We start from the raw sequence: 56,231 nt of genomic DNA, 5'->3' as shown, positions 1-56,231 counted from the left end.
CATACCTGGGCGTTCTCTATCGCCGAAATGAGAGAAAATCTCGGCTTTTCGCACCTGGAAATCATCAACGATTTTACCGCGGTCTCAATGGCTATCCCGATGCTCAAAGCTGAACACCTGATTCAGTTTGGCGGAACCGCACCGGTCGAAGGCAAACCCATTGCGGTCTACGGTGCCGGCACTGGCCTTGGCGTTGCCCATCTGGTCCACGTCGACAAGCGCTGGGTGAGCCTGCCGGGCGAAGGCGGGCACGTTGATTTCGCGCCAAACAGCGAAGAAGAGGGCATTATTCTGCAGGAGTTGCGCGCGGAACTGGGGCATGTTTCTGCCGAGCGCGTGTTGTCTGGTCCGGGGCTGGTCTATCTGTATCGGGCAATCGTGAAAGCGGATGGCCGCCTGCCAGAAAATCTCCAGCCGAAAGATGTCACCGAACGCGCGCTGGCCGACACCTGTATTGATTGCCGTCGTGCGCTGTCGCTGTTCTGCGTCATTATGGGGCGTTTCGGTGGTAACCTGGCGCTGAATCTGGCGACCTTTGGTGGGGTGTACATTGCCGGCGGCATTGTGCCTCGTTTCCTTGAGTTCTTTAAGGCTTCCGGCTTCCGCGGTGGTTTTGAAGATAAAGGGCGTTTTAAATCCTTTGTTCAGGATATTCCCGTCTACCTGATCGTCCACGATAATCCCGGCCTGCTGGGTTCCGGGGCGCATCTGCGTCAGACGCTGGGGCAGATTCTCTAACCCTGCCTCAGATAGCCCGTTCCGGCAAGATAACGCCCGGGCGGGCTATACGCTGCTCACTACAGATGCATCAGTTGGCGAAATTCTTTGACCTTGCTGCGGCTGACCGGCACCTGAAATTCCAGATCGCGTAAGCGCAGAATGTAGGTATTGTTGAACCACGGCTCAATCTCACGAATTTTATTCAGGTTAACGCAGTAGGAGCGGTGGCAGCGGAAGAAGTGCGCTGGCGGCAACTTGCTGCAGAATTCCGTAATGTTCATCGGCATCACGAACGATTCCCGCCGGGTGTAGACAAACGTCATTTTTTCATGCGCTTCGGCGTAATAAATATCGTGGATGCTGGTCACGATAATTCGTTCGTCTTTGATCAGATTGATGGTGTCATTTTCACGCTGCGGATTGGGCGCAGTACCGGCACCGCTGGCCGTTTGCTGCTGTTGCTGCCAGGCGCTGGTCAGCTTCTGCAGCATGTTGATAATCCGCGACTCCTGGTACGGCTTGAGAATATAGTCGAACGCTTCCAGTTCAAAGGCCTCCACCGCATGCTCTTTCCAGGCGGTGATAAACACAATAAACGGTTTATGCGCGAACTGACTGATGTTCTGCGCCAGCAGAACGCCGTCCAGCGAGGGAATATTGATGTCGAGGAAAATCGCATCGACCTTGTTGTGCTGCAGAAATTTCAGGACATCCAGCCCGTCATCAAAGGTGGCGACAATCTCCATCTGGCTATGGGTGTTAATCAGCCAGGTAAGCTCCTGCTGCGCCGGAAATTCATCTTCAACAATGATAACTTTCATTTTTTCTCCGCTCATGGCAACAGGGACACCGGAGTCGGCTCAGAGACGAGCTTGTTGGGCACATAGAACGCAATCTCCGTTCCGGGGGTCATGCGGCGGATATGCAATCCTTCGCCATACAGCAATTTTACGCGATGATGCACGTTAAGCAGGCCAATCTTATTGCCCGGCATTTCATCGGCTTCCACTCGGGCAACCACCTCCGGATCGATGCCATTACCGGTATCGCGAACGCTAATACGCACCCGGTTGCCGCACTCGGTGATGCCAATAGTGACCACACCTTTCCCTTTGCACGGCTGGATCCCGTGGACGATAGCATTTTCTACCAGGGGTTGAATCAGCAGGCTTGGGATCACACAGCTGACTTCATCATCAATATCATAGATAACGGTCAGCTTATCGCCGAAGCGCGCCTGCTCGATGGCAATATAATCCTTGATTTGGTACAGCTCCCTTTTGATATCAATCTGTTCGTCGTCTTTTAATTCAATGTTATAGCGCAAATAGCGCGACAAATTAAAAATGAGCTGGCGCGCGGTGTCCGGATTCATGCGGATGGAGGATGAAATCGCATTGAGAGCGTTAAACAGAAAATGGGGGTTGATTTTGCTCTGTAAGGCGCGAAGTTCAGCTTTGTTGGCCATTTCCCGCAGTTGCTCTGCGCGCGAAACCTCCAACTGGGTGGAGATGATTTGTGACAGCCCGATGGCCATCTCCTGCAGTGACGAGGTGATGCGATGGGCATGGCAGTAATAGATTTTCAGCGTGCCGGTCACGATACCTTTTTCCCGCAGGGGGATCACCAGCATGGAGTGGATTTCCGGGGTTCGGTGCGCTTCATCATTGTTCTTAATGATGATTTTTCCACTTTCGATGGCCTGGCGGGTGGTGGGGCTGATGCTATTGTCATGGTCGTGATAGTTGCTTTCACCAAATCCGACGTAGGCCAGCACCCGGTCGGTGGTGGTGATCGCGACGGCATCGGCATTAATATCGCGGCGAATAATATCGCAGACCTGACGCAGCGATTCGCTGTTCACATGGCGAAAGAGCGGTAGTGTTTTATTGGCGATATCCAGCGCCAGTTTTGCCTGACGCGCCGCGCTGGCTTCTTTTTCCCCCTCCACGCTCTGCACCAGCAGAACGATAAAGCCGATGCAGACGCTGCCAAGGATCATTGGGATCCCGATTTTGGAGACAATATCGATCCCCAGCGAGAGCGAAGGCGCCCACAGTATTACGAGGATCATGGTTAGCGTTTCACAGAGCATGCCGGCGAGGATCCCAACTTTCCAGCGCTGCGCCTTCGGGACCTTACGGCTAATCAACCCTGACAGCAGCCCGGCGACAATACTGGTGATAAAGCAGGGCACGGCGGTGACGCCGTCGATATCGATAAGATAGCGGTGAACCCCCGCAATCACGCCGACGATGGCCCCGACCCAGGGACCAAACAGAATACCGCCAGACATCACGGCAATAATGCGCACGTTGACGAGGGAGCCTTCTACCGGTACCCCGGACCAGGTGCTGAACAGCGCAAACAGGGAAAAGATGGCGATAACCGCCAGCAGCTCTTTCGGCGTATGCGCCGATTTATGCAGCAGCTCGCGGAACAGGCGCAGGCGAATCAGGAAAAAAAGACAAATCAGCATCAGCGCCGCGCGGTCAAATACCGCCAGCAGCATAGTGAATATTTCGTGCATAAGTGCGCCGTATCTATCGCGGGAAAGCGACATGATAAAAAACCTGAGGTCAGAAGGCCAGCCGAAGAGGGCAGTGGCGAAGGGAATGAGGAAAAGTTGCACTAAAAAAAGGGGATTAACACCAAAGCCTGAGAGGAGGCGAAACGGGGAGCCTGAATGATAAAAACAGGTAATATAATAGATATTAATATGTTGCAGTCAATTTTCCTCCCGGCTAAATCGAGGAGCGCCCCTGCCGCATTTTTGGAAGGCGATACCCGTTTTTTTTGCCAGATATTATTTTTTGTTCACCCCCTCGACAGCATCATTTTTTTCGGGTTATTTTCTAAGCTTGTCGCACAGGCGACAGCGTCGCTCGGACGGTCCGGGCGCTAACGTTAATCTGAGGAATCTATGGCTGAATTCAGTCCTGAACGCCGTTTTACGCGTATCGATCGTCTGCCCCCGTACGTATTTAACATTACCGCTGAACTGAAAATGGCGGCGCGTCGGCGTGGCGAAGATATTATCGATTTCAGTATGGGCAACCCTGACGGGGCGACCCCGCCGCATATCGTGGAAAAACTCTGCACCGTTGCTCAACGGCCTGATACGCACGGCTACTCGACCTCGCGCGGTATTCCTCGCCTGCGTCGCGCAATTTCGCGCTGGTATCAGGATCGCTATAACGTCGACATCGATCCGGAATCGGAAGCGATTGTCACCATCGGCTCAAAAGAGGGGCTGGCACACCTGATGCTGGCGACACTGGATCATGGCGACACGGTGCTGGTGCCAAATCCGAGCTACCCGATTCATATCTATGGTGCGGTGATTGCTGGTGCCCAGGTACGCTCAGTGCCGCTGGTGGAGGGCGTTGATTTCTTCAACGAGCTAGAGCGTGCGATCCGCGAAAGCTACCCGAAACCGAAAATGATGATCCTTGGTTTCCCGTCCAACCCGACCGCGCAGTGCGTCGAGCTGGAATTCTTTGAAAAAGTGGTCGCGCTGGCGAAGCGTTACGATGTGCTGGTGGTCCACGATCTGGCCTATGCCGATATCGTGTATGACGGCTGGAAAGCGCCGTCGATCATGGAAGTCCCCGGCGCGCGCGATGTGGCGGTGGAATTCTTTACTCTCTCCAAAAGTTACAATATGGCCGGCTGGCGTATCGGTTTTATGGTGGGGAACAAAACCCTGGTTAACGCGCTGGCCCGAATTAAAAGCTATCACGACTACGGCACCTTCACGCCGTTACAGGTCGCGGCGATTGCGGCGCTGGAAGGCGATCAGCAGTGCGTGCGTGATATTGCAGAGCAGTACAAGCGCCGTCGTGATGTGCTGGTGAAAGGGCTGCATGAAGCAGGCTGGATGGTCGAGTGTCCGAAGGCGTCCATGTACGTGTGGGCGAAAATTCCGGAGCAGTATGCGGCGCTGGGCTCGCTGGAGTTTGCTAAAAAGCTGCTGCAGGATGCGAAAGTGTGCGTCTCTCCGGGCATTGGCTTCGGCGATTACGGCGACACTCATGTGCGCTTCGCTCTCATCGAAAACCGTGACCGTATCCGCCAGGCGATTCGTGGGATCAAATCAATGTTCCGCGCTGACGGGCTGCTCCCTGCTTCGGGCAAGTCGGGCGGCGAAAACCAGGAATAACCAGGCGAATCAAAGAATACCGGCAATAAAAAGGGAGCCTTCTGGCTCCCGTTTTTTTTGACGCTGACAGTGCTAGATCATCAGGGCAAAAGTACCGGCCCATACGATGACCATAAACGACACGCCCATAATAAAGTATTTCACGACTCATCACTCCGCGTTCTTGGCGAAACGCCTAAATGAATATAATTTTCATTGTTGATACTGATCTGTCGCGGTAAAACCAGACGATTCTGGCTGCTGCGGCAGATCGAAATTCTGTGCGATTAGGGCTCCAGATGGCGCTAATGTACGCCTAAAAAATCAGGGAAACAAGCGGCATTTTTTTATTAATTTTTAGTTACTTACGAGTGTCGTGATTCGGCGACACATTAATTTCATTCGGTAATAAATTCTATTCTGGCGACGGGTTTTTACCGCCGCGCGCTTACGGTGATAGCTGCTTGATTTTGGGATTTTTTCTATTGTGGGCATGACGCAGGGACGACGCGGAAAATCGTCCCGCGCCGCCGCCATTACCTGATTTAATCGCCGATCGGTTCCCGCTGTCGCCACTCCTGAGGATAGCGTGCAGGCACAAAACTGAAGGTCACCACGATCAGGGTGGCGACGCAAACGGCGTGAAACGTCCAGTCCAGTACATAATCGCCGCTCAGACTACGCAGCAGGCCTGCCAGCCACGGAGAGGCTCCGGCCACGATAAACCCGATCCCTTGCATAAATGCCACCAGCCGACCAGCGATTGCGGGTTGTCGGGCATGGTCGAGCGCCAGTACCAGGCACAGCGGAAAAGCGCCGCCTAACCCCACTCCGGCGCTGATGGCCCACAGCTGCGGCATCTGCAGCGGCAGCCAGATAAAACCGCAGAACCCCAGGAGCTGGAGGAGTAACGTCAGGATTAATAACCGGCGACGATCGTCGTGCCGGGCCAGCATTGGGATCAGCAGCGCGCCGGCGGTCTGGCCGATGGTCAATATTGCCAGCAGGGTACCGCTGAACTGGGCGCTATAGCCTGCCTGCATGTAATAAGGCGGCAGCCAGGCGATCAAACTGGTGTAGCCGCCGTTAATCAGGCCGAAGTAGACCCCAAGCGTCCAGGCGCGGCGATGGCGGAATACCGATACGGCAGCTCCTGATGTGGTCAACGTCGGGGCAGGCAGTTTTCGGCCGATCGCCCACCAGCCAAACAGCGCCGCGACGGCGGGCAGTGCCCACCAGGCAAGAGCGTCATGCCAGACGGCACTATGCAGGGCCAGCCAGGGCGTCAAGGCGGCGCCTAAACCGCCACCCCCCATCAGCGCGGCGGACCACAGCCCCATGACCTGCGGCGTGCGTCGGGAAAACTGCCGCTTGATCACCGTCGGAATGGTCGCCTGAATAATACCGATGCCAATCCCGCCCAGCAGGGCGCTACTGAGCAGTAGACCGCTGTGTGGCGCGAGTTCGCGCAGCAGCGCGCCGGTAGCGATCATCAACAGGCTGAGCGCAACCCCACGGCTTTCGCTGATATGGCGATCGATCCACGGGCTTGCCAGCGCCAGTAGCCCCATGGCCATCACCGGGATGGCAGTGAGCAGTGAAACAAGGGCAAAACCCATGCCGCTGGCCTGCTGCAACTGCGGCAGCAGCGGTCCTATTGAGGTCAGCAGCGGGCGCATGTTTATGCCGACCAGAACCAATACCAGCAGCATCAGGCCGTTGCGGGGAGTCGGGCTCATGGTTGTTTATCCGCCCAACGTGAGTACAGCGTAAGGCCATCGGGCTGTGGGCAATGGTGAATGGATAGCGTCTGTGTTTCCAGCGGCTGGCTTAACTGCTGGTAAATCGCTGCGGTAGAGAGGCCGAAGGCTTCGCCATCCTGATTGCTGTTGGCGAAATAAACGGCACGCACGCCGGTTAAATAGAGGGCGCTCAGGCACATTGGGCACGGCTGGCCGCTGGCATAGACGCGGCATTCTTTCAGCACCTGAACCCCCAGGCGTTGTGAGACGTCACGAATTGCGTTGAGTTCAGCGTGAGCCGTTGGATCGCCGTTTTGATGCAGAGTGTTAACGGCTTCAGCAACAATCGTGTCGTTGTGCACGACGATCGCTCCGAACGGGCGTCCGCCGTTGTCGACATTGTTCCTGGCCAGCGTAAGCGCACGCTGAAGATAGTGGTGATGGACAGACATAGTGGCTCCTGAAGCGAGAAACAGGGGAGTGACGAAAGGGGAACGTTGCGGCTGAGTACCTGAACAGGGTACTCAGGTTGTTTCATAAGTTAAAAGACTAATTTATGATTAGCCTGATTTGTTTTACTTATGGGTAATCGTATGTTGCTACGTCATCTCACCTGTTTTCTGGCGGTCGCGGAACACCGCGGTTTTACCCGTGCGGCAACGGCGTTGCATGTTTCGCAGCCGGCGCTGTCGCAACAAATTCGCCAGCTTGAAGCGTCGCTGGGGGCGCAGCTTTTTGATCGCAGCGGGCGCCACACCCGGTTGACGGATGCCGGAGAAGCCTGGCTCATTTACGCTCGCCGGGTCATGCAGGATCTGGAAGAGGGCCGGCGGGCAATCCATGATGTGGAAGACCTGCAGCGAGGTTCACTGCGGGTAGCGATGACGCCGACCTTCACGACCTATTTTATGGGGCCGCTGGTGGCGGCGTTTTATCAGCATTACCCCAATATCACGCTGACGATGCGTGAAATGCCGCAGGACCGGATGGAGGCGCTGTTGCTGAATGATGAGCTGGACGCCGGAATTGCCTTTAGCGACGTTGGCTCGGAGGATGTTGTCGCGACGCCTTTGTTTAGCGAAACGCTGGCGCTGGTAGTCGGGCGCCACCATCCGCAGGCGGAACAGCGGTGGGTTAAGCTGGACGCATTAAATCAGCAGGCGTTAATTTTATTGAGCGAGGAGTTTGCCACCCGCGAACAAATCGATCGCTACTGTCGGCAGCATCATGTTCAACCGAAGATTCAGATGGAGGCCAACTCCATCAGCGCGGTGCTGACCGTGATTCAGCGGACCCAACTGGCGACGCTGTTACCGGCCGCCATCGTGCGGGATCGTGACGATCTGGTGGCGGTGGAGCTCACGCCGCTACTGCTGGAGAGGACCGCCTGTCTGTTACAGCACAAGGCGGCCTGGCAGAGTGCTGCCGCGCGGGCATTTAGCGTGCTGACATTACAGATAGCCGGGGAGCTGAAGGCCGGGACCGCTCACGTTTACCAGGTATAGCCGACGGCGAGAATGCCATAGAGCTCGCCGTTATGCTGCACAATAGGGCTGTCGGCGATATCTTTGTCATACAGTTCGTAGTTTGCCGCGAACATGCCGACCCAGTGGGGGCTGAAGCGGTAGCTGGTAATAATCGCCGCCATTGGCGAGACGGTAGTGCCGGTATCCCACTGCTGGCGTTGCGGAGTCGCTTCGCTGGCCGAGATGCCGCCGAAATAGTAGTTTGCCATATTGCTGCTGCGGATCATCAGCCCCATTCCCGGCATCACCAGCAGATTATCTTTGATGATCGGGAAATCCGCCCACAGCAGAAGCTCTTGCCCGTCGCTGCGGCCTGTCACGTCAGAGCTGAGACGGGCGCTCAGCAGCGCGTAGGGGGTGATGAGCGTCGCGCCGATCCCCGCTTCAAATTCGCCTTTGCGTTTCTCCATGCCTTTGAAAGCGGCATTATCGCTGGGATCGAGGTTGCCAAAGCGCCAGCGACCATAGCCGTAAAAAGCCACTTTGTCGTCAATATGGAAGTAGTAACGGGCGCGATCGCCGAGATAGATAAACCGATCGCCGAAGTAGAGGCCGCCGGGAATGAAATAGGTATCGTTGTCCTGCTTCTGGTAGCGAGCGGTTCCACTAATGGTGGCAGCCCCCAGCACCAACCCTTTCGGTACCGGACTATCGGGGTTATTTCCAGAAAAAATATCGATGGAACCCAGGTCAACCTCGGCGCTGGCGGGTGAAGAGCACAACATCAGGGAGCAGAGGGCAGCGGCAGAGTAGCGAAATGGTTTCATCCGGGTTCCAAATATGATCAGGGAATATGGTGCGAAAACATGCAGATGCTTTGTACATAAAGCACTGTCAATGTGAATATATACCAGCGCAGGCTACTCCGTGGGCCGGTTTTTTGTTTTTTCTTAATTTGTTACGGGCGTTTTTTTATGCATTATGAAGCTGTTAATCCGCCGCACTTTGGCAGCGGATTTCTGACCCGCATTAACGGGCGTGGCCGCCATCGCCAACCTGAGCGTGCTGGTACCACGCCATCAGTTCCGACGTCCCTTCTTCACCTTCCGCAGGTGCCCATGTGACATAATCCTCAGCAGCAACCGGCTGATACCCGCCGTGTTTGACTTCAAAAATGACGCCGCCGACGTCCAGTGAGAGCACCGCATGCCAGGTCCCGGCATCCATCTCTAACACCGTACACTCTTCACCCAATACCACGCGGCTGGTGACGTAGCCGAGGTCATCAAACGTCAGTACTACAAAGCGTCCACTGAGGGCGATCAAAAGTTCAAAGGTATGCGGATGGCGATGCGGGCGAACATAGGTCCCTGGCTCCATGGCGATCGCCAGGCGCTGTACGGGATCGCTTAATTCCGGATGGAAATTACGATGAGCGCGTAACCGCGGTGAACGTGCTGCCGCGTCGCTCTGTTGTTGCATGTCACTGAAAGTGATGTATTTCATTTTTCCACCTGACGTAAGATCTGAGAGTGCGAATGCGTTCGCGACCGAAGGTTGCAGCGTGCGCTTTTCGCAGAATGCCAACAGGCACATTGTATCCAGTTGACGCTGAAATGTCGGGGGGAATCTGTGACAGAGCGTGACTCTAAGTATTTGTTTAATTCGTGGTTGTTCAATCGATATGTTCAGGATGCGATAAAAATCAGAATAAATTCACTTGCACCTGAAGAAAACTGCTAATAATTATAAATGGTCGTCGTTGGTGATGGGTGAGATTATCAAACCGGGACTTGTCCTCAGGTCAGGGTGTGCCGGATATCGTGAGGTTTTGTATATATTCTACATTATAAGGGTTAGCTGGCTAATCATTATGTGTATTGTCATTTTTTTTGCTAATTTCAGCGCACGGATAGCATTGCAGTTGATGCAGAGTTAATTAAGCGTTAACTTTAATAAATACTATCGACGCATGTTGTGTAGTATTTATTGTCGCAATGAATGTAGGCTTTGTCTGATATCAGATTAAGACTATCGTTATTATATAAATCTGGCTGTCTTTAATGATTGATAATGAATGCAATGACTGGAGACATGATGGCTAAAACATCTAAAGTTACCGTCGCTGATAAAGAGTGGGACGGCGTGACGATTCCGCCCTCCGCCACATCGGTCATAAAACGAATTGAGGGATTCTATAGCTCGCCATATGATGATAATGGATCAATGCCCGGAGGGACATGGACTATCGGATATGGCTCCATCATCGATGCCTCAGGCAAAGCCGTGACGCTACATACGGCGCCAATTACTGAAGCTGAGGCTGAACAGTTACTTGTCCGGGATATGAAAGGAGCCGCACATACTGTTCAGCAGCGAGTATATGTATCATTGCTGGAGTGTGAAGCCGCTGCGCTGATTTCCTGGACGTACAACCTAGGTGGCGGAAATTTAGCCAAATCAACGATGCTGAAATATATAAATTCAGGCCAAAAGACCCGTGTGCCAGATGAGATGCGTAAGTGGATCAGTCAGGAGGGTAAACCACTACTCGGTTTGTTGAGACGTCGTTGGGCAGAAGCAGCAATTTTTATCGGTATAGATTCTGTTAATGCTTGTATCAGAGCCTGGAATGAAATTGACAGTCTTAATGACTGGCCAGCATTTAAATAATATCGTTTTTTATTTATGAGTGTAATCAAAGGAAATTAAACGGTCTGATCCTGCATTTCCTAAAAGGAATAAAAAATGGCGATGAGAATACTGTCTATCGATGGCGGTGGGATTAGAGGTATCCTTCCGGGTATGATATTAGTCGAGTTGGAGAAGAAACTACAAACCATATCAAAGAATCCAGACGCAAGAATTGCAGATTATTTCGACTTGGTGGCGGGTACGAGTACGGGAGCCATCCTTTGCTCCGCGTATGTTTGCCCTGATGCTCAAGGAAAACCAAAATTCACGGCTCAAGAAGCTGTTAATTTCTATCTTGAAGATGGTGATGAAATTTTTGATGTTGGTGTCTGGAAAAAAATCAGTTCATTAGGCGGTGCAACTGATGAGAAATATTCAGCAAAAGAGCTGGAGAGAGTTTTAAAAACGGCATTTGGAGAAACAAAGCTAAGTGAACTGTTAAGGCCAACCTGCTTTGTTGCTTACGACGTAAGTACCCGTCTTCCTGTTATCTTCAAACAACATTCGGCAGTAGCGAAGAATCGAGATTTTCTGGTCAGGGATGTTCTACGTGGTACCTCCGCAGCCCCTACGTATTTTGAGACTGCGCGAATTTACTCATTACCTCCTTTACCCGAAAAATTTGTCCTGGTTGATGGTGGTGTGGTGGCGAACGACCCCGCGCTTTGTGCCTACTCTGAAGCCATCAAATTCAGTAATGTTGCCGGCATCAGAGATATGATTATTGTCTCGCTTGGCACTGGCAAAAAATTACAGGGCTATTCCTATTCTGAAGTTAAGGACTGGGGACCTTTTAGCTGGGCAAAACCTGCCATTGATATTGCGCTCGAGGGCGGCCCTCAGATGACGGCGTATTACTTACAACAAATTGCTTCAACGGTAAAAAATTCTAAGTACTACAGAATTCAGCCCGAGTTATACGGCGCTGATCCAACGTTAGATAACGCATCGCGAGAGAATTTAGAGCGGCTGCGTAACGCAGGGCGACAAAACGCAGTTGTGCTCGATGAAACGTTAACTGAAATTGCCAATTTATTGGTCAATAGTAGTGGGGATTTTAAGTTTGAGGGTTAGAGGGGCGCGGGTTTTGTGGATTTGACGGCGGGGCGCCAAAATGGAAATGGTGTCCCCTGCAGGAATCGAACCTGCAACTAGCCCTTAGGAGGGGCTCGTTATATCCATTTAACTAAGGGGACGAAGCGGCGGGAGTATAGCGTTTTTTTCCTTGTACGTTAAGCATCTATGGGTTGACTGCTTAAAGTGTCGCCACTTAGGGCCGTTTTTCATCCTTGAGCCGAGCTTTTTTCTCGTTGCTCATGTCGTTGCGAATCTGCGCATGGCTCAGCAGAGCAAAAATAAAGGTTCCACCGCAAATGTTGCCCGCCAGCGTCGGCAGCGCGAAGGGCCAGATAAACGCCTGCCACGGCAGCGAGCCGTTGAAAATCAGATAAAAAATTTCGACGCTGCCGACCACAATATGGGTGGTATCGGCCAGCGCTATCAGCCAGGTCATCAGCACGATCACCACGATTTTCGCCGCGCCGGCTGCGGGAAACATCCACACCATGGTGGCGACCAGCCAGCCGGAAATTATCGCATTGGCGAACATCTCCATAGGCGTATTTTCCATCACCTTTAAACTGATATCCTGAAATGCCTGGCGGGTGGGATCGTCAAATATCGGCATCATATTAAAGGCCCACGCAGCAATGGCCGTGCCGATCAAATTCCCGGCAAGCACTATGCCCCACAGACGCATTAACAGGCCAAAATTACCGAGCGTCGGCTTATGCATGATTGGCAGTACTGCCGTGACGGTGTTTTCGGTAAACAGCTGCTGGCGGGCCATGATGACAATCACAAACCCGAAGGTATAGCCGAGGCTCTCAAGCAAAAAGCCGCCGGGAACGTCACTCAGATGAACATGGAAGATCCCCTTTGCCACCATCGATGCCCCCATCGACAGACCGGCAGCTACCGCAGACCATAGCAGCGCCAGCGCATCACGCTCCAGCTCTTTTTCCCCTTCCTGACGAATCTCTTCATGGGTTGCCATGGCGCGGGAAGGCAGGCGTTTCTCATTGACCTCTATCTCTTTGCCATCCTGTTTTTCATCGCTCTCAACTTCAATATCTTCGCTATTATGGTGAGAGTGAGGGGTAGGTGCTGACGCCATATCATTTCCTCCAGCGATGTCTCTCTCATAAGCGTAGAGATAATTCCAGCGCCTGACCCAGGAGAACCTCCTATTTTTTGGGTAATGGCAAGTTTAGCAATACGGATATTGCAAAACATGTATAAAATCGGGTCGCAACAATAATGCCAAAAAGGCTATGCTGAATGCAGGCACCAGATTGCAATTTGCTTCGGGCGATATCTTCAAGGAGGATGCCGTCCCCGGAGAACCCACAGCAATAGCCAAAATTAACAGGGAGACACCTATGAATTTTCGCCTGTCGGCGCTCGCGCTTGGCGCCACATTGCTGGTGGGATGCGCCAGTTCCAACTCTGGCGATCGGCCACAGGGGCGTTCGGACCCGCTTGAAGGGTTTAACCGCACGATGTTTGATTTCAACTTCAACGTGGTGGACCCGTACCTGCTGCGTCCGGTTGCCGTTGCCTGGCGTGATTATGTCCCGCAGCCAGCGCGAAACGGGCTGAGTAACTTTACCAGCAACCTGGAAGAGCCGGCGGTGATGGCAAACTACTTCCTGCAGGGCGACCCCTATAAAGGAATGGTGCATTTTACCCGTTTCTTCCTGAACACCCTTCTGGGGATGGGCGGCCTGATCGATGTCGCCGGGATGGCTAACCCGAAACTTCAGCGTGTTGAACCGCATCGTTTTGGTAGCACTCTGGGTCACTATGGCATGGGCTATGGCCCTTATGTACAACTGCCGTTCTATGGCAGCTTCACGCTGCGTGATGAGGGCGGGGATATGGCGGATGGCCTGTACCCGGTACTCTCCTGGCTGACCTGGCCGATGTCGATCGGTAAGTGGGCGGTTGAAGGGATTGAGACTCGTGCTCAACTGCTGGATTCTGACGGCCTGCTGCGCCAGTCTTCCGACCCGTATATCCTGATGCGTGAAGCGTACTTCCAGCGTCATGACTTTATCGCCAATGGCGGTAAACTTACACCGGCCGATAACCCGAACGCTCAGGCGATTCAGGATGAACTGAAAGATATCGATTCGCAGTAAGTCATCGCGAGAATATAAATCGGTAGAAAATAAAAAGGGTGAACATGATGTTCACCCTTTTTTATATCGTCAGCTTATCAGAAGCGGTAGTTAAAGTTCGCGCCGTACAGCCACGCGGTACCTTCTGAACGGAAGGTGTAAGGACCTTCTTTAATTTCGACGTGCTGACCGTGCATGTAAGACACACCTACGTCAACGGAAGCATCTTTGTTGAAGGCGTAGGTGGTACCTGCGCTCAGCCACAGACGATCCTGATCCGGGATGGAAATAGAACGGGTGCTTGCCGGAACCGGGCTATCATCGAAGGCGATACCGGTACGGAAGGTCCAGTTATCGTCATAGTAATAGGTGGTTCCCAGTGCGATGCGGTAAGCATCTTTAAAGCTTTCATCTTTATAGAACAGCGTCTCGCCATTGCTGCCGGTGGCTTTCAGCTCCTGGAACTGGCTCCAGCTGGTGTAGGTCAGGCTATAGTGAACGGCCCATTGTGGCGCCACGCGGTTATAACCGGACAGCTCCCACATTTCTGGCAGGTTCAGGGTCAGAGAACCATCGGTGGTTTGACCGTTGGTGCCCGCCGGAAGGCCGAAGTTACCGAGGATTTGGTTGTACGCTGACGGTAAGCTGCTTTTGTAGTTACCATCAAAGTCGATTTTGACTTCTGAACGGTAGGTGAAGCCGTAACGGTTATTCTTGTCAATTTCATACAGAATACCGGCGTTCCAGCCAAAGCCCCAGGCGTTACCGTTGAGGTGAGCAATTTGCGTATCGGCAGGAATTTGCGCGACCTGGCCTGCCAGCTGCGGCGGCAGTGCGCCAGAGCCCGCAACGATTTGCCCTAAATCGCCCGCATAGCGTTCGATCTTGGCTTTCGCATAGACCGCATCAAACCCTAAGCCAAAGCTCCAGTTGCTGTTCAGGCGATAAGCGCCGCTCAGGTTGAAGTTAGCTGTGGTTAAGTCCGTTTTGCCACCCATGCTGCCGGCGGCATAGTCATCGGCATACTCGGTCGCCAGACCGTAGTTAGAGGTGATGGACGCCCCCCAACCAAACTGATCGTTAATTGGTGAAACAAAGTGGAAGTTTGGTACCCACGCGGTTGGCGCAATGTTATCTGCATTCAGGCTTTTCCCCGTCGGGGAGGTACCAGAAATATTAACATTGGGATCGACAAACACGGCACCCGCAGACATCGTCGGGCGATCAAACATCATAATCAACGCTGGGTTACGGCTGGCATTGCCCGCATCGTCAGCAATTGCACCTTCACCGGAATAGGCGCGACCAAGGCCTGATGAAGAGAATTCGTTTAACTGAAAGCCTGCTGACCAGGCCTGTGTTGAAACAAGTGCTACAGCCACTGCGAGGGCAGATTGGGTAAAGCGGGTTTTCTGGCTCATGCCCATAACCTCATTGAGTTATTTTTATTTAAACTATGTTACATGCCGTAACAGAAGCGCGAAGTGTAGGGTCTGCTTTACGACATAGAAATCAGACCAGTGCGCTGAGTATAGGTCTGACCAGATGAGATGTTGCAAGTTTGTTTATGAGATTTTTCAATTGTGATGCGAAAAAAGCGATCCAGCCGGCAAATTTGCCCCCACCGGTATTAAGCAAAGCGGGTGTTTCTTGTTCTGGATCATTTTTAAGTGTGATTTCGGTCACTTAGGACTTTTGTTGTCATTAACGACTGGAGGCTGCTCCCGGCCGGGCGTAAAATAAGCATATTAATTGTCTGGCACCGTTGAGTGCATATACAGAGGAAATCTACGATGAGCAAAGTTAGTGCAGATGAAACCCCGGTTTGCTGCTGTATGGATGTTGGCACCATTATGGACAACACCGATTGCACCGCCTCATACAGCCGCGTGTTTGCCAACCGCGCTGAAGCGGACGAAACGCTTGCTGCGTTGACTGAAAGAGCCCGTGGTGTGGAATCTGAGCCGTGCAAAATTACCCCGACATTTACCGATGTCGAAGGCGGCGTACAGATGGATATCGATTTTGTCTTCAGCTGCGAAGCTGAAACCCTGATTTTCCAGCTCGGCCTGCGTTAATTCCCCCGACGCCCTCGTCAGCGGGGGCGTTCACTTCTCCTTTCAATGTGTTTTGGCTCCCACTTTTTCTCTTCGCTGATTGGCTTAATGTAAAAAATTAGTTAAAACTGTTATCAGGTCAGACCACTTGGTTTTATCGGTTAACAGGGGAAAGTCATGAGTCAGGCATTACCGCTTGTCACCCGTCAGGGCGATCGCATTGCCATTGTCAGCGGTTTACGTACCCCGTTTGCCCGTCAGGCAACGGTATTTCACGGTGTTCCCGCCGTTGATTTGGGGAAAATGGTCATCAGTGAAATGCTGGCTCGCAGCGACATCCCCCCGGAAATGATTGAACAGCTGGTGTTTGGCCAGGTGGTTCAGATGCCGGAAGCCCCTAATATTGCTCGCGAAATAGTGCTTGGTACCGGCATGAGCGTGCACACCGATGCCTATAGCGTGAGCCGCGCCTGCGCCACCAGTTTTCAGGCTGTCGCCAACGTGGCGGAAAGCCTGATGACCGGCACAATCAGCGCAGGTATTGCCGGCGGAGCCGACTCTTCCTCGGTGTTGCCGATCGGCGTCAGTAAAAAACTGGCCCGCACGCTGGTGGACGCCAATAAAGCACGAACTCTTGGACAGCGCCTGAAGCTCTTCTCCCGTTTACGTCTTCGCGATCTTTTGCCGGTACCGCCTGCGGTGGCCGAGTATTCGACCGGGCTGCGAATGGGGGATACCGCAGAGCAAATGGCAAAAACATGGGGCATTACCCGTGAACAACAAGATGCGCTGGCGCATCGTTCGCACCAGTTGGCTGCTAAAGCCTGGGAAGAGGGCAAGTTAGCGGCTGAAGTGATGACCGCCTATGCGCCGCCGTTCCGCGAGCCGCTGGAAAATGACAATAACATTCGTAAAAATTCAACCCTGGCTGATTACCAAAAGTTACGCCCGGCATTCGATCGTAAACATGGTACGGTCACTGCGGCCAACAGTACGCCGTTAACCGACGGCGCGGCGGCGGTCATCATGATGACCGAATCCCGTGCCAGAGCGCTGGGATTAACCCCGCTTGGCTACCTGCGCAGCTACGCCTTTACCGCCATTGATGTGCGCCAGGACATGCTCCTGGGGCCTGCGTGGTCAACGCCGCTGGCGCTGGAGCGAGCCGGGTTGACGCTGGCTGATTTAACCTTGATCGACATGCATGAAGCCTTCGCTGCGCAAACGCTGGCGAATCTGCAATGCCTTGCCAGCGACCGCTTCGCTCGCGAAGTCCTGGGCCGTTCGCAGGCAACCGGGGAAGTGGATGAGAGCAAATTTAACGTGCTGGGCGGTTCAATCGCTTACGGGCATCCTTTCGCCGCCACCGGCGCGCGGATGATCACTCAGACGCTGCATGAACTGCGGCGCAGAGGCGGCGGATTTGGTCTGGTGACCGCCTGTGCGGCGGGCGGGCTTGGTGCAGCGATGATTCTGGAGGCCGAATAATGGAAATGGCATCGGCATTTACGCTTGATATTCGCCCGGACAACGTGGCGGTGATCACCATCGACACGCCGGGTGAAAAGATGAACACCCTGAAGGCGGAGTTTGGCCAGCAGGTACGGGCGATCGTTCGTCAGATCCGCGACAATAAATCCCTACGCGGCGTGGTGCTGATATCCGCCAAGCCGGACAACTTTATTGCCGGCGCGGATATCAACATGATTTCCCGCTGTACCACCGCACAAGAAGCTGAAGCCCTGGCTCGCCAGGGGCAGCAGATTATGGCCGAGATCCACGGCCTGACGATCCCGGTGATTGCCGCTATCCATGGCGCCTGCCTTGGCGGCGGTCTCGAACTGGCGCTGGCCTGTCATGGCCGGGTGTGCAGCGACGATGACAAAACGCGCTTAGGCCTCCCGGAAGTGCAGCTGGGCCTGCTGCCGGGCTCCGGCGGTACTCAACGACTCCCTCGTCTGATTGGCGTCAGCAGTGCGCTGGAGATGATCCTGACCGGCAAACAGCTTCGCCCACGACAGGCGCTGAAAGCGGGCCTGGTCGATGATGTGGTCCCGCAGGCTATCCTGCTGCAGACGGCGGTTGAGCTGGCGCTGAAAGAGCGCCCGGCCAGCCGTAATGTACCGGTACGCGAACGGGTACTGGCCGGGCCGCTGGGGCGCAGTTTGTTGTTCCGTCTGGTAAGGAAAAAGACGCAGCAGAAAACTCAGGGCAACTACCCTGCTGCTGAACGTATTTTGCAGGTCATCGAAAATGGGTTGGCCCATGGCTGTAGCAGCGGCTACGCCGAGGAGGCGCGCGCTTTTGGTGAACTGGCGATGACGTCACAGTCGCAAGCATTACGATCGATATTTTTCGCCAGTACGGATCTGAAGAAAGATCGCGGCGCCGATGCGCAGGCCGCCCCGTTACGCAGTATCGGGATCCTCGGCGGCGGTCTGATGGGCGGGGGAATTGCTTATGTGACCGCCAGCAAAGGCGGTCTGCCGGTGCGTATTAAAGATATTCAGTCCCGTGGCATCAATCATGCAATGAAATACAGCTGGGAGTTGCTCGACAAACAGGTTAGTCGTCGTTATTTGCGTGCCAGTGAGCGGGATCACCAGCTGGCGCTGATATCAGGTTCCACGGATTATCAAGGGTTTGCTCATCGTGATGTGGTAATTGAAGCCGTATTTGAGGATTTAGCCCTGAAACAGCAGATGGTGGCAGAAATCGAAGCGCACTGCTGCCCGGAGACTATCTTCGCCTCAAACACCTCGTCACTCCCGATCGGCGAAATAGCGGCGCAGGCCATGCGGCCTCAGCAGGTCATTGGTCTGCACTACTTTAGCCCGGTCGAAAAAATGCCGCTGGTCGAAGTGATCCCTCACCAAAATACCGATCAGCAAACGATAGCGACGGTGGTGAAACTGGCCAAACTGCAAGGCAAAACCCCGATAGTGGTGGCCGATAAAGCAGGCTTCTACGTGAACCGTATTCTGGCACCTTACATCAATGAGGCGATGCGCCTGCTGACAGAAGGTGAGCCCATTGAACATATCGATAAATCGCTGGTGAAGTTCGGTTTTCCGGTGGGGCCCATTCAGTTGCTGGACGAGGTCGGGATCGATACCGGCACCAAAATTATCCCGGTTCTGGAGTCGGCCTGGGGAGAACGTTTTAGTCCCCCTGCAAATATCATTGATGCGATCTTGAAGGACGATCGCAAAGGTAGAAAAAATAGCCGTGGTTTCTATCTTTATGTGACAAAAGGGCGTACAAGCAAAAAACGACCTGATGCCGCCGTTTATTCGCTGCTGGGTGTTTCTGCCCCGCAGGCGCGTTTATCCACGCAGCAGATTGCCGAGCGTTGCGTGATGATGATGCTTAACGAAGCCGCGCGTTGCTTCGATGAGCAGGTTATTCGCAGCGCACGCGATGGCGATATCGGTGCGGTGTTTGGTATTGGCTTCCCGCCGTTCCTTGGCGGCCCGTTCCGTTATATGGATACACTCGGCGCGGGTGAAGTAGTTGCCATCTTGCAACGTCTGGCCGCTCAGTACGGTCCACGTTTTACACCATGTGAAAATTTATTGCGCATGGCCGAGCAGGGGGCAACCTTTTGGCCCACTGGCGAACGGACGACCTAAGTTTTGGTCAAAGAAGATAATTCCGGCGATGAACGACGCTGTTGGTTGGCTGTTTTGTAAACGATCATTGACTATACTTACGCCATTGAGGTAAAAAACAGCGTTTCATTCGTTGGATGAATCAGGCACAATGCCCGGCCACCGGGTCGACTGCGTGCTTTCTATGCAGGTAAGACTGCGGTGCTTCTGGTTAACAAAAGCGGTGCAATATGCAAGTTTTTATCATGCGTCACGGCGACGCTGCCCTCGATGCAGCCAGTGACTCGGTTCGTCCATTAACCGTTTGTGGTTGTGATGAATCCCGTCAGATGGCAACCTGGCTGAAAGGTCAGAAAGTGGATATTGAACGGGTTCTGGTGAGTCCTTACCTGCGTGCACAACAGACGCTGGATGTGGTAAGAGAGTGCGTGAACCTGCCTGAAAATGTCGACGTGATGCCGGAGCTCACGCCGTGTGGCGATGTGGGTATGGTCAGCGCCTGGCTTCAGACGCTGGCAAATGAAGGTGTCTCAACGGTGCTGGTCGTTTCGCACCTGCCGCTAGTGGGGTACCTTGTCTCAGAGCTGTGTCCGGGAGAAACTCCCCCGATGTTTACTACGTCGGCCATTGCCTGTGTCACGCTGGATGCGGACGGCAAAGGTGAGTTTAACTGGCAGATGAGCCCCTGCAATCTGAAGATGGCAAAAGCTATCTAACCTCCCACCGGAGCCTCCGTATTACGGAAGCTCCGGCGGTTGCCACTCTTCCACCTCAATCAGTACCAGCAGTGCGGCGTCTCCGCCGTACTCTTTTGGTGCCTGATGAAACGCCATAATATGCGGATGTTGAGCCAGCCACAGCGGCGTTTGCTGCTTGAGAATGTGCTTGCCATGACCGTGCATCACGCAGGCGCAAAATACATGCTCCCGACGACAGGCGGCGATCAGCGCCCCCAGCTCCTGCTTGGCCTGCTGCTGAGTTAAGCCATGCAGATCGAGGAACAGCTCCGGCGAATAATCCCCGCGCCGCAGTTTTTTCAACTCAAAATGGCTGACATCAGCGCGAACGTATTTTGCTGCTCCTTCACTATTTAGCAGCGGCTGAAATTCATCCGAAAAATAGTGGCTGTTATCCACCTGCTCCTGCAGTAAACGCTTGGGCGGTACGTCGGTGATTTTCTTGCGCAGCGGGCGGTGAACGATCGTGTCCTGCTTAATCTGACGGGTACCGGTCATTAACTGTCGGAACAGCGCCTGATCCTCGTCGCTTAGCGATGTTTTCTTTTTCATTGCCCACTCTCATCATTTCTTTTCGCTAGTTTACCCGACTCGGCCTCTGTTCAGGCAAGCAAAACGTATTTTTCCCCGCCGGCCTGACGTAAGAATGCTGATTTATCGCCGTCTTCGTGGCAAACTAGCCGCCGAAATTACCGTATAGCGTGTCCTGGAGGATGGCGTGGATAAAATTTTTGTTGATGAAGCAGTCAATGAGCTGCATACCATTCAGGACATGTTGCGTTGGGCTGTCAGCCGCTTTAGCGCGGCGAATATCTGGTATGGCCATGGGACCGATAACCCGTGGGATGAGGCGGTACAGCTGGTGCTGCCTTCGCTGTATCTGCCGCTGGATATCCCGGAGGATATGCACACCGCCCGTCTGACATCCAGTGAAAAACACCGCATTGTTGAACGCGTGATTCGTCGTATCAACGAACGTATCCCAGTGGCGTACCTGACCAATAAAGCCTGGTTCTGCGGCCACGAGTTCTTCGTTGATGAGCGGGTACTGGTGCCGCGCTCCCCGATCGGCGAACTGATCAATAACCACTTCTCCGGCCTGATCGACCATCAGCCGCAGCATATTCTCGACATGTGTACCGGTAGCGGTTGCATTGCGATTGCCTGCGCTTATTCCTTCCCGGAAGCGGAAGTGGACGCGGTGGATATCTCCATCGACGCGCTGGCCGTTGCTGAACAAAACGTCGAAGCGCACGGTTTGATCCACCAGGTGACGCCGATTCGCTCCGATCTGTTCCGCGACCTGCCGAAAGTACAATACGACTTGATCGTCACTAACCCGCCGTACGTTGATGAAGAAGATATGTCCGATCTGCCGGGTGAATATCGCCACGAGCCGGTGCTGGGCCTGGCCTCCGGCAGCGATGGCCTGAAGCTGACGCGCCGTATTCTCGGCAACGCACCGGATTATCTCAGCGACGACGGGATTCTGATTTGTGAAGTCGGTAACAGCATGGTACATCTGATTGAGCAGTATCCGGACGTGCCGTTTACCTGGCTCGAGTTTGATAATGGCGGGGATGGCGTCTTCATGCTGACCAAATCACAGCTGATCGCTGCCCGCGCGCATTTCGGCATTTATAAAGACTAAAAACAACACGCAAACATGACGGAGCCGTGATGGCAGGAAATACAATTGGACAACTCTTTCGCGTCACCACCTTTGGCGAATCGCATGGGCTGGCGCTGGGCTGCATCGTTGACGGGGTGCCGCCAGGCATTCCGCTGACGGAAGCCGATCTGCAGCACGATCTGGACCGTCGCCGTCCGGGGACGTCGCGTTACACCACCCAGCGCCGTGAACCGGATCAGGTGAAGATTCTGTCTGGGGTATTCGAAGGTGTTACCACCGGCACCAGCATTGGTTTGCTGATCGAAAATACCGACCAGCGCTCGCAGGATTACGGCGCGATCAAAGATGTGTTCCGCCCGGGACACGCCGATTACACCTATGAGCAGAAATATGGCCTGCGTGACTATCGCGGAGGCGGTCGTTCTTCGGCGCGTGAAACCGCGATGCGTGTTGCCGCTGGTGCCATTGCCAAGAAATACCTCGCGCAAAAATTCGGGATTGTTATCCGCGGCTGTCTGACCCAGATGGGCGATATTCCGCTGGCGATAAAAGACTGGGATCAGGTTGAACAGAATCCCTTCTTCTGCCCGGACCCGGAGAAGATCGAGGCGCTGGATGAACTGATGCGTGGCCTGAAAAAAGAGGGCGACTCCATCGGGGCGAAAGTGACCGTAGTTGCCGACGGCGTACCTGCCGGACTCGGCGAGCCGGTATTTGACCGTCTGGATGCTGACATTGCTCACGCGATGATGAGCATCAATGCCGTCAAAGGCGTGGAAATTGGCGATGGTTTCGAGGTGGTCAAACTGCGCGGCAGTCAAAACCGCGATGAAATCACCAAAGCCGGCTTCCAGAGCAACCATGCGGGCGGCATTCTGGGTGGTATCAGCAGCGGTCAGCAGATCGTCGCCAATATCGCGCTGAAACCGACCTCCAGCATTACCGTACCGGGACATACGATTAACCGTTTCGGTGACGAAGTCGAGATGATCACCAAAGGTCGCCACGATCCTTGTGTCGGCATTCGTGCGGTGCCGATCGCTGAAGCGATGCTGGCGATCGTCTTAATGGATCACTTTATGCGTCAACGCGCACAAAATGGCGACGTGACGACATCAATTCCACGCTGGTAATCGATGAAAAAAACCGTTATCGCTCTGCTGGCGCTTGTCGCCAGCTCTGCCAGCCTCGCGGCAACGCCGTGGCAAAAAATCACTCAGCCGATCGCCGGTAGCGCGCAGTCTATCGGTGCCTTTGCGAACGGCTGTATCGTGGGGGCGCAGGGGCTGCCGCTAAACTCGGCCACTTACCAGGTTATGCGTACCGACCAGCGTCGCTATTTCGGCCATCCGGATCTGGTTCAGTTTATCCAGCGTCTGGGCAACCAGGTGCATAGCCGTGGAATGGGTACGCTGCTGATTGGCGACATGGGGATGCCGGCGGGCGGTCGCTTTAACGGCGGTCATGCCAGCCATCAAAGCGGGCTGGATGTCGATATTTTCCTCCAGCTCCCGCAGACCCGCTGGAGCTCGGCTCAGTTGCTGAAACCGCAGGCGCTGGATCTGGTCGCCCGTGACGGTAAGCATGTGGTGCCGTCTCTGTGGAGCCCGCAAATCAGCAACCTGATTAAACTGGCGGCAGAAGATAACGACGTCACGCGCATTTTTGTGAACCCGGCTATCAAGCAGCAGCTGTGCCTCGACGCCGGTCAGGATCGTGGCTGGCTACGTAAAGTGCGACCGTGGTTCCAGCACCGTGCGCATATGCACGTGCGTCTGCGTTGCCCGGCGGGCAGCCTGGAGTGCGAAGAGCAGGCCCCACCACCGGCAGGTGATGGCTGCGGCGCCGAGTTGCAAAGCTGGTTTGAACCACCAAAACCTGGAACCACCTCTCCTGTGAAGAAGACGCCGCCGCCGTTGCCGCCTTCCTGCCAGGCACTACTGGATGAGCATGTGCTGTAATGGAAAGCTTTGTTGACCTGTTTATGGTGTCACCGATGGTACTGGTGGTGCTTTTTTTCGTAGCTATTCTGGCTGGGTTTATTGATTCGCTGGCGGGCGGTGGTGGGCTACTGACCGTCCCGGCGCTGATGGCAGCCGGACTACCTCCGGCGCAGGCGCTGGCGACCAACAAGCTGCAGGCCTGCGGCGGATCGCTTTCCGCGTCGCTCTATTTTATCCGCCGCAAGGTGGTGAACCTGGCCGACCAGAAGCTAAATATCCTGATGACCTTTATCGGCTCAACCGCCGGTGCGTTGCTGGTGCAGCACGTCCAGTCCGATATTCTGCGCCAGATCTTACCGGTGCTGGTCATCGGCATCGGCCTGTATTTCCTGTTGATGCCGAGATTAGGTGAAGCAGACCGCCAGCGTCGCCTGTATGGCCTGCCGTTTGCCCTGATCGCAGGCGGCTGTGTGGGCTTTTATGACGGTTTCTTTGGGCCGGGAGCCGGTTCCTTCTATGCGCTGGCCTTCGTCACGCTCGCCGGGTTTAACCTCGCCAAATCAACCGCCCATGCCAAGGTACTGAACGCCACCTCCAACGTCGGCGGGCTGCTGCTGTTTATCATTGGCGGCAAAGTGATTTGGGCCACCGGGTTCGTGATGATGGCGGGGCAGTTTATTGGCGCCCGTGCCGGTTCACGGCTGGTATTGAGTAAAGGACAATCGTTGATTCGTCCGATGATTGTGGTTGTCTCCGCCGTGATGAGCGCGAAACTTCTTTATGACAGCCACGGGGCTGAAATTCTTCAGTGGTTGGGAATTCATTAATGCAACAACAACACCAATATCAGCAGCTGATCGCGATTTTTGACGGCTGCTTTGCCGACGATTTTAATACCCGTCTGATTAAAGGCGATGACGAACCGATCTATCTTCCGGCAGATAACGACGTGCCGTATAACCGTATCGTCTTTGCCCACGGCTTTTATGCCAGCGGACTGCATGAGATTTCCCACTGGTGTATCGCGGGCAAGGCCCGCCGCGAACAGGTTGACTTCGGTTACTGGTACTGCCCGGATGGCCGTGACGCGATGACCCAGTGCAAGTTTGAAGAGGTTGAAGTCAAGCCCCAGGCTTTTGACTGGCTGTTTTGCGTCGCGGCAGGTTTTCCGTTTAACGTCAGCTGTGACAATCTGGAAGGGGACTTTGAGCCCGATCGCATCGCCTTCCAGCGCCGCGTCCATGCGCAGGTGATGACCCTGCTCGAGCAAGGGATCCCAGAACGCCCGGCACGCTTTATCCAGGCCTTACAAGATTATTATCAGACGCCGCCACTGACGGCAGAACAATTCCCGTGGCCGGAAGACCTGCACTAACGCCACGTTTGACACTAGAAGAGGAAAGACAATGCTCGCGGAGTTTGAATCACGCATTCTGGCACTGATCGATGAAATGGTAGACCACGCCAGTGATGATGAACTGTTTGCCAGCGGCTATCTGCGCGGCCACCTGACACTGGCGGTTGCCGAGCTGGAAGGAGGAGACGACCACTCTGCGAAAGCGATCAACGATCAGGTCGTTCGCAGCCTGGAGAAAGCGATCGGCGCCGGTGAGCTCTCGCCGCCGGATCAGATCCTGGTTCAGGGGATGTGGGACAGTTTATACCAGCGCGCAACCCATTAATTGCCGCTGAACGCCCGGCTCGATGATCCGGCCGGGCGGTGCGACGCCGGTTATCGCGCCGGCGCCGCGCTACGCAGTCTGATTTACCGTCTGCCAGACGCGCCCTGTGGTTTACTTCACCGCCTTCCCTTTCAGCAGTTTTCTTACCCATAAACGGTTCGGATTCAGCCCCGCCAGGGTGGTCGCATCCAGCGGCAGCGGTTCGCCACTCATCTGTGCCGCCAGAAGTTCCGCTGCTAACGGCGCGGAGCACAGCCCGCGTGAGCCCAGCGCCCCCAGCACGAACAGATTGCGATGCACCGGTGCCGTCGGCGCCTGCTCTTTCTCTTCGGCCAGCGTCGCGTACTGCGTTAAGGTGGCGTCATAATCCGGGACATTCCCCACCATCGGTAAATGGTCGCGGGTGGCGCAACGCACGCCGCAGCGCGCTTCATTGCCGCTGACATCCACTTCTTTTGCCCACGTCGCCTGCGGGAAACAGTCAATCAACCGTTGCCGGTTGTGCTGTTGGTCTTCGGCGCTGAAAGCCGGGGTGCTCTGTCCGCGATGATAGCTGGCGCCGATACAGTGCTGCTGATTATGGGGATTCTGCGGCGTCAGGTAGCCGTCATAGCACAGGACCTGGCGCAGTGCCGCCAGCCCGGGCGTGGTGGGAATATGGCTGACCTGGCCCGCTACCGGATAGGCTGGCAGATGTTCGGTCTGAGAGAAACCAGTGAGCTGATGGCCGTTGGCCAGAACCACCACGCCATGCTGATGCTGGTGGTTGAGCTGCCAGCCGTCATGGTCGGGGCTCAGGGTCGAGACCTTAATACCGTAGTGCGTACGCAATCCGCGGGTGGCGGCCAGGGCAAACAGTTCGGCCGTGAGCTGTTGCGGGTACAGCCAGCCACCGGCGGGATAGGCGATTCCGCCGCAACCGGTGTCCACTCCCGCTTCCTGCGCGACGGTCTGGGCGTTAACCGCCATCGCGATACCTTTCGGCAGCCCGATCGCCAGCATCTGCGCGATTTTCTGTTCACTCTTTTCATCCCAGGCAAGCTGGGTAACGCCGCACCACTGGTGATCAAACATCACCGGGAGCGCGTCATACAGGCGGCGGGCAAAGGTGAACGCCGCCGGGAAGAAGCGCGCCAGAGCCGGATCGTGCTGGGTCAGCAGCGGGTAGAGCGCCCCTTGACGATTGCCCGAGGCGCCTTCGGCCGGAACCGGGTCGGCGCAGTATAAACTGACGTTCCAGCCACGGCGCAGCAGCGCGAGGGCGAGCAGGGCACTGGCGATACCGCCACCGACAATCGCCGCATCGCGCTGCTGGCTGCCGGTACGGGCAAACCAGGGCGTACGTACCGGGACGTTCAGCGTCTGTGTCATCTCGCCGACGAGCATTTCGCGTTTGCGGCCAAAGCCTTTGCATTTGTGCATGGTAAAGCCAGCGTCCTGCAGACCTCGGCGCACAAATCCGGCGGAAGTAAACGTTGCCAGGGTGCCGCCCGGTCTTGCCAGACGGGCCATCGCAGAAAACAGCGTCGGGGTCCACATGTCCGGATTTTTCGCCGGGGCGAAGCCATCGAGGAACCAGGCGTCGACCTGCTGATTCAGCGAATCGTCAAGCTCGCGAGTCAGTTCATTAATATCCCCGAACCACAAATCCAGCGTCACGCGCCCGTCGTCGAGCAATAAGCGGTGGCAGCCCGCGAGCGGCAGCGGCCACTGTTCCTGCAGCTGTTCGGCCCACGGCGCCAGTTCAGGCCAGTGGGCATGCGCGCGTTGCAGATCGGCGGCGGTCAGCGGAAATTTTTCAAAACTGATGAAATGTAATCTTTGCAGGGTAGCGTCGGGGTTGTCGCGGTGAAAAACGTCAAACGCCTGCCACAAGGTCAGGAAATTGAGGCCCGTGCCAAACCCGCTCTCGGCGACGATGAATAGCGGGTGAGGGTGAACCGGAAAGCGCTTGCCAAGGCGGTTGCCGCCGAGAAAAACGAAGCGTGTCTCTTCCAGGCCATTGTCATTGGAAAAGTACACATCATCGAAGTCTCGGGAAACAGGTGTACCCTCAGCATTGAATTCCAGGTTGGCAGGTTGTATGGCGTTTTGTTTCACGTAAGTTACTCGAATCTCAAGGCGTGCAACGATCTTAACGATGTGTGCCGGACGGCGCAAATTTATGCTTAATTTGTCTGATCGGACTTGTTCAGCGTACAAGTGTACGCTATTGTGCGACTCGAAACTTAAAATAGCATGACTTTATAGAGGTATTGAATGAAACGTGCAGTGATTACTGGCCTGGGCATCGTTTCCAGCATCGGTAACAACCAGCAGGAAGTCCTGGAATCTCTGCGTGAAGGACGCTCGGGGATCACTTTCTCTCAAGAATTCAAAGATTCTGGTATGCGTAGCCACGTATGGGGTAACGTCAAACTGGACACCACGGGTCTTATCGATCGCAAAGTGGTCCGTTTCATGAACGATGCCTCTATCTATGCTTATCTCTCCATGCAGCAGGCTGTTGAAGATGCAGGATTGAAAGAAGACGTTTATCAAAACAACCCTCGCGTAGGCCTGATTGCCGGTTCCGGCGGTTCTTCTAAGTCTCAGGTGTTCGGCGCAGACGCCATGCGTAGCCCGCGTGGCCTGAAAGCGGTTGGTCCGTATGTGGTAACCAAAGCGATGGCTTCTGCCGTTTCTGCCTGCCTGGCGACCCCGTTCAAAATTCACGGCGTGAACTACTCCATCAGCTCTGCATGTGCGACTTCTGCACACTGTATCGGCAGCGCGGTTGAGCAGATCCAACTGGGCAAACAGGATATCGTGTTTGCTGGCGGCGGCGAAGAGCTGTGCTGGGAAATGGCCTGTGAATTCGACGCGATGGGCGCTCTGTCCACCAAATATAACGAAACGCCGGACAAAGCTTCCCGTACTTATGATGCACACCGTGACGGTTTCGTTATCGCCGGTGGCGGCGGTATGGTCGTGGTTGAAGAGCTGGAACACGCTCTGGCTCGCGGCGCGCACATCTATGCTGAAGTGGTTGGTTACGGTGCAACCTCCGACGGCGCTGACATGGTTGCCCCGTCTGGTGAAGGCGCGGTGCGCTGCATGAAGCAGGCTATGGCCGGTGTGGATACCCCAATCGACTATCTGAACTCCCACGGCACCTCTACTCCGGTAGGCGACGTGAAAGAACTGGGCGCTATCCGTGAAGTGTTCGGCGACCACAGCCCGGCTATCTCCGCGACCAAAGCGATGACCGGCCACTCTCTGGGTGCCGCTGGCGTGCAGGAAGCTATCTACTCTCTGCTGATGCTGGAACACGGATTTATTGCGCCAAGCATCAACATCGACGAGATGGATGAGCAGGCTGCAGGTCTGAACATCGTCACCAAACCAACCGAGTCTGCGCTGACGACTGTCATGTCCAACAGCTTTGGTTTTGGCGGCACCAACGCCACGCTGGTAATGCGTAAACACAACGCGTAATCCAGCGGCGTAATGCCAACTGATGCGTAAAAGGGAGCCAACCGGCTCCCTTTTTGTCTTCTTGACAGCACCAGGGCTCGGCAGGCAAACTGCTGCGGAACATTAATCTCCCCGATTATGCGTAAGCGTTTAACGTCATCCAACGCACCTAAACCCTGATCATCAGGTGGAGGGGGCGTGGCTATCACCTCGCCTTACTCTGCGAACTGGAGTAAAGCATGTCCGCAGCGACTGTCACAGCAACAACTCAATCAGCGAATGTTTCGCTATTTCGTATTACCTTTTCTGTCTTTCTGACCTATATGACCGTGGGATTACCGCTGCCGGTGATCCCGCTTTTTGTGCACCATGATTTGGGCTTCGGCAACACGATGGTGGGGATTGCCGTGGGGATCCAGTTTCTGGCGACGGTGCTGACCCGCGGTTACGCCGGGCGCCTCGCTGACCAACATGGTGCCAAACGTTCGGTACTTCAGGGGATGCTGGCCTGTGCCCTGGCCGGTGCAGCATGGCTGCTGGCCGTGCTACTGCCGGTTTCGGTGTGGGCAAAGTTTGCCTTGCTGATTCTGGGGCGCCTGATCCTCGGCTTTGGCGAAAGCCAGTTGCTGACCGGTAACCTTAGCTGGGGAATGGGGCTGGTGGGCCCGACGCGTTCAGGAAAAGTGATGTCCTGGAACGGTATGGCAATGTACGGTGCCCTGGCCGTTGGCGCGCCGCTGGGCTTACTGATCTACTCGCATTTTGGCGTAGCCGTGCTGGCTTGCGTCACCATGGCGTTGCCGCTGCTGGCGCTGGCAATCAATGGCACAGTGCGTAAGGTGCCAGCACATGGCGGTGAACGCCCGTCGTTATGGAGCGTGGTCGGTATGATCTGGCGTCCGGGCATTGGGCTTGGGCTTCAGGGCGTCGGGTTTGCGGTGATTGGCACCTTTGTCTCGCTTTATTTTGCCAGCCGCGGCTGGGCGATGGCGGGCTTCACGCTGACCGCATTTGGCGGTGCTTTCGTGTTGATGCGTATTCTGTTTGGCTGGATGCCGGACCGCTTTGGCGGGGTGAAGGTGGCGATGGTCTCACTGCTCATTGAAGCCATCGGTCTGATTCTGCTGTGGCAGGCTCCCGTTGCCTGGGTGGCGCTGGCGGGCGCGGCGCTGACAGGGTGCGGCTGTTCGCTGATCTTCCCGTCATTAGGCGTTGAAGTGGTGAAACGTGTCCCGGCGCAGGTACGTGGCACCGCGTTAGGCGGCTATGCAGCATTCCAGGATATCTCGTACGGCATCACCGGTCCGCTGGCCGGCTTGCTCGCCACCTCGCTGGGCTATTCCTCGGTGTTTATGGCCGGCGCGGCCTGTGCGCTGTTGGGCATTCTGGTGACGCTGTTCTCTTTACGTAAATAGTCGCATAGAACACGCCATGACCCGGCCTGCAACAGAGGCCGGGGATTTCGCCATACCGCTGTTTTACATCAACAACCAGATCAGCCCAAGCACCACCAGCACTGCCAGCAGAATCATCCACGGCTTTTTCAGGCGCTCCATAAGTGAAGTAGGTTCCGGCGGCAGCGGGGGAATGGCCAGCGTCTCTTGCGCTCTGGCGACGCGTAAGACAAATATTTTGTTCAGCAGCGCCAGTACCTGGGTCGAACTCAAGGTCGTTTGTGGCGTGACGTGCCAGCTGTGCTGGGCAAAATCGACGATCGTCTGCCACTCCTGAGCCTCCAGCGGCTGTTTCAGCGCCGCTTGTAGCATAGTGAGCGTCGGTGCTGCCTGGGTGCTGAGCGTTTGCCGGGCATGCAGCCAGTAGGAGAGGGGCGTGAAGTGGGTCGCCGGGATCAGTTCGCCGGTTTTCACTCCGCACAGTTCCAGCATCGACTGCCAGATAAGCTTGCCCGGTTCGCCGGTGGCCGCTGCAAGCCGACTGACCTGCTGGTTAAGGGTATTGTGCTCGGCGGGCAGAAGGGGACGCAGGGTTGGCGGGCGCTGCTGCGGTTGTGGGATTGACAGCTGGCCGCTTTTCAGCAGCTGCAGCACTTCTTGCAGGTGCTCTTCGGTGAGCGCATGCAGCGTGGTTTGCCCGTAATGCTGGCGAATATAATCGCTGACCGCCTGGCGGTTGTTTCCCCGGTTCAGCAGCTCGCTCAATTGCGCGAGGGTCTGGCGATGATGAAGATTTTGCTGCGCCACAGTAAGACGCTGATTCAGGTTATTTTCAGCGGCACTGAAATGGCACGACAGCAGGGATGCATCGCCTTTGAGGCCCAAATCGTGCCTGACTCCTGCCCACACTTCCGCATTCTGCTGCGAAGTTAACGCCACCAGACGGGTAATCAGCCGCTCAAGAACGGTTCGTTGCTGTGTGGTCAGTGCTGGCTCTCCGGTGACGGAAGCACCACTCCCCGGAGGGCGGTCGGAGATACCTGAAACGGGTTGTGTCATGATTAATCCTTTCCGTATTGCTGTACAGAGGCCCGGTGATGATGTTCCTGGCGGCGAGATTATGGCACACTTCCCCGGTTTACTCTTGTTCTCAGACAGGTACAAAACCGTGAAAATCCTCGTTGATGAAAATATGCCCTATGCCCGCGAGCTTTTTAGCCGATTAGGCGAGGTCAAGGCGGTCCCCGGCCGTCCTGTGCCGGTTGAGGCCCTTACAGGCGCCGATGCGCTGATGGTTCGCTCCGTCACTAAAGTTAATGAAGCGCTGCTCTCCGGCAAAGGGATTACGTTCGTTGGCACCGCGACGGCTGGCACCGATCATGTCGATCAGGCGTGGCTGCAGCAGGCCGGGATCGGGTTTTCGGCCGCCCCTGGCTGTAACGCCATTGCGGTGGTTGAATATGTCTTCTCATCCTTGCTGATGCTGGCCGAGCGCGATGGTTTTGCGCTGACCGATCGTACCGTCGGGATTGTCGGGGTCGGCAACGTCGGCGGGCGTCTGCAAAAACGGCTGGAAGCGCTGGGGATTAAAACGCTGCTGTGCGATCCGCCGCGCGCCGATCGTGGCGATGAAGGTGATTTCCGCACGCTGGATGAACTGGTTCAGGAAGCGGATGTTCTGACCTTCCACACGCCGCTGTTTAAAGACGGGCCATACAAATCCCTGCACCTCGCGGACGAGACGTTAATTCGCCGTCTGAAACCGGGAAGCGTGTTGATCAACGCCTGTCGCGGTCCGGTGGTGGATAACCACGCGCTGCTGGCCTGTCTGCAGTCCGGTCAGTCGTTAAGCGTGGTGCTGGACGTCTGGGAACCTGAACCTGATCTGAACCTTGAACTGCTGAGCCGCGTTGATATCGGAACTCCACATATCGCCGGCTACACCCTGGAAGGGAAAGCGCGCGGGACGACGCAGGTCTTTGAAGCTTACAGCGCCTTTATTGGTCATCCGCAGCAGGTGGCGTTAGATACCTTGCTACCGGCGCCAGAATTTGGCCGCATTACCCTGCATGGCCCGCTCGATCAGCCAACGCTAAAAAGGCTGGTACATTTGGTGTATGATGTGCGCCGCGATGATGCGCCGTTGCGAAAAGTCGCCGGCGTGCCGGGTGAATTTGACAAGCTACGCAAGAATTATCAGGAGCGTCGTGAATGGTCATCCCTGTACGTACAGTGCAGCGATGTGCAGGCGGCAACGCTGTTGCGTCAGCTCGGTTTTAATGCCGTACATCACCCCATTCGTTAATATCTTCTTAATGACTCTGTTGGATACTCCGACAGGGTCGCTTTTCTCTGGAGTAAACCACCATGTCTGAAGGCTGGAATATTGCCGTACTGGGCGCAACGGGCGCCGTCGGCGAAGCCCTGCTTGAAACCCTTGCTGAACGTCAGTTCCCGGTGGGTGACATTTATGCGCTGGCGCGCAATGAGAGCGCAGGCGAACATCTGCGTTTTAGCGGCAAGTCGGTTGTGGTACAGGATGCTGCCGCATTTGACTGGACTCAGGCCCAGTTGGCCTTTTTTGCCGCCGGTGTCGAAGCAAGTGCTACCTATGTAGAAGAGGCCACCAACGCCGGTTGCCTGGTTATCGATCTCAGCGGCCTGTTTGCGCTGGAGCCGGATGTTCCGCTGGTCGTGCCGGAAGTGAATCCGTTTGTCCTGGCCGACTATCGCAATCGTAATGTGATAGCTGTCCCTAATAGCCTGACCAGCCAGCTGCTGGCGGCACTGAAACCGCTGATCGATGAAGGTGGCCTGTCGCGTATCGGGGTCACCAGCCTGATCTCTGCTTCCGCCCACGGTAAAAAAGCCGTAGATGCGCTGGCAGGGCAGAGCGCGAAACTGCTGAACGGTATCCCGATCGATGAGGACGATTTCTTTGGTCGTCAGTTGGCGTTTAACATGCTGCCGCTGCTGCCGGATCGTGAAGGCAGCGTGCGCGAAGAGCGCCGTATCGTTGATGAAGTCCGCAAAATCCTCCAGGATGAAGGGTTGATGATTTCGGCAAACGTTGTGCAGTCACCGGTCTTTTACGGTCATGCGCAAATGGTCAGCTTCGAAGCGCTGCGTCCGCTGGCGGCGGAAGAAGCACGCGATGCCTTTGCCCGTGGTGAAGATATTGAACTTTCAGAAGAACGTGAGTTCCCGACTCAGGTCGGTGATGCATCCGGTTCTGCGCACCTGTCAGTCGCCTGCGTCCGCAACGATTACGGTATGCCTGAGCAGATTCAGTTCTGGTCTGTTGCCGATAACGTGCGTTTTGGCGGCGCGCTGATGGCGGTGAAAATTGCCGAGAAACTGGTGCAGGAGTATTTGTACTGATGTCTGAGCTGGAGCAGCTGCCGGTGTATAAAATCGCACTGGGTATTGAGTACGACGGCAGTAAGTATTACGGCTGGCAGCGGCAAAACGAAGTTCGCAGCGTGCAGGAAAAGCTGGAAAAGGCGCTCTCGCAGGTCGCTAATGAGCCGATTAGCGTGTTCTGTGCCGGGCGTACCGATGCAGGTGTTCATGGTACCGGTCAGGTGGTCCATTTCGAGACCCATGCGCTGCGTAAAGATGCCGCATGGACGCTCGGCGTAAATGCGAATTTACCTGGTGACATTGCGGTGCGTTGGGTTAAGCATGTTCCGGACGATTTTCATGCCCGGTTCAGCGCCACCGCCCGGCGCTACCGTTACGTCATCTATAATCACCGTCTGCGTCCGGCGGTGTTAAGCCAGGGTGTCACGCATTGTCACCAGGCGCTGGACGCTGAGCGGATGCAACGTGCCGCTCAGTGTCTGCTGGGTGAAAATGATTTCACGTCATTTCGCGCGGTGCAGTGCCAGTCGCGCACGCCGTGGCGGAATATTATGCATATTAGCGTCACCCGTTACGGCGCGTATGTGGTCGTGGATATTAAAGCTAATGCCTTTGTACATCATATGGTAAGGAACATTGTCGGCAGCTTGATGGAAGTGGGCGCCGGTAACCAGCCAGAGAGCTGGATTGCAGAACTTCTGGCGGCGAAAGACAGGAAGCTTGCCGCTGCAACGGCAAAAGCCGAAGGGTTGTATCTGGTGTCGGTAGATTATCCGGCCCGTTTCGACCTGCCGGTGATGCCGATGGGCCCGCTGTTTCTGGCGGACTAACGTATACGCTTTATCCTTCAGACTGCCTGGTAACGCACGGCGTGTTATCGGGCAGTATCCTGAGCGATTAAATGTCGTGCCATTAAGGATTTATACGATATGGACCTGATTCGTTTTTTAATTGATTTCATCCTGCATATTGATGTTCATCTGGCTGAGCTGGTTGCCGATTACGGCGTCTGGGTTTACGCCATTCTGTTTTTAATTCTGTTTTGCGAAACGGGTCTGGTGGTGACACCATTCCTGCCGGGAGATTCGCTGCTGTTTGTGGCGGGGGCGCTGTCAGCGTTGCCGACCAACGATCTGAATGTGCATCTGATGGTGGTATTGATGGTGATCGCGGCAATTGTCGGCGATGCGCTGAACTACACCATTGGCCGGTTGTTTGGTGAAAAGCTCTTTAGTAACCCTAACTCCAAAATTTTCCGTCGCAGCTACCTGGATAAAACCCATTCGTTCTACGAACGCCATGGCGGCAAAACGATTATCCTCGCGCGCTTTGTGCCGATTGTCAGAACTTTCGCGCCGTTTGTGGCGGGAATGGGCCATATGTCCTATCGTCATTTTGCCGCGTATAACGTGGCCGGCGCGCTGCTGTGGGTTCTGCTGTTTACCTATGCCGGCTATCTGTTTGGTGATTTGCCGATCGTACAGGAAAACTTGAAGCTGCTGATCGTCGCGATTATTGTGCTGTCGGTGCTGCCTGGGGTGATTGAAATCATTCGCCACAAGCGCGCCGCGGCGAAGCAGGCTAAATAGTCCAGACCGCGTGTTCCTCTTCGGGTGCAGCATCACGGCCCGAAGAGGGAAGTGTGAGCGGTACGACCACTTTTTTATCCCATGTGACGGGATGTTATGATTTAATGTGCAACATTCATGGTCTGTAAGGGTCAAAAATGGCATTATGCGCCCCTTAAGACAAAACTGGCATCGACCAGGTTCAGGCAGAAAGGTTATCAATGAGCTGGATTGAACGAATTAAAAGCAACATCACTCCCACCCGTAAGGCGAGTATTCCTGAAGGTGTATGGACCAAGTGCGACAGCTGCGGACAGGTATTGTACCGCGCAGAGCTGGAGCGCAACCTGGAGGTTTGCCCTAAGTGCGATCACCACATGCGTATGTCGGCGCGTAATCGCCTGCATAGCCTGTTGGACGAAGGTTCCCTGGTGGAGCTGGGAAGCGAGCTCGAGCCGAAAGATGTGCTGAAGTTCCGCGATTCGAAGAAGTACAAAGACCGTCTGGCGTCCGCGCAGAAAGAGACCGGCGAAAAAGATGCGCTGGTGGTCATGAAGGGTACCCTGCATGAGATGCCGGTTGTCGCCGCGGCCTTCGAGTTCTCCTTTATGGGTGGCTCAATGGGTTCCGTCGTCGGCGCGCGTTTCGTCCGTGCCGTTGAACAGGCGCTGGAAGATAATTGCCCACTGATTTGCTTCTCCGCTTCCGGCGGTGCGCGTATGCAGGAAGCGCTGATGTCGCTGATGCAGATGGCGAAAACGTCGGCTGCGTTGGCTAAAATGCAGGAGCGTGGCTTGCCGTATATCTCGGTACTGACTGACCCGACCATGGGCGGTGTATCCGCGAGCTTTGCGATGCTGGGCGATCTCAACATCGCCGAACCGAAAGCGCTGATTGGCTTTGCCGGTCCTCGCGTTATCGAACAGACCGTTCGTGAAAAACTGCCGCCGGGATTCCAGCGCAGTGAATTCCTGATTGAGAAAGGGGCGATCGATATGATCGTTCGTCGCCCGGAGATGCGCCTGAAGCTGGCCAGTATCCTGGCGAAGTTAATGAATCTTCCGGCACCCAGCCCGGATGTCTCTCATGAAGGCGAGGTGGTGCAGCCAGCACCGGATCAGGAACCAGAGGCCTGATAATTCAGAGGGCAGGCCTGACGGCGCTGCCCTTTTTTAATTATATGCGCCATCGTTCAAACTGCGGCGCGGCGGAAGGGTTACCATCCCATTGGGACCTGGGCCTGTAGACAGCGCGGATAACGAGCGCAGCCGGCAAGAGGCAGTTTGAAGGATGAAGCGTATTTACCGTTAACTCTTGCGGACATCATGGAAAAACAACCTACTCCTCAGGCCACGTCGCCCCTGGCTACGTGGCTTTCCTATCTGGAACACCTGCACAGTAAAACCATCGATCTGGGGCTGACGCGCGTTCGCGATGTTGCCGGACGGATGGCGGTATTAAAACCGGCGCCGTTTGTCTTTACGGTGGCTGGCACCAACGGTAAGGGAACCACCTGCCGTACGCTGGAGTCCGTGCTGATGGCGGCGGGCTACAAGGTTGGCGTGTACAGTTCGCCGCATCTGGTGCGCTATACCGAGCGTGTACGTATCCAGGGCGCGGAATTGCCGGAAGGTGCGCATACCGCTTCCTTTGCCGAGATTGAAGCGATCCGCGGCGATATTTCGCTGAGCTATTTTGAGTTTGGTACGTTGTCAGCGCTGTGGTTGTTCCAGCAGGCGCAGCTCGACGTGGTGATCCTCGAGGTTGGCCTGGGTGGCCGGCTCGATGCCACCAATATCGTTGACGCTGATGTTTCCGTGGTGACCAGCATTGCGCTGGACCATACCGACTGGCTGGGGCCGGATCGTGAAAGTATTGGTCGTGAGAAGGCCGGTATTTTCCGTGCCGGTAAACCTGCGATCGTCGGTGAGCCGGATATGCCTCATACGATTGCTGAGGTAGCCGCTGAGAAAGGTGCAATGCTACTGCAGCGTGATGTGGACTGGTGCTACACCGTCGAAGCCGAATCCTGGTCCTTCTCTGACGCTCAGGGAACGTTAGCGGGGCTGCCGCTGCCGCTGGTGCCCATGCCGAATGCCGCTACGGCGCTGGCAGCACTGCGCGCCAGTCAGCTGGTCATCAGCGAGCAGGCGATTCGCGAGGGCATTGAACGGGCGATGTTGCCCGGCCGTTTTCAGATAATCAGCGAATCGCCGCGTGTTATTCTCGATGTGGCCCATAATCCTCATGCGGCGGCTTATCTCGCCGGGCGTCTCAAAAGCCTGTCGAAAACGGGGCGCGTACTGGCGGTTATTGGTATGCTGCATGATAAAGATATCGCCGGTACGCTGGCAAACCTGAAGGCAGAAGTCGACTGCTGGTACTGCGCTCCGCTGGAAGGGCCGCGCGGCGCCACGGCGCAACAGCTGCTGGAACATTTAGCTGAAGGGAATGCTTACGCTGATGTCGCTCAGGCATGGCATACGGCCATGGCTGATGCAAGGTCTGAAGATACCGTACTGGTGTGCGGGTCATTCCACACGGTGGCGCATGTAATGGAAGAAATAGACGCGGGGAGAATCGGTGGCGAGTAAGTTTCAGAACCGTTTAGTCGGGACAATTGTACTGGTGGCGCTGGGGGTGATTATTCTCCCAGGGCTGCTCGATGGCCAGAAAAAGCATTATCAGGATGAGTTCGCGGCGATTCCTCTGGTGCCGAAACCAGGCGACCGCGATGAGCCGGACATGCTGCCGGCCGCGACGCAGGCCTTGCCGGCGCAACCGCCTGAAGGGGCGGCGGAAGAGGTCCGTGCGGGTGATGCCGCGGCACCGTCGTTAGATCCATCGCGGATCCCGGTCAACAGCAACAGCTTCGATGATGTGCAGGAGCCGGTCGTGGCGCCGCAGCCTAAACCGCAGCCACAGCCTAAGCCGCAACCTGTGCAGCCGAAGCCGGTTGAGAAACCGCAGCCGCAGCAACAGCAGCAGGTGGCCGTACAGACGCCGCCAGCGAAACCGGCAGAGATCCCGGCACCGACAGGCAAAGCCTACGTGGTGCAGCTTGGGGCGTTGAAGAACGCCGATAAGGTCAACGAGATCGTCGGTAAACTGCGCTCCTCCGGATTCAAAGTCTACACGTCGCCTTCAACCCCGGTTCAGGGTAAAATTACCCGAATTCTGGTGGGTCCAGATGCCTCGAAAGATAAGCTGAAAGGCCAGCTTGGCGACCTGAAACAGCTCTCCGGACTGAGCGGTGTGGTGATGGGATACAGCCCTAACTAATCGTGCCGCTCCCGGTAATGGGGAGCGGCAACGTGCCTGTCTGATGTGCTTTCAGAAGGCTAAAGACAGCATGGCGTTGAATGTTTTTTCAGCGCCATTTTTATTTCTGTAGGGCACGGAAATCCCTACGCAAACGTTTTCTTTTTCTGTTAGAATGCGCCCCGAACTGGACGACAGGGCGTAAATCGTGGGATGTTTATGGTCTGGATTGATTACGTCATTATTGCGGTGATTGGTTTTTCCTGTCTGGTAAGCCTGATCCGCGGCTTTGTTCGTGAAGCGTTATCGTTGGTGACATGGGGATGTGCTTTCTTTGTTGCCAGCCATTACTACACTTACCTGGCTGTCTGGTTCACGGGTTTTGAAGACGAAATGGTCCGCAATGGGATTGCTATCGCGATACTGTTTATCGCAACGCTGATCGTCGGCGCCATTGTTAACTATGTCATTGGCGCACTGGTAGAGAAGACCGGCCTGTCGGGTACCGACAGGGTGTTAGGGATCTGTTTTGGCGCCCTGCGTGGCGTGCTGATAGTCTCTGCGATACTGTTCTTTCTCGATAGTTTTACCGGTATGGCGAAAAGCGAAGACTGGCAAAAGTCAGAGCTTATCCCGCAGTTCAGTTTCGTTATCAGATGGTTTTTTGACTATCTGCAAAGCTCGTCAAGTTTCTTGCCCAAAGCATAAGCGTTGGGATGTGGCTGAACGAGGAAAAGACGTATGTGCGGTATTGTCGGTATCGCCGGTGTTATGCCGGTAAACCAGTCGATTTATGACGCGTTAACGGTGCTTCAGCATCGTGGCCAGGATGCCGCAGGCATCATCACGATTGATGCAAATAACTGTTTCCGTTTGCGTAAAGCAAACGGTATGGTGAGCGATATTTTTGAAGCTCGCCATATGCAGCGTATGCAGGGCAATATGGGGATTGGCCATGTTCGCTATCCGACGGCTGGCAGCTCAAGTGCCTCCGAGGCGCAGCCTTTCTACGTCAACTCGCCGTATGGCATCACGTTGGCGCACAACGGCAACCTGACCAACGCGCACGAGCTGCGTAAAAAGCTGTTTGAAGAAAAACGCCGCCACATCAACACCACCTCCGATTCTGAAATCCTGCTCAACATCTTTGCCAGCGAGCTGGATAATTTCCGTCATTATCCACTGGAAGCGGATAACATTTTTGCAGCGATCGCCGCGACCAACCGGCAGATTCGTGGCGCTTACGCCTGCGTGGCGATGATTATCGGTCATGGTATGGTCGCGTTCCGCGATCCGAACGGTATCCGTCCTCTGGTGCTGGGTAAACGTGATGTGGGTGACGGTCGTACCGAGTATATGGTGGCGTCCGAGAGCGTGGCATTGGATACCCTGGGCTTCGAGTTCCTGCGTGACGTTGCGCCGGGTGAAGCGGTTTATATTACCGAAAAAGGCCAGCTGTTTACCCGTCAGTGTGCGGAAAACCCGGTCAGCAACCCATGCCTGTTCGAATACGTTTACTTTGCGCGTCCGGACTCCTTTATCGATAAAATTTCCGTCTACAGCGCCCGCGTTAACATGGGTACCAAGCTGGGCGAGAAAATCGCGCGCGAATGGGAAGACCTGGATATCGATGTGGTCATTCCAATTCCGGAAACCTCTTGCGATATTGCGCTGGAAATTGCCCGTATCCTCGACAAACCTTATCGTCAGGGGTTCGTGAAAAACCGCTACGTTGGCCGCACGTTCATCATGCCGGGACAGCAGCTGCGTCGCAAATCAGTGCGCCGTAAGCTCAATGCCAACCGTGCTGAGTTCCGTGATAAAAATGTGCTGTTGGTGGATGACTCCATCGTACGTGGTACCACCTCTGAGCAGATTATCGAGATGGCACGCGAAGCTGGTGCGAAGAAGGTCTATCTGGCCTCCGCCGCGCCTGAGATTCGTTTCCCGAACGTCTACGGTATTGATATGCCGACGGCCACCGAGCTGATTGCCCACGGTCGCGAAGTAGACGAGATCCGCCAGATCATCGGTGCCGATGGCCTGATTTTCCAGGATCTGAACGATCTGATTGACGCTGTTCGCGCAGAAAACCCGGATATTCAGCAGTTTGAATGCTCGGTGTTCAACGGTGTGTACGTCACCAAAGACGTCGACCAGAGCTATCTGGATTACCTCGATTCCCTGCGTAATGACGACGCTAAAGCGGTACAGCGTCAGAATGAAGTCGAGAACTTAGAGATGCATAACGAAGGGTAATCTGTCCCTTTGTTGCGAAAAACCCGCCGTCTGCTGACCGCGGGTTTTTTTGTTGTTGCGTTACGCCTCGTCCAGCCAAATGCGCATTTCACCTTCGCCCCGGTTGGCCCAGCTGAACCACGGAATAAAGGTCAGCGTCTGCTTCTGCATCTGGGTTTGCGGATGGTCAAAGCTATAGAGCGGTTGGTCATCTGCCGGCGTCGGTCGACGCAGGCCTTCGGCTACCAGCAACACTTTCCCCGCGAGCACGCCGCTGCCGGCGATTTCGCTGAAGCGGCTGTTCGCCGGCAGCGAGAGGTTGTGCAGTTCGGTACCGTTATCCGCCTCTTCAAGACAGTAAACCAGCGGCCCGCGCTGAATAGCGACTTTACCGGCGTTGTGACGCACCAGCGGGTTGGCATAGACCCGGCGTAGGGTCATCGGTAGATGCAACGTAATGACGTCTCCCTGTTGCCATTGGCGAGTGATATGCAGATAGCCCTTCAGCAGTGTGCCCTGTGCTGATTCGCCGTTGACCAACACCTGCGGCGCTTCACACCATTCAGGCAGACGCAGCGCCAGCGTATGGTTGACGGCCTGCGCATGGCTGAAGGCAATCGTCACTTCTTCGTCCCACGGATAATTGCCGCTGATGTTCAGCGCCAGCGTCTGCTCATTGATGGTGAAGCTGGCTTCGCTGCCGGCGTAGAAATTGATAAACAACGCATCCTGGCGCGGCGTAAACAGATAGTGACCGATGGCCACCAGCGTGCGGGCGATGTTTGGCGGACAGCAGGCGCAACCGAACCAGCGCTGCCTGACCGGTTTAATATGATCGTAAATATGGTTATGTGGGATGCTTTTTGGATGAGTTTCCAACGGATTGACGTAAAAAAAGTGCTTCCCGTCCAGCGCCATCCCACCAAGTACGGTGTTGTAGAAAGCCCGTTCCATAACGTCGGCGTAGTGCGCATCGCCTTCCATTTCCAGCATCCGACGGGCGAACATCATCAGGCCAATCGAGGCGCAGCTTTCGCCGTAAGCGGTGTCGTTCGGCAGATCGTAATCGCTGGTGAAGGCCTCGCCAATGCCCTGAGAGCCGATGCCGCCGGTAATGTACATACGCCGCTGGACCATGTTGTTCCAGATGCGCAGGCAGGTCTGGCGCTTCTCTTCGTCGCGGGTCATCCGCGCGATATGGGCCAGCCCGGTCATCAGATAGACTGAACGCACGGCGTGACCCACCGCCTGGTCTTGTTCATTCAGCGGCTTGTGCGCATGGGTATAGGCTTTATCTTTCACCATCCAGGCATCACCCCAGTTATCCCAGTGCCAGGTACCGCCGCGTTGTTCAAACTCAATATCGTAGTAGTAGGGCTGCTGGCCGCGCTCCTCGAGGAAAAAGCGGGCTAACTCCTGATAACGTGGCTCCTGAGTCACTTCATACAGGCGCATAAGCGCCAGTTCAATTTCAGGGTGTCCGGGGTAGCCACGTAGCTGGCCTGCATTGGGGCCAAAAACGTCGTTAATATGGTCAGCAAAACGGCAGGATATCTCAAGCAGACGACGCTTGCCGGTGGCATTGTAAAAAGCCACCGCGGCCTCAAACAGATGCCCGGCGCAGTACAGCTCATGGCACTCGGCCAGATTGGTCCAGCGCAGGCCCGGCTCTTTCACGGAATACCAGGTATTCAGATAGCCATCTTCAGCCTGGGCCTTCGCCAGCAGCTCAATCACTTCATCGGCGGTGTGTTCCAGGGTGGCGTCAGGCTTTTGGCTTAACGACCAGGCGACCGCTTCCAGCCACTTGGTAACATCGCTGTCCTGAAAAACCATGCCGTAAAATTCACCCTTTTCCAGTCCGGCCGCGATGCGATAGTTCGCCAGCGCGTGGCTCGGTTCGGCATCAGGAATATTGTCGTTCAGCGCCTCCCACTGATAGGGGATGACCACATCGCGGATCAGACGCTGGTACTCCCCGAGGAACGGGTCGGTCACGGTAATTCGGTTCAGGTCGGCTTCAATAACATCAGACTGCATTATGTATACCTCAGGAAATATGGGAATGTCGTAAATGGAGATCGGAAGAAATTCGTTTCATCATTGGGCCATTCAGGCGGCACTTCAGCAGACATAGCGCCAGCACCAGATGGAAAATCGCCGGGACCACGCTTTGCAGCAGGGTAATGCCCTGAACGGAGGCGGCAGTCTGGTTTTCCAGCCCCGGCTGGTAGGCCACCATGATCAGGATCAGGCTGATGATGCCGCCGGATGAGGCCCACGAGAGCTTGATAAAAAACAGGTTGAAGGCAAAGTTCATCCCGGAAGAGCGCACGCCGTTCTTCCACTCGCCGTAGTCGTCGGCGAAAGCCATGATCGAAAAGTGCAGCGGCAGGGTGAAGCCGAGGACAATGTTGTTGATCAGGATGCAGGCCAGCCATAAGGTCTGATGCTGCGGGCCGGTCGGCAGAAACCACATTGCCAGGCCGAAGACCACCAGCACCAGGTTGGTGTAAAAGTACAGTTTGACCATATCAACACGGCGGGAGAGCGGGTTAACGATCACCGCCCCGGCAATCGCCGCCAGCGTCACGACGGCAAAAAACAGCGACATAAACCCGGCGCTGCCCTCTAAGGCGTAGGAGATGAAATACATATAGCCGCCGCCGCGAATACAGAGAATATTCACCAGCAGGAAGGACATCACCAGCATCATCAGCAGTTGGTCGTTTTTACGCAGTCCTTGCAGATGCTGACGCAGGGTAAATGTTCCCGCCAGCGACAGGGGCACACGCTCTTTGACCCAGAAAAAGCACAGTAAAAACATCACCGCGCCGATAGCGCAGAGCACGGTCACGCCGTACTGGTAACCTTTGGCGAGATTGCCCTGACCAAAATATTCCACCATCCACGGCAGGCCGACGGAAACCAGGAAACCGGCGATGCCGCTGAGCACAAAGCGCCAGGACTGGCAGGACATCACCTGATCGTGACGGTTGGTCATCGCGTTAATCAGCGCGCAGTAGGGGACGTTGTTGGCGGTATAGCCCACCGACAGCAGGAAATAGGTGCCGAAGGCCCAGGCTATTTTCATATTGGCGCTCATGTCCGGCACGGTAAACGTCAGGATGCCGATCACCGCGAGCGGAGCGGCAGTCCACAGCTGCCACGGGCGAAAACGGCCCCAGCGACTGCGCGTCCGGTCAGCGATAACGCCCATCACCGGGTCAGATACCGCATCAACAATTCTGAGGGTAAAAAACATGGCGCCGACGATGGCCGGGCTGAGGCCAAACACATCGGTGTAGAAAAACAGCAGAAAGCCGCTGATTAAATCTGAGATGCAGTGACCTCCAGCATCCCCCAGTCCATAACCTATTTTTTCGCGGGTAGAGAGCGTTTCCCCCGCATCAACGATCTGCACATCGGTATCGAGATTATCGGCTGTAGCCATAATCAATCCTCATTTGCGTAACCAGGTTGTGATGATCCAAAACGTCATTACGGCGTATCTCTGACTGTTTTTAGTAAAATTAATACGACGGCGAGCATAGATCTGATACGCGGTATGGGTACATGCCCTGGCGATGTTGTTGTGATTTTGATCTTTATTTTTACTAGAAATATATTTTTGATGTCGATCTTGATCACGAAATGAGCGGGCATTGCCCGCCGAAACCCTGGTTTTTGGTTATGGTACGAACCATATTGACCAGAAACGGGAAGCGGAAATGCATTTAGGCATGGATATTGGCGGTACCAAAATGGAGACCGTGCTGCTGGACAGCACAGGCGATGTCCGTTGGCGTCAGCGGGTGGCAACGCCAAAAAGCAGCGTCGAACAGTTTGTACAAGGGGTGATTGCTGAGGTTGAACGAGCGCAGCAGGAAGCGGGGACGACGCTCAGCATGGGTTTTTGTCTGCCGGGGGCGATAGAACCGCACTCTTGTTTAGTAAAAAACTCCAACATACAGGTTGTTAATGGTCATCCACTGCATGATATTCTTAGTGAATATTTTGGTCAGCCGCTGGCGGTGGCAAACGACGCCAACTGCTTTGCGCTCTCGGAAGCGACGGATGGCAGCGGGGCCGGGCACAACGTGGTGTTTGGCGCGATCCTCGGAACGGGCTGCGGTGGGGGAATTGTCGCCAACCAGCGCCTGATGACGGGGCCCAACGCCTGCAGCGGTGAATGGGGGCATAATCCTTTGCCTCACTACCGGCCTGAATATGACGGCGAGTCGCCGTTGTGCTATTGCGGGCAGCATCATTGCCTGGAGTCCTTTATTTCCGGCAGCGGTCTGGCCCGGCAGTTCCGCCAGCAGGCCGCTCAGGACGTCACGGCGGAAGACCTGGTGCAACAGATGCGTGAGGGGCGGGATGGCGCACAAGCCTTGTGGCGACGTTACCGTAACCAGGTTGCCCGGGCCTTCGCCAGCGTGGTGAATCTGCTCGACCCAGATGTGATCGTGGTAGGCGGCGGTCTGTCCGGCGTGGATGAGCTGTATAGCGGTTTGTCTGAGGAGATGGCACAGTACGTCTTTGGCGGTCGTTGTGTCACTCCGGTCGTGCCGGCGACACATGGAGCCAGCAGCGGCGTGCGCGGCGCCGCATGGGCCGGTGAACAGGCCTTACAGAATGGAAAAACGCGCGGCATCGCGCCTGACAGGTGAAACGAACGGCATGGTAAAAAAGACCCGAATTAAAGACATTGCGACGGCGTGCGGAGTGTCTATTGCGGCGGTGTCCCGGGCCCTTAAAGGGCAGCCGGGGCTGAGCGAAGAGACGCGCCAGCGGATCTTGTCGATTGCGGAAGCGCAGGGCTACGATTTTTCCCGCCTGCGCAACGGACGCATCAAGCGACTGCTTTTCCTGCTGCATCGCCAGCACAATATCGCCAGCGCCTTGCCGTTTTATTCCAACGTAATGCTCGGGGTGGCCGACGCCTGCCGGGAAAATGACATTGCGATGAGTTTTCAGCCCATCGGTCCGGATGACTCCATCGCGGATCTGATTAACCTGCACCAGCCTGACGCACTGATTTGCGCCGGTTATCTGGAGGCAGAAGTGCTGAGCGAACTGCGGAAAATGTCTCTTCCCGTGGCGCTGGTGGATCTGTGGGCCGCTGATTTTTCCTGCGTGAACCCGGACAACTACCATGGAGGCTTTGTCGCCACCCGGCATCTGCTGGAGCAGGGCAGGAGACGGATTGCTTTCCTCGGCCATTCTCAACGTCACTACAGTATTCGCCAGCGCGTAGAAGGTTACCAGCAGGCGCTGTTTGAGGCCGGTGTTGCACTCTCTGAGGCATATCGTGTCGAAGTACCGCCGGTCAAGGATATCGAACAGGCGCTGGTCGAAGGGATGGAGAAACTGCTGGCGCTACCTCAGCCGCCAGACGCTATATTTGCTTATAACGACATGGCAGCGCTGGTGGCGATGCGGGTCTGTGCCCGTCAGGGGCTGAATGTTCCTGGCGATATCGCGATCGTCGGCTTCGATGATATTGATGCCGCAGCCTGGGCGCATCCGCCATTGACCACCGTAGCTATTGATAAGCGCGAACTGGGGCGGGACGCGTTTCGCCTGTTGCTCAATGAAGAGGGTGAGAGAAACCTGCTGATGCCGGTGCATCTGGTGGTACGCGAAAGCTCCGTGCGCTTGCGTCCTGCGCCATAATCCGGCAAAGTCTGCGACATTATGTGGAAGGGGCAAACATCGTGAAACGACTTATTATTGGGATTTCTGGCGCCAGCGGCGCGATTTACGGTGTGCGCCTGTTGCAAATTCTCCGCGATGTTCCCGATGTCGAAACCCATTTGATCATGAGCCAGGCCGCGCGACAGACTCTGGCACTGGAGACCGATTATTCGCTGCGTGACGTACAGGCGCTGGCCGACGTGGTCCATGATGCCCGGGATATCGCCGCCAGCATCTCTTCTGGCTCATTCAAGACTGCCGGTATGGCGATTTTGCCTTGCTCGGTGAAAACGCTGTCGGGCATCGTTCACAGCTATACCGACGGTCTGCTAACCCGCGCGGCGGACGTGGTGCTCAAAGAGCGTCGTCCGCTGGTGTTGTGCGTGCGGGAGACGCCGTTTCACCTTGGTCATCTGCGCCTGATGGTGCAGGCGGCGGAGATGGGGGCGGTTATTATGCCACCGGTGCCGGCGTTTTATCATCGTCCACAAACCCTCGATGACGTCATTAACCAGACGGTTAATCGCGTTATCGATCAGTTCGATATTACCCTCCCGCAGGACCTGTTTACCCGTTGGCAGGGACCCTCAGTCGCACCGTAATAGTGCCTTTTATTAACCTTTGCGCGCTTGCAGTGCAATTTTGCTGCCTCGATCAAATCCTCGACATTTAATTTGTTTTTTTGCGTCTGGCCGCTGCGGTTTATCCGCCAATGCTGTTATCTTCCCTCCTTAGACAATCTTGCAACCTTCTATTAACAAATTTAACGCTATTTCCAGCACGCACTGAGAAGATGGCACAAAACCTGCAGGATTCGTTGGCAGCAAACATAACTACATAACGCACGACATAACAACATCACGACACTTAAGGGTATTGTATGAAGAAGACGATCCTGGCCCTCTCATTAATGATGGGACTCAGCAGTGCCTCCAGCGCGTTTGCCGCGCTTCCGCAAAGCATTCGTATCGGTACCGATGCCACCTATGCGCCTTTCTCATCCAAGGATGCGAAAGGGGATTTCGTCGGCTTTGATATCGACCTGGGCAACGAGCTGTGTTCGCGTATCAAGGTGAAATGTACCTGGGTGGGCAGTGACTTCGACTCGTTAATTCCGTCGCTGAAGGCGAAGAAAATTGACGCCATTATCTCCTCATTATCGATCACCGAAAAACGTCAGCAGGAGATTGCCTTCTCTGACAAGCTGTATGCTGCGGATTCTCGCCTGATTGCGCCGAAAGGCTCGCCGATCCAGCCGACGCTGGAATCGCTGAAAGGCAAACATGTCGGTGTCCTGCAGGGGTCGACTCAGGAAGCCTATGGCAATGAGCGCTGGCGTAGCCAGGGTGTTGATGTGGTGGCTTACCAGAACCAGGATCTGATCTACTCTGATCTGGCCGCGGGTCGCCTTGACGCTGCGCTGCAGGATGAAGTCGCGGCCAGCGAAGGCTTCCTCAAACAACCCGCCGGTAAAGATTTTGATTTTGCGGGTCCTTCTGTCAAAGATAAAAAATTCTTCGGTGACGGTACCGGCATCGGCCTGCGTAAAACCGATAGCGAGCTGAAAACCGCGTTCGATAAAGCGTTAGGCGATATGCGTAAAGACGGTACTTACGACAAGCTGGCGAAGAAGTACTTCAACTTCAACGTGTACGGTGACTAAACGTCGCACCAGACCCGGGCAGCCGGGTCTGGTGGATGTGCCACATCCTGCGATGCCTTATTTTGGTGCGACGTTCGCTTTTGCTGCATCAATACAGTGCAAAAAAGGCAGGTCTGGCGGGTAAGTAGTGCATAGTTAAGCGTTTATGATGAGAAAAAATTTGCTCCATGGCGCAGAATGTTTTGCCTTACCGGGGCGAATAATGGCACGATAACTGCCGTTAGCACTTCGTATAAACCCGTTAGAATGACAGTCTGTTGAGGATAGTTATGAAAAAACTGGCGTTGTCTCTTTCTTTGGCGCTGGCCCTTTCCAGCGTTTCCACGGTATTTGCAGCCATTCCACAAAAAGTCCGTATCGGCACCGATCCCACTTATGCCCCGTTCGAATCGAAAAATGCGCAGGGTGAATTGATTGGTTTTGACATCGATCTGGCCAAAGAGCTGTGTAAGCGTATCAATACGCAATGTACCTTCGTTGAAAACCCGCTGGATGCGCTGATCCCATCTTTAAAAGCCAAGAAAATCGATGCGATTATGTCGTCGTTATCGATTACCGAAAAACGTCAGCAGGAAATCGCCTTCACCGACAAACTCTACGCGGCGGATTCTCGTCTGGTAGTGAAAAAGGGCAGCGATATCGTACCTGACCTCGCCAAACTGAAAGGCAAGCGTATCGGCGTGCTGCAGGGCACGACTCAGGAAACCTACGGTAACGAGCACTGGGCACCAAAAGGCATCGAAATTGTTTCCTATCAGGGCCAGGACAATATCTATTCTGACCTGACCGCTGGTCGTATCGATGCAGCATTCCAGGACGAAGTCGCCGCGAGTGAAGGATTCCTCAAACAACCGATTGGTAAAGATTACCAGTTTGGCGGTCCATCTATTAAGGACGAGAAGTTGTTCGGCGTCGGCACCGGTATGGGCCTGCGTAAAGAAGACAACGAGCTGCGTGAAGCGCTGAATAAAGCCTTCGCGGAAATGCGCAAAGATGGAACCTACGACAAGCTGGCGAAAAAATACTTCGATTTTAACGTGTACGGTGACTAACCATCAGGCGTACCCCATCGCGCGTGCGTAAGCGCGCGATGGATGATGACAGACAGGGCAGACAGCATGCTGTACGGGTTTTCACAGGTTATTTTTCAGGGCGCTATTGTTACGCTTGAACTGGCGCTCAGTTCAGTTGTGCTGGCGGTCCTTATCGGTCTGGCCGGTGCCGGAGCAAAATTATCGAGCAATCGACCACTGGCACTGGTATTTGAAGGCTACACCACGCTGATCCGTGGGGTGCCCGATCTGGTCCTGATGCTGTTGATTTTCTATGGGCTGCAGATTGCCCTGAACACCCTGACCGATGCGCTGGGCTTGTCTCAGTTTGATATCGACCCGATGATTGCGGGGATTATCACCCTCGGCTTTATCTACGGCGCCTATTTTACTGAAACCTTCAGGGGCGCATTCCTGGCCGTGCCAAAAGGGCATATTGAAGCGGCAACCGCCTTTGGCTTTAGCGGCGGGCAGACCTTCCGGCGGATCCTTTTCCCGGCGATGATGCGCTACGCGTTGCCGGGTATCGGCAACAACTGGCAGGTTATCCTGAAGGCGACGGCGCTGGTGTCTCTGCTGGGGCTGGAAGATGTGGTCAAAGCCACGCAGCTGGCGGGAAAAAGCACCTGGCAGCCGTTCTACTTTGCGATCGTTTGCGGCCTGGTGTATCTGGTATTTACAACGATTTCCAATGGTGTACTGCTGCTGCTTGAACGCCGTTACTCCGTGGGCGTGAAGAGGGCTGACCTGTGATTGAGATTATTCAGGAGTACTGGAAATCCCTGCTGTGGACCGACGGTTACCGTTTTACCGGCGTTGCGATTACCTTGTGGCTGCTTATTTCCTCGGTGGTGATAGGCGGCATTCTGGCGGTATTTCTCGCTATCGGTCGTGTCTCAAGCAACAAATATATTCAATTTCCGATCTGGCTCTTTACCTACGTATTCCGCGGCACGCCGCTGTACGTCCAGCTGCTGGTGTTTTACTCCGGGATGTATACCCTGGAAATCGTCAAAGGTACCGAGCTGCTGAACGCGTTTTTCCGCAGCGGCCTGAACTGCACGGTGCTGGCGTTGACGCTGAACACCTGCGCTTATACCACGGAGATTTTCGCCGGGGCGATTCGCTCTGTGCCTGCCGGGGAAATTGAAGCGGCGCGGGCGTACGGTTTCTCTTCGGTCAAACTGTATCGCTGCATTATTTTGCCCTCTGCGCTGCGTATCGCGCTGCCCGCATACAGCAATGAAGTGATTCTGATGCTGCATTCCACCGCGCTGGCGTTTACCGCCACCGTGCCGGATCTGCTGAAAATCGCCAGGGATATTAACTCGGCGACCTATCAGCCGTTTACCGCCTTCGGGATTGCCGCGGTGCTCTATTTAATTATTTCGTATGTCCTGATTAGCCTGTTCCGCAAAGCGGAAAAGCGCTGGTTGCAGCATATCAAACCTTCTTCGACGCATTGAGACCGCCATGTCCGACAATAAATTAAATGTTATCGATCTGCATAAACGTTACGGCGAGCATGAAGTTCTGAAAGGCGTTTCATTAAAGGCGAAAGCCGGGGACGTTATCAGTATTATCGGTTCATCAGGCTCCGGTAAAAGTACCTTTTTGCGCTGCATTAACTTTCTTGAAAAGCCTAGTGAAGGCACGATTGTGGTTAACGGGCAGAATATTGGCCTGGTTCGCGACAAAGACGGCCAGCTCAAGGTCGCGGATAAAAACCAGCTGCGTTTACTGCGCACCCGCCTGACGATGGTGTTCCAGCATTTCAACCTGTGGAGCCACATGACGGTGCTGGAAAACGTCATGGAAGCGCCGATTCAGGTGCTCGGCTTGAGCAAGCAGGAGGCGCGTGAGCGGGCGGTGAAATATCTGGCGAAAGTCGGGATTGATGAACGTCAGCAAGCCAAATATCCGGTGCATCTCTCCGGTGGTCAGCAGCAACGCGTGTCGATTGCCCGCGCGCTGGCGATGGAGCCGGATGTGCTGCTGTTTGATGAACCCACGTCAGCGCTCGATCCTGAACTGGTTGGGGAAGTGCTGCGGATCATGCAGCAGCTGGCGGAAGAGGGCAAAACCATGGTGGTGGTGACCCATGAAATGGGCTTTGCGCGCCATGTCTCATCGCACGTCATTTTCCTGCATCAGGGCAAAATTGAAGAAGAAGGCAACCCGGACGAACTGTTCGGCAACCCGAAAAGCCCGCGCTTACAGCAGTTCCTCAAAGGTTCTCTGAAATAAGTGTTACGTTATCTCCCGGTGAGGCCGCTCGCCGGGAGAGTCTTGCCGCTCCCGCCGGTACACCCAGTCGTCGTAATCTACCCCGTTCAGGTGGTAGGCATTTTCCAGCACCTGAATCCGCGTAAAACCATGTTTTTCCAGCAGCCTTGCTGAGCCGATATTGTCCCCGAGAACCCACGCATTGATGGCGTTGATGCCTAGCTGCTGAAACCCGTATTCGCATATCGCCTGCAGCGCTTCGCTGGCATACCCCTGACCCTGAGCGTCCGGCAGCAGGGCATAGCCGACATCCGCTTCGTACGGGTTTTTGCTGCTGATGCGCAGACCGATATCGCCAATGGCCTGATGCTGGCGATCGCGCAGGACAAACACCCCCGGGTCGGCGCAGCGGGCAGTAAATAGATTGCGCAGCGCGGCTTCATCAAGGAGTTCGCCCATAAACTGCATAACTTCAGGGTCGCGACGCAGGCGCAGGAAAAAGGGCCAGTCCGCTTCAGTAAACGGAGAGAGCAGCAAACGCGGAGTGGTTAATGTCATCATCAGCGGGCCATTTTGCAGGAACGTCCGCTCACCTTACCACCAGAAAGTCATGGATAACATGATCTTATGCCGGTGATTGCGGCGGGTTACCCCGCAGCCGGTGAAGTCGTTAGCGGTTTGTCTATCTGGTGAAAATAGTGCAACACGGTGTCGCTTTGATGAGAGGATCGCAGCTGCAGCGCCAGATTCAGGCTGTCGAGAACCTCGGCGTGTTCGACCAACGGCGAGTCTGCGGCGACTCTGGCTTCGGCAACCAGCCAGCTCACAATGGTTTTCCAGCGCCATAGCGGCGAGTTGCCGGTGATGCGCTGTACCGGACCGGGGAATTTGCCGGAGCCTCGCGCGCCGTCTTTCAGCAGAGCCACGGCCTGGCGCGAAAGGCCGGTGAGTTCGGCGATGTCGCTCAGGCCCACCATCGTAGTGTCAACGGATTCGACCCGGATATTCAGCGCTGATGCGGATTCGATGTTATCGATCGCTGACAGAATCGCCTGTTCAAGGGAACCGCTTTCGCGATCGAATTCCAGATACACTGCGGTGCCATAAAAACAGATCAGCGCATCAGTACAGCCTGCGCGATGCAGTGCATCCTCAAGGCCTGGCGTATGGCTGTTAACGCCTGACAGGGTTAGCGTAAAGTTGTAGAGGGCCATTATTTGCGATCCTTATCGTTAAACCGGGGCGCCGACGCTCAGCGGCAGCGGTCGACCATCCTGATGATTTGCCTGGCATGATGCCCGGGAACGGCTGGGGTAGACCAGATGCTCATCATGTGTTCGCGATGACCAGCCGTACCGCACCTGAGTCGTCCAAAGCAGTGCGCGCTCTTGCCGCCAGCAATAAAAATCCATCCCCGTGCGCGCGCATAGTCAATTGCTGCTCTGATGTGTTTATCCGGATGTTCCTTCATCATCGAGTCCTGAGAGAGTGAACGATCTGTTGACATGTGTCAACAGTGTTTTGGTGAAAAAACAGACACCAGGACGTTATGACAGAGAACGGCAAAAGAAGCTGGAATGCGCTTCACAGGGGAAAAGGGCGTAGCAGCAGGAGATGAGAGCGTTGCGAGACGGCTTCCACAGGCGGGTTTGCCAGGGCGATAAGACGAGTGTGAAGAGCCAGGAGATAGGGGGATCTCCTGGCGTTAACCGGCGGCGCGCTTAGCCAAGGATGTCTTTTAGTGCCTCTTCCAGATCGTACCAGCGGAAGCCAAATCCGGCGGCTTCCAGCCGTTTCGGCAGCGCCCGCTGGCCGCCCAGCACCAGCACCGATGATTCTCCCATCAGCAGGCGAATCGCCGTTGCCGGCACGCGGAAAATGGCCGGGCGATTCAGCGCCTCGCCGAGGGCATGGGCGAAGCGCTCATTGCGCACCGGATAGGGGGAAACCAGATTAAATGGCCCGCTGAGATCGTTATCCAGCAGCCACAGAATACCGTTCACCATATCGTCAATATGGATCCATGCCATATACTGCCTGCCATTGCCGATAGGGCCGCCGAGGCCAAGCCGGAAGGCCGGTAACATTTTGGCGAGGATCCCGCCTTTAGGCGCCAGCACGACGCCGGTGCGCAGCAGGCAGACGCGGGTGCGATCGCTCTGCGCTTCGCAGGCCAGCAGCTCCCAACGGGCGCAGAGTTTGTGCGTGAATTCGTGGTGCGGCGGTTCCTCTTCGGTGACGACAACTTCCCCGAGATCGCCGTAATAACCGACGGCAGAACCGCTAATCAGCACCGATGGTGGAGTATCGCTGGCATTGAACAGGTTGACTAGTTTTTGAGTGATATCCCAGCGGCTGTGGCACAGGCGCTGTTTTTGCTCTGCCGACCAGCGTTTGTCGGCGATAGGCTCGCCCGCCAGGTTGATAACGGCATCGATATCATTGAGGTGGTGATGGCCCTCGAAGCCGCGCCATAAGGTGACGCGGGCATCCAGTCGGCCTTGCGCTTTTTCCGGGCTGCGTGTTGATACCGTTACATGATGCCCAAGCTCCAGCAGCCGGGGGATCAGATGCCGGCCAATCAGGCCGGTACCGCCAGTAAGTAGAATCCTCATAGCGCCTCCCTAAGAAGCTTAGCGCCGCCAGCTCATGGTCATGGACACGGAGTCGGCATAGCGCAGTGCGTAAAGTTTATCGATCTCTACTTCAGCATAAGTGACCCAGTGGTGTTCGCATGCGATATCGAGCACATCCTGCGTTAATTTTTCCAACAGAGAGAAGCGGTTATTCTCAATATGGCTGATGATGCGCTTGGTGATAGTGCGATAATTGAGCGCATCGTTGATATCTTCACTGCAGCGCGACTGCTCTGCCGGGTAGTGAATCGCGACGTTAATAACCACGTCCTGGCGGTTAGCGATCTCTTCCTCTTTAATACCGATAAAAGTACGTAAGCGCAGGTTCTTTATCCGAATAATAGCGTCTGGCTGAGACATTGCAGGCTTCCTCCGTGTTGTAATTTCCGCAATCATACATGAAAGCATGCCACGCGAGCAGGGGGTTAACTGTGTTGAATTTTCATCATCGTTTGTAAGGTGGCTGGACGCTGGCGGATGCGCTCAAACCAGTTATGTATCGCCGGGAAATGGGTGAGATCGATCCGCTGGCGCTGGTGGGCGTTAATCCACGGCCAGCAGGCGATATCGGCAATGCTGAAGTGCTCGCCGCCGAGCCACGGACTGGCTTCCAGACGGCGGTTCAGCACGGTGTACAGGCGTTGGGTTTCCACCTGATAACGTTCGATAGCATAGGGCACCGTCTGCGGCGCACTGTGGTTAAAATGGTGATTCTGTCCCAGCATGGGGCCTAATCCGCTGACCTGCCAGAATAACCATTGCAGCGTCGTATAGCGCTCCCGGAGTTCACCGCTCAGCAGTTTTCCTGACTTCTCCGCCAGGTAAAGCAAAATCGCCCCGGATTCAAACACGGCGAGCGGGGCGCCGCCGTCAACGGGAACATGGTCAACAATGGCGGGAATTTTATTGTTCGGTGACAGGGTAAGAAACTGCGGGCGAAACTGTTCGCCGCGCGTGATATCCACCCGAATCAGGCGGTAGGCCAGCTGCGTCTCTTCGAGAAACAGCATAATTTTGTGGCCGTTGGGGGTGGGTGCGTAGTAGAGGTCGATCATGGTGTCTCCCGCCATCGTGGTCGCAAGCTTTTCGAGTATAGGCGACCTGCCGACATCCGGGAGCGGCTAAGATTAAATAGTGCGCGTGGCGCCGGGGCGTTCCCGCATCTCGCGCACCAGGGCGATAAACGCCTTCAGCCCCGGTGGGACGTGGCGTCGTCCGGGATAATAGAGGCGCAGCCCACCAAACGACGGACACCACTCTTCCATGGCGCTGACAAGCCTGCCGCTGGCCAAATCCTCCTGAATAAACCAGTCAGAGATAAATGCCAGACCGATGCCCGCGCGGGCCGCGCAGTGGATGGCGCGCATTTCGCTGAGGATAATCCGTGGCGGCACGTTCACCGTCATCTTTTGCTGATGCCGTTCCAGCTCCCAGTGGTACAGTCCGCCGTGGGACATCCGCATTCCGATGCCCTGATGATACTGCAGATCTTCCGGGCTTTGTGGGGTGCCATGATGGGCAAAATAATCCGGCGTCCCGACGATTAGCATGCGCACGTCGGGGGTGAGAGGGACGGCAATCATATCCTGCGGCAGGGACTCCGCGAGGCGGATCCCGGCGTCATAGCCTTCGGCGACAATATCAATCAGCCGCGACTCGGTCGTGATATCCAGGCGCATTTGCGGATAGCGTTTAAGGAACGTATCGAAGATATCAAACAGCAGTACGCTGCTTTCACGCGGCGCATTGATGCGCAATGTTCCGCTGGGCATTTCCGCCTGGGTAGCTATCTCCTCCGAGGCCCGTTGGATCTCCGCCAGCGCCGGGGCGACCCGTTCAACATAGCGTTGCCCGGCATCGGTCAGGGCAACGCTGCGGGTGGTGCGGTTAAACAGACGGACGTTGAGCCGCGCCTCCAGGCCGGCGATGGCGTTGCTGATGGCGGTGGCCGACATACCGAGTTCCCTGGCGGCAGCGCGAAAGCTACGTCGGTGGGCGACGGCAAGGAGGATTTCCAGTTCAGTCAGGCCGCTACGATGCATGATTATCCCGATTTTCGTGACAGG

57 protein-coding genes and 1 tRNA gene (1 of these 58 only partly in view) are annotated in these 56,231 nt (G+C 55.3%); 35 read left to right on the top strand and 23 right to left on the bottom strand.

What is annotated here, in order from left to right:
- Positions 1–738 carry the 3' portion of a glucokinase gene (gene glk, locus ACMYSO_RS07435; RefSeq protein WP_434669986.1) on the top strand. 228 nt of this gene lie to the left of the window's left edge, so only the last 738 of its 966 coding nucleotides appear in the window; its start codon lies off the left edge, out of view; its stop codon occupies positions 736–738.
- Between the two features lie 59 nt (positions 739–797).
- Here the strand turns inward: glk and ACMYSO_RS07430 are convergent, their stop codons facing one another.
- Positions 798–1,541: a LytR/AlgR family response regulator transcription factor gene (locus ACMYSO_RS07430; RefSeq protein ID WP_434583630.1), complete on the bottom strand. Its 744-nt coding sequence runs from the start codon at positions 1,539–1,541 to the stop codon at positions 798–800.
- A gap of 11 nt (positions 1,542–1,552) precedes the next feature.
- On the bottom strand, positions 1,553–3,232 hold the full coding sequence (locus ACMYSO_RS07425) for a LytS/YhcK type 5TM receptor domain-containing protein (protein ID WP_434587185.1): 1,680 nt from the start codon (positions 3,230–3,232) through the stop codon (positions 1,553–1,555).
- Between the two features lie 411 nt (positions 3,233–3,643).
- Here ACMYSO_RS07425 and alaC point away from each other — a divergent pair, with 411 nt between their 5' ends.
- Complete coding sequence (alaC, locus tag ACMYSO_RS07420; RefSeq protein ID WP_434669985.1) at positions 3,644–4,882, top strand: alanine transaminase; 1,239 nt, start codon at positions 3,644–3,646, stop codon at positions 4,880–4,882.
- Between the two features lie 72 nt (positions 4,883–4,954).
- Here alaC and ypdK read toward each other — a convergent pair whose 3' ends face one another.
- The 3 genes from ypdK to ACMYSO_RS07405 form a co-directional block, all read right to left on the bottom strand.
- Positions 4,955–5,026: a membrane protein YpdK gene (gene ypdK, locus ACMYSO_RS07415; protein ID WP_099130696.1), complete on the bottom strand. Its 72-nt coding sequence runs from the start codon at positions 5,024–5,026 to the stop codon at positions 4,955–4,957.
- 380 nt (positions 5,027–5,406) lie between these two features.
- Entirely contained in the window at positions 5,407–6,600 is a 1,194-nt protein-coding gene (locus ACMYSO_RS07410; RefSeq protein WP_434669984.1) for a cyanate transporter, read from the bottom strand.
- On the bottom strand, positions 6,597–7,055 hold the full coding sequence (locus ACMYSO_RS07405; protein ID WP_434583633.1) for a nucleoside deaminase: 459 nt from the start codon (positions 7,053–7,055) through the stop codon (positions 6,597–6,599). The genes ACMYSO_RS07410 and ACMYSO_RS07405 overlap by 4 nt, the downstream gene beginning before the upstream one ends.
- A gap of 141 nt (positions 7,056–7,196) precedes the next feature.
- Between ACMYSO_RS07405 and cynR the strand changes: the two genes are divergently transcribed.
- Complete coding sequence (gene cynR / locus ACMYSO_RS07400; RefSeq protein WP_434669983.1) at positions 7,197–8,108, top strand: transcriptional regulator CynR; 912 nt, start codon at positions 7,197–7,199, stop codon at positions 8,106–8,108.
- Here cynR and ACMYSO_RS07395 read toward each other — a convergent pair.
- Positions 8,096–8,896 (bottom strand): MipA/OmpV family protein, encoded by an 801-nt coding sequence (locus ACMYSO_RS07395; RefSeq protein ID WP_434669982.1) that lies wholly within the window; start codon positions 8,894–8,896, stop codon positions 8,096–8,098. The genes cynR and ACMYSO_RS07395 overlap by 13 nt on opposite strands.
- A gap of 202 nt (positions 8,897–9,098) precedes the next feature.
- Positions 9,099–9,575 (bottom strand): WbuC family cupin fold metalloprotein, encoded by a 477-nt coding sequence (locus ACMYSO_RS07390; RefSeq protein WP_434669981.1) that lies wholly within the window; start codon positions 9,573–9,575, stop codon positions 9,099–9,101.
- Between the two features lie 567 nt (positions 9,576–10,142).
- Here ACMYSO_RS07390 and ACMYSO_RS07385 point away from each other — a divergent pair.
- On the top strand, positions 10,143–10,742 hold the full coding sequence (locus ACMYSO_RS07385; RefSeq protein WP_434669980.1) for a lysozyme: 600 nt from the start codon (positions 10,143–10,145) through the stop codon (positions 10,740–10,742).
- A gap of 75 nt (positions 10,743–10,817) precedes the next feature.
- Positions 10,818–11,837, top strand: a complete 1,020-nt coding sequence (locus ACMYSO_RS07380) for a patatin-like phospholipase family protein (protein ID WP_434669978.1) — start codon at positions 10,818–10,820, stop codon at positions 11,835–11,837.
- Between the two features lie 47 nt (positions 11,838–11,884).
- On the opposite strand, the gene ACMYSO_RS07375 is transcribed toward ACMYSO_RS07380, so the two are convergent.
- Both ACMYSO_RS07375 and ACMYSO_RS07370 read right to left on the bottom strand, forming a co-directional pair.
- Positions 11,885–11,959: transfer RNA gene (locus ACMYSO_RS07375), tRNA-Arg, on the bottom strand.
- Positions 11,960–12,033: 74 nt separating this feature from the next.
- Positions 12,034–12,939, bottom strand: a complete 906-nt coding sequence (locus ACMYSO_RS07370; RefSeq protein ID WP_434669977.1) for a formate/nitrite transporter family protein — start codon at positions 12,937–12,939, stop codon at positions 12,034–12,036.
- Positions 12,940–13,204: 265 nt separating this feature from the next.
- Here ACMYSO_RS07370 and mlaA point away from each other — a divergent pair, with 265 nt between their 5' ends.
- Positions 13,205–13,966, top strand: a complete 762-nt coding sequence (gene mlaA, locus ACMYSO_RS07365) for a phospholipid-binding lipoprotein MlaA (protein WP_434669975.1) — start codon at positions 13,205–13,207, stop codon at positions 13,964–13,966.
- A gap of 77 nt (positions 13,967–14,043) precedes the next feature.
- On the opposite strand, the gene fadL is transcribed toward mlaA, so the two are convergent.
- Both fadL and ACMYSO_RS07355 read right to left on the bottom strand, forming a co-directional pair.
- The gene (fadL, locus tag ACMYSO_RS07360) at positions 14,044–15,366 is read right to left on the bottom strand and encodes a long-chain fatty acid transporter FadL (RefSeq protein WP_434583702.1); all 1,323 of its coding nucleotides are present in this window, start codon (positions 15,364–15,366) and stop codon (positions 14,044–14,046) included.
- A gap of 91 nt (positions 15,367–15,457) precedes the next feature.
- Positions 15,458–15,631: a hypothetical protein gene (locus tag ACMYSO_RS07355; RefSeq protein WP_434669974.1), complete on the bottom strand. Its 174-nt coding sequence runs from the start codon at positions 15,629–15,631 to the stop codon at positions 15,458–15,460.
- A gap of 107 nt (positions 15,632–15,738) precedes the next feature.
- On the opposite strand from ACMYSO_RS07355, the gene ACMYSO_RS07350 reads away from it, so the two are divergent.
- The 4 genes from ACMYSO_RS07350 (at position 15,739) to sixA (ending at position 20,329) form a co-directional block, all read left to right on the top strand.
- Positions 15,739–16,023 (top strand): YfcZ/YiiS family protein, encoded by a 285-nt coding sequence (locus tag ACMYSO_RS07350; RefSeq protein ID WP_123755288.1) that lies wholly within the window; start codon positions 15,739–15,741, stop codon positions 16,021–16,023.
- A 156-nt stretch (positions 16,024–16,179) separates the two neighbouring features.
- Complete coding sequence (fadI, locus tag ACMYSO_RS07345) at positions 16,180–17,490, top strand: acetyl-CoA C-acyltransferase FadI (protein WP_434583704.1); 1,311 nt, start codon at positions 16,180–16,182, stop codon at positions 17,488–17,490.
- A complete protein-coding gene (fadJ, locus tag ACMYSO_RS07340; RefSeq protein ID WP_434669973.1) occupies positions 17,490–19,634 on the top strand; it encodes a fatty acid oxidation complex subunit alpha FadJ in 2,145 nt (714 codons plus the stop codon). Before fadI ends, fadJ begins: the two co-directional genes overlap by 1 nt.
- Positions 19,635–19,843: 209 nt before the next feature.
- On the top strand, positions 19,844–20,329 hold the full coding sequence (gene sixA / locus ACMYSO_RS07335) for a phosphohistidine phosphatase SixA (RefSeq protein WP_434669972.1): 486 nt from the start codon (positions 19,844–19,846) through the stop codon (positions 20,327–20,329).
- A 21-nt stretch (positions 20,330–20,350) separates the two neighbouring features.
- Here sixA and smrB read toward each other — a convergent pair whose 3' ends face one another.
- Positions 20,351–20,902, bottom strand: coding sequence for an endonuclease SmrB (gene smrB, locus ACMYSO_RS07330; RefSeq protein WP_434669971.1), 552 nt, complete (start codon positions 20,900–20,902; stop codon positions 20,351–20,353).
- A 166-nt stretch (positions 20,903–21,068) separates the two neighbouring features.
- Here smrB and prmB point away from each other — a divergent pair, with 166 nt between their 5' ends.
- The 6 genes from prmB to ACMYSO_RS07300 are packed head-to-tail and all read left to right on the top strand — an operon-like array spanning position 21,069 to position 25,608.
- Positions 21,069–22,001 (top strand): 50S ribosomal protein L3 N(5)-glutamine methyltransferase, encoded by a 933-nt coding sequence (prmB, locus tag ACMYSO_RS07325; RefSeq protein ID WP_123755283.1) that lies wholly within the window; start codon positions 21,069–21,071, stop codon positions 21,999–22,001.
- Between the two features lie 29 nt (positions 22,002–22,030).
- Positions 22,031–23,116, top strand: coding sequence for a chorismate synthase (aroC, locus tag ACMYSO_RS07320; protein WP_434669970.1), 1,086 nt, complete (start codon positions 22,031–22,033; stop codon positions 23,114–23,116).
- Positions 23,117–23,119: 3 nt separating this feature from the next.
- The gene (mepA, locus tag ACMYSO_RS07315; RefSeq protein ID WP_434669968.1) at positions 23,120–23,944 is read left to right on the top strand and encodes a penicillin-insensitive murein endopeptidase; all 825 of its coding nucleotides are present in this window, start codon (positions 23,120–23,122) and stop codon (positions 23,942–23,944) included.
- The gene (locus tag ACMYSO_RS07310; protein ID WP_123755280.1) at positions 23,944–24,753 is read left to right on the top strand and encodes a sulfite exporter TauE/SafE family protein; all 810 of its coding nucleotides are present in this window, start codon (positions 23,944–23,946) and stop codon (positions 24,751–24,753) included. The genes mepA and ACMYSO_RS07310 overlap by 1 nt, the downstream gene beginning before the upstream one ends.
- Positions 24,753–25,301: an elongation factor P hydroxylase gene (locus ACMYSO_RS07305; protein WP_434669967.1), complete on the top strand. Its 549-nt coding sequence runs from the start codon at positions 24,753–24,755 to the stop codon at positions 25,299–25,301. The genes ACMYSO_RS07310 and ACMYSO_RS07305 overlap by 1 nt, the downstream gene beginning before the upstream one ends.
- 31 nt (positions 25,302–25,332) lie before the next feature.
- Entirely contained in the window at positions 25,333–25,608 is a 276-nt protein-coding gene (locus ACMYSO_RS07300; RefSeq protein ID WP_123755278.1) for a YfcL family protein, read from the top strand.
- A gap of 111 nt (positions 25,609–25,719) precedes the next feature.
- Here ACMYSO_RS07300 and mnmC read toward each other — a convergent pair whose 3' ends face one another.
- Positions 25,720–27,708, bottom strand: coding sequence for a bifunctional tRNA (5-methylaminomethyl-2-thiouridine)(34)-methyltransferase MnmD/FAD-dependent 5-carboxymethylaminomethyl-2-thiouridine(34) oxidoreductase MnmC (gene mnmC, locus ACMYSO_RS07295; protein ID WP_434669966.1), 1,989 nt, complete (start codon positions 27,706–27,708; stop codon positions 25,720–25,722).
- Positions 27,709–27,867: 159 nt separating this feature from the next.
- On the opposite strand from mnmC, the gene fabB reads away from it, so the two are divergent.
- Positions 27,868–29,085 (top strand): beta-ketoacyl-ACP synthase I, encoded by a 1,218-nt coding sequence (gene fabB, locus ACMYSO_RS07290; RefSeq protein ID WP_434669965.1) that lies wholly within the window; start codon positions 27,868–27,870, stop codon positions 29,083–29,085.
- Positions 29,086–29,303: 218 nt separating this feature from the next.
- On the top strand, positions 29,304–30,479 hold the full coding sequence (locus ACMYSO_RS07285; RefSeq protein WP_434669964.1) for an MFS transporter: 1,176 nt from the start codon (positions 29,304–29,306) through the stop codon (positions 30,477–30,479).
- A gap of 63 nt (positions 30,480–30,542) precedes the next feature.
- Here the strand turns inward: ACMYSO_RS07285 and flk are convergent, their stop codons facing one another.
- A complete protein-coding gene (gene flk / locus ACMYSO_RS07280; protein ID WP_434669963.1) occupies positions 30,543–31,517 on the bottom strand; it encodes a flagella biosynthesis regulator Flk in 975 nt (324 codons plus the stop codon).
- Between the two features lie 109 nt (positions 31,518–31,626).
- On the opposite strand from flk, the gene pdxB reads away from it, so the two are divergent.
- The 9 genes from pdxB (at position 31,627) to purF (ending at position 40,909) form a co-directional block, all read left to right on the top strand.
- Complete coding sequence (gene pdxB, locus ACMYSO_RS07275) at positions 31,627–32,763, top strand: 4-phosphoerythronate dehydrogenase PdxB (RefSeq protein WP_434669962.1); 1,137 nt, start codon at positions 31,627–31,629, stop codon at positions 32,761–32,763.
- A gap of 62 nt (positions 32,764–32,825) precedes the next feature.
- Positions 32,826–33,839 (top strand): aspartate-semialdehyde dehydrogenase, encoded by a 1,014-nt coding sequence (locus tag ACMYSO_RS07270; RefSeq protein ID WP_434583721.1) that lies wholly within the window; start codon positions 32,826–32,828, stop codon positions 33,837–33,839.
- The gene (gene truA, locus ACMYSO_RS07265) at positions 33,839–34,651 is read left to right on the top strand and encodes a tRNA pseudouridine(38-40) synthase TruA (RefSeq protein WP_434669961.1); all 813 of its coding nucleotides are present in this window, start codon (positions 33,839–33,841) and stop codon (positions 34,649–34,651) included. Before ACMYSO_RS07270 ends, truA begins: the two co-directional genes overlap by 1 nt.
- Positions 34,652–34,750: 99 nt before the next feature.
- The gene (locus tag ACMYSO_RS07260; protein WP_434669959.1) at positions 34,751–35,410 is read left to right on the top strand and encodes a DedA family protein; all 660 of its coding nucleotides are present in this window, start codon (positions 34,751–34,753) and stop codon (positions 35,408–35,410) included.
- Positions 35,411–35,610: 200 nt separating this feature from the next.
- The gene (gene accD, locus ACMYSO_RS07255; protein WP_123755269.1) at positions 35,611–36,525 is read left to right on the top strand and encodes an acetyl-CoA carboxylase, carboxyltransferase subunit beta; all 915 of its coding nucleotides are present in this window, start codon (positions 35,611–35,613) and stop codon (positions 36,523–36,525) included.
- Positions 36,526–36,714: 189 nt separating this feature from the next.
- Positions 36,715–37,983, top strand: coding sequence for a bifunctional tetrahydrofolate synthase/dihydrofolate synthase (gene folC / locus ACMYSO_RS07250; RefSeq protein WP_434669957.1), 1,269 nt, complete (start codon positions 36,715–36,717; stop codon positions 37,981–37,983).
- Positions 37,973–38,671, top strand: a complete 699-nt coding sequence (gene dedD, locus ACMYSO_RS07245; protein WP_123755267.1) for a cell division protein DedD — start codon at positions 37,973–37,975, stop codon at positions 38,669–38,671. The genes folC and dedD overlap by 11 nt, the downstream gene beginning before the upstream one ends.
- A 198-nt stretch (positions 38,672–38,869) precedes the next feature.
- On the top strand, positions 38,870–39,358 hold the full coding sequence (gene cvpA / locus ACMYSO_RS07240) for a colicin V production protein (RefSeq protein ID WP_004865201.1): 489 nt from the start codon (positions 38,870–38,872) through the stop codon (positions 39,356–39,358).
- Positions 39,359–39,391: 33 nt separating this feature from the next.
- The gene (gene purF, locus ACMYSO_RS07235) at positions 39,392–40,909 is read left to right on the top strand and encodes an amidophosphoribosyltransferase (RefSeq protein WP_434583728.1); all 1,518 of its coding nucleotides are present in this window, start codon (positions 39,392–39,394) and stop codon (positions 40,907–40,909) included.
- Positions 40,910–40,969: 60 nt separating this feature from the next.
- On the opposite strand, the gene ACMYSO_RS07230 is transcribed toward purF, so the two are convergent.
- The gene (locus tag ACMYSO_RS07230; RefSeq protein WP_434669955.1) at positions 40,970–42,928 is read right to left on the bottom strand and encodes a glycoside hydrolase family 127 protein; all 1,959 of its coding nucleotides are present in this window, start codon (positions 42,926–42,928) and stop codon (positions 40,970–40,972) included.
- A gap of 10 nt (positions 42,929–42,938) precedes the next feature.
- Positions 42,939–44,342, bottom strand: coding sequence for an MFS transporter (locus tag ACMYSO_RS07225; RefSeq protein ID WP_434669954.1), 1,404 nt, complete (start codon positions 44,340–44,342; stop codon positions 42,939–42,941).
- Between the two features lie 277 nt (positions 44,343–44,619).
- On the opposite strand from ACMYSO_RS07225, the gene ACMYSO_RS07220 reads away from it, so the two are divergent.
- From ACMYSO_RS07220 to hisP, 8 genes are all read left to right on the top strand, one after another.
- Positions 44,620–45,561: an ROK family protein gene (locus ACMYSO_RS07220; RefSeq protein ID WP_434670765.1), complete on the top strand. Its 942-nt coding sequence runs from the start codon at positions 44,620–44,622 to the stop codon at positions 45,559–45,561.
- Between the two features lie 10 nt (positions 45,562–45,571).
- A complete protein-coding gene (locus ACMYSO_RS07215) occupies positions 45,572–46,567 on the top strand; it encodes a LacI family DNA-binding transcriptional regulator (protein WP_434669953.1) in 996 nt (331 codons plus the stop codon).
- A gap of 41 nt (positions 46,568–46,608) precedes the next feature.
- Entirely contained in the window at positions 46,609–47,190 is a 582-nt protein-coding gene (locus ACMYSO_RS07210; protein WP_434583732.1) for a UbiX family flavin prenyltransferase, read from the top strand.
- A gap of 278 nt (positions 47,191–47,468) precedes the next feature.
- Positions 47,469–48,251, top strand: a complete 783-nt coding sequence (gene argT / locus ACMYSO_RS07205; RefSeq protein ID WP_434669952.1) for a lysine/arginine/ornithine ABC transporter substrate-binding protein ArgT — start codon at positions 47,469–47,471, stop codon at positions 48,249–48,251.
- A 269-nt stretch (positions 48,252–48,520) separates the two neighbouring features.
- Positions 48,521–49,303: a histidine ABC transporter substrate-binding protein HisJ gene (gene hisJ, locus ACMYSO_RS07200; RefSeq protein ID WP_123755259.1), complete on the top strand. Its 783-nt coding sequence runs from the start codon at positions 48,521–48,523 to the stop codon at positions 49,301–49,303.
- A 66-nt stretch (positions 49,304–49,369) separates the two neighbouring features.
- Positions 49,370–50,056: a histidine ABC transporter permease HisQ gene (locus tag ACMYSO_RS07195; RefSeq protein WP_123755258.1), complete on the top strand. Its 687-nt coding sequence runs from the start codon at positions 49,370–49,372 to the stop codon at positions 50,054–50,056.
- A complete protein-coding gene (locus ACMYSO_RS07190; RefSeq protein ID WP_434669951.1) occupies positions 50,053–50,769 on the top strand; it encodes an ABC transporter permease in 717 nt (238 codons plus the stop codon). The genes ACMYSO_RS07195 and ACMYSO_RS07190 overlap by 4 nt, the downstream gene beginning before the upstream one ends.
- A 7-nt stretch (positions 50,770–50,776) precedes the next feature.
- The gene (gene hisP, locus ACMYSO_RS07185; protein ID WP_123755256.1) at positions 50,777–51,550 is read left to right on the top strand and encodes a histidine ABC transporter ATP-binding protein HisP; all 774 of its coding nucleotides are present in this window, start codon (positions 50,777–50,779) and stop codon (positions 51,548–51,550) included.
- 3 nt (positions 51,551–51,553) lie between these two features.
- On the opposite strand, the gene ACMYSO_RS07180 is transcribed toward hisP, so the two are convergent.
- The 7 genes from ACMYSO_RS07180 to ACMYSO_RS07150 form a co-directional block, all read right to left on the bottom strand.
- Positions 51,554–52,090 (bottom strand): GNAT family N-acetyltransferase, encoded by a 537-nt coding sequence (locus ACMYSO_RS07180; protein WP_434669950.1) that lies wholly within the window; start codon positions 52,088–52,090, stop codon positions 51,554–51,556.
- A gap of 86 nt (positions 52,091–52,176) precedes the next feature.
- Entirely contained in the window at positions 52,177–52,743 is a 567-nt protein-coding gene (locus ACMYSO_RS07175) for a helix-turn-helix transcriptional regulator (protein WP_434669949.1), read from the bottom strand.
- A 38-nt stretch (positions 52,744–52,781) separates the two neighbouring features.
- A complete protein-coding gene (locus ACMYSO_RS07170) occupies positions 52,782–53,000 on the bottom strand; it encodes a hypothetical protein (protein ID WP_434670764.1) in 219 nt (72 codons plus the stop codon).
- 250 nt (positions 53,001–53,250) lie between these two features.
- Positions 53,251–54,144 (bottom strand): TIGR01777 family oxidoreductase, encoded by an 894-nt coding sequence (locus ACMYSO_RS07165; protein WP_434669948.1) that lies wholly within the window; start codon positions 54,142–54,144, stop codon positions 53,251–53,253.
- Between the two features lie 18 nt (positions 54,145–54,162).
- Positions 54,163–54,525 carry a dihydroneopterin triphosphate 2'-epimerase gene (folX, locus tag ACMYSO_RS07160; RefSeq protein WP_154144196.1) on the bottom strand — a complete coding sequence of 121 codons (363 nt, stop codon included), beginning with the start codon at positions 54,523–54,525 and terminating at the stop codon, positions 54,163–54,165.
- A gap of 65 nt (positions 54,526–54,590) precedes the next feature.
- Positions 54,591–55,220 (bottom strand): GSH-dependent disulfide bond oxidoreductase, encoded by a 630-nt coding sequence (gene yfcG, locus ACMYSO_RS07155; protein ID WP_434669947.1) that lies wholly within the window; start codon positions 55,218–55,220, stop codon positions 54,591–54,593.
- 72 nt (positions 55,221–55,292) lie between these two features.
- Entirely contained in the window at positions 55,293–56,207 is a 915-nt protein-coding gene (locus ACMYSO_RS07150; protein WP_434669946.1) for a LysR family transcriptional regulator, read from the bottom strand.
- Positions 56,208–56,231 lie beyond the last annotated feature (24 nt).

Origin of the sequence: Klebsiella sp. B345, from assembly GCF_051131735.1 — a bacterium.
GTDB lineage: Bacteria > Pseudomonadota > Gammaproteobacteria > Enterobacterales > Enterobacteriaceae > Klebsiella.
The sequence above is the reverse complement of the archived record's forward strand: the minus strand, read 5'-3'. Positions and strand labels throughout refer to the sequence as shown.

Excerpts from the sequence above, each read along its gene's own strand:
- alaC (WP_434669985.1), top strand. The coding sequence starts at position 3,644 with ATGGCTGAATTCAGTCCTGAACGCCGTTTTACGCGTATCGATCGTCTG.
- ACMYSO_RS07225 (WP_434669954.1), bottom strand. The coding sequence starts at position 44,342 with ATGGCTACAGCCGATAATCTCGATACCGATGTGCAGATCGTTGATGCG.
- ACMYSO_RS07285 (WP_434669964.1), top strand. The coding sequence starts at position 29,304 with ATGTCCGCAGCGACTGTCACAGCAACAACTCAATCAGCGAATGTTTCG.
- hisP (WP_123755256.1), top strand. The coding sequence starts at position 50,777 with ATGTCCGACAATAAATTAAATGTTATCGATCTGCATAAACGTTACGGC.
- folC (WP_434669957.1), top strand. The coding sequence starts at position 36,715 with ATGGAAAAACAACCTACTCCTCAGGCCACGTCGCCCCTGGCTACGTGG.
- ACMYSO_RS07270 (WP_434583721.1), top strand. The coding sequence starts at position 32,826 with ATGTCTGAAGGCTGGAATATTGCCGTACTGGGCGCAACGGGCGCCGTC.
- ACMYSO_RS07425 (WP_434587185.1), bottom strand. The coding sequence starts at position 3,232 with ATGCTGCTGGCGGTATTTGACCGCGCGGCGCTGATGCTGATTTGTCTT.
- hisJ (WP_123755259.1), top strand. The coding sequence starts at position 48,521 with ATGAAAAAACTGGCGTTGTCTCTTTCTTTGGCGCTGGCCCTTTCCAGC.
- truA (WP_434669961.1), top strand. The coding sequence starts at position 33,839 with ATGTCTGAGCTGGAGCAGCTGCCGGTGTATAAAATCGCACTGGGTATT.
- ACMYSO_RS07175 (WP_434669949.1), bottom strand. The coding sequence starts at position 52,743 with ATGGCCCTCTACAACTTTACGCTAACCCTGTCAGGCGTTAACAGCCAT.
- ACMYSO_RS07260 (WP_434669959.1), top strand. The coding sequence starts at position 34,751 with ATGGACCTGATTCGTTTTTTAATTGATTTCATCCTGCATATTGATGTT.
- ACMYSO_RS07350 (WP_123755288.1), top strand. The coding sequence starts at position 15,739 with ATGAGCAAAGTTAGTGCAGATGAAACCCCGGTTTGCTGCTGTATGGAT.
- sixA (WP_434669972.1), top strand. The coding sequence starts at position 19,844 with ATGCAAGTTTTTATCATGCGTCACGGCGACGCTGCCCTCGATGCAGCC.
- ACMYSO_RS07370 (WP_434669977.1), bottom strand. The coding sequence starts at position 12,939 with ATGGCGTCAGCACCTACCCCTCACTCTCACCATAATAGCGAAGATATT.
- ACMYSO_RS07410 (WP_434669984.1), bottom strand. The coding sequence starts at position 6,600 with ATGAGCCCGACTCCCCGCAACGGCCTGATGCTGCTGGTATTGGTTCTG.
- ACMYSO_RS07180 (WP_434669950.1), bottom strand. The coding sequence starts at position 52,090 with ATGATGACATTAACCACTCCGCGTTTGCTGCTCTCTCCGTTTACTGAA.
- ACMYSO_RS07215 (WP_434669953.1), top strand. The coding sequence starts at position 45,572 with ATGGTAAAAAAGACCCGAATTAAAGACATTGCGACGGCGTGCGGAGTG.
- aroC (WP_434669970.1), top strand. The coding sequence starts at position 22,031 with ATGGCAGGAAATACAATTGGACAACTCTTTCGCGTCACCACCTTTGGC.
- accD (WP_123755269.1), top strand. The coding sequence starts at position 35,611 with ATGAGCTGGATTGAACGAATTAAAAGCAACATCACTCCCACCCGTAAG.
- mepA (WP_434669968.1), top strand. The coding sequence starts at position 23,120 with ATGAAAAAAACCGTTATCGCTCTGCTGGCGCTTGTCGCCAGCTCTGCC.
- ACMYSO_RS07385 (WP_434669980.1), top strand. The coding sequence starts at position 10,143 with ATGAATGCAATGACTGGAGACATGATGGCTAAAACATCTAAAGTTACC.
- ACMYSO_RS07165 (WP_434669948.1), bottom strand. The coding sequence starts at position 54,144 with ATGAGGATTCTACTTACTGGCGGTACCGGCCTGATTGGCCGGCATCTG.
- fadJ (WP_434669973.1), top strand. The coding sequence starts at position 17,490 with ATGGAAATGGCATCGGCATTTACGCTTGATATTCGCCCGGACAACGTG.
- ACMYSO_RS07390 (WP_434669981.1), bottom strand. The coding sequence starts at position 9,575 with ATGAAATACATCACTTTCAGTGACATGCAACAACAGAGCGACGCGGCA.
- ACMYSO_RS07380 (WP_434669978.1), top strand. The coding sequence starts at position 10,818 with ATGGCGATGAGAATACTGTCTATCGATGGCGGTGGGATTAGAGGTATC.
- smrB (WP_434669971.1), bottom strand. The coding sequence starts at position 20,902 with ATGAAAAAGAAAACATCGCTAAGCGACGAGGATCAGGCGCTGTTCCGA.
- mlaA (WP_434669975.1), top strand. The coding sequence starts at position 13,205 with ATGAATTTTCGCCTGTCGGCGCTCGCGCTTGGCGCCACATTGCTGGTG.
- ACMYSO_RS07150 (WP_434669946.1), bottom strand. The coding sequence starts at position 56,207 with ATGCATCGTAGCGGCCTGACTGAACTGGAAATCCTCCTTGCCGTCGCC.
- ACMYSO_RS07310 (WP_123755280.1), top strand. The coding sequence starts at position 23,944 with ATGGAAAGCTTTGTTGACCTGTTTATGGTGTCACCGATGGTACTGGTG.
- ACMYSO_RS07170 (WP_434670764.1), bottom strand. The coding sequence starts at position 53,000 with ATGAAGGAACATCCGGATAAACACATCAGAGCAGCAATTGACTATGCG.
- fabB (WP_434669965.1), top strand. The coding sequence starts at position 27,868 with ATGAAACGTGCAGTGATTACTGGCCTGGGCATCGTTTCCAGCATCGGT.
- ACMYSO_RS07195 (WP_123755258.1), top strand. The coding sequence starts at position 49,370 with ATGCTGTACGGGTTTTCACAGGTTATTTTTCAGGGCGCTATTGTTACG.
- cynR (WP_434669983.1), top strand. The coding sequence starts at position 7,197 with ATGTTGCTACGTCATCTCACCTGTTTTCTGGCGGTCGCGGAACACCGC.
- yfcG (WP_434669947.1), bottom strand. The coding sequence starts at position 55,220 with ATGATCGACCTCTACTACGCACCCACCCCCAACGGCCACAAAATTATG.
- ACMYSO_RS07220 (WP_434670765.1), top strand. The coding sequence starts at position 44,620 with ATGCATTTAGGCATGGATATTGGCGGTACCAAAATGGAGACCGTGCTG.
- ACMYSO_RS07405 (WP_434583633.1), bottom strand. The coding sequence starts at position 7,055 with ATGTCTGTCCATCACCACTATCTTCAGCGTGCGCTTACGCTGGCCAGG.
- ACMYSO_RS07430 (WP_434583630.1), bottom strand. The coding sequence starts at position 1,541 with ATGAAAGTTATCATTGTTGAAGATGAATTTCCGGCGCAGCAGGAGCTT.
- cvpA (WP_004865201.1), top strand. The coding sequence starts at position 38,870 with ATGGTCTGGATTGATTACGTCATTATTGCGGTGATTGGTTTTTCCTGT.
- purF (WP_434583728.1), top strand. The coding sequence starts at position 39,392 with ATGTGCGGTATTGTCGGTATCGCCGGTGTTATGCCGGTAAACCAGTCG.
- fadI (WP_434583704.1), top strand. The coding sequence starts at position 16,180 with ATGAGTCAGGCATTACCGCTTGTCACCCGTCAGGGCGATCGCATTGCC.
- flk (WP_434669963.1), bottom strand. The coding sequence starts at position 31,517 with ATGACACAACCCGTTTCAGGTATCTCCGACCGCCCTCCGGGGAGTGGT.
- ACMYSO_RS07395 (WP_434669982.1), bottom strand. The coding sequence starts at position 8,896 with ATGAAACCATTTCGCTACTCTGCCGCTGCCCTCTGCTCCCTGATGTTG.
- folX (WP_154144196.1), bottom strand. The coding sequence starts at position 54,525 with ATGTCTCAGCCAGACGCTATTATTCGGATAAAGAACCTGCGCTTACGT.
- ACMYSO_RS07300 (WP_123755278.1), top strand. The coding sequence starts at position 25,333 with ATGCTCGCGGAGTTTGAATCACGCATTCTGGCACTGATCGATGAAATG.
- ACMYSO_RS07305 (WP_434669967.1), top strand. The coding sequence starts at position 24,753 with ATGCAACAACAACACCAATATCAGCAGCTGATCGCGATTTTTGACGGC.
- argT (WP_434669952.1), top strand. The coding sequence starts at position 47,469 with ATGAAGAAGACGATCCTGGCCCTCTCATTAATGATGGGACTCAGCAGT.
- fadL (WP_434583702.1), bottom strand. The coding sequence starts at position 15,366 with ATGAGCCAGAAAACCCGCTTTACCCAATCTGCCCTCGCAGTGGCTGTA.
- ACMYSO_RS07230 (WP_434669955.1), bottom strand. The coding sequence starts at position 42,928 with ATGCAGTCTGATGTTATTGAAGCCGACCTGAACCGAATTACCGTGACC.